Source organism: Paraburkholderia sp. RL17-381-BIF-C (assembly GCF_046026435.1).
Classification (GTDB): Bacteria; Pseudomonadota; Gammaproteobacteria; order Burkholderiales; family Burkholderiaceae; genus Paraburkholderia.
Genome location: NZ_JARESX010000011.1, coordinates 57672 through 113265, shown reverse-complemented (window position 1 = coordinate 113265; position 55594 = coordinate 57672). Strand labels below are relative to the sequence as shown.

The 55594-nt window shown below is 62.2% G+C and carries 56 protein-coding genes and 1 pseudogene (2 of these 57 only partly in view); 32 read left to right on the top strand and 25 right to left on the bottom strand.

The features are described 5' to 3' along the window. The 4 genes from P0D70_RS10130 to P0D70_RS10115 all read left to right on the top strand — a co-directional run. Positions 1–1241, top strand: partial view of a glycosyltransferase family 87 protein gene (locus P0D70_RS10130; RefSeq protein ID WP_408184335.1) — the 3' portion only. 1 nt of this gene lie to the left of the window's left edge; the window shows 1241 of its 1242 coding nt (coding positions 2–1242); its start codon straddles the left edge of the window (only 2 of its three bases are visible, at positions 1–2); its stop codon occupies positions 1239–1241. Continuing rightward, positions 1238–2521 (top strand): glycosyltransferase family 87 protein, encoded by a 1284-nt coding sequence (locus P0D70_RS10125; protein WP_408184334.1) that lies wholly within the window; start codon positions 1238–1240, stop codon positions 2519–2521. Before P0D70_RS10130 ends, P0D70_RS10125 begins: the two co-directional genes overlap by 4 nt. 105 nt (positions 2522–2626) lie before the next feature. Beyond that, positions 2627–3676 carry a glycosyltransferase gene (locus P0D70_RS10120; RefSeq protein ID WP_408184333.1) on the top strand — a complete coding sequence of 350 codons (1050 nt, stop codon included), beginning with the start codon at positions 2627–2629 and terminating at the stop codon, positions 3674–3676. An 18-nt stretch (positions 3677–3694) separates the two neighbouring features. Continuing rightward, entirely contained in the window at positions 3695–4429 is a 735-nt protein-coding gene (locus P0D70_RS10115) for a class I SAM-dependent methyltransferase (RefSeq protein ID WP_408184332.1), read from the top strand. A gap of 194 nt (positions 4430–4623) precedes the next feature. Here P0D70_RS10115 and P0D70_RS10110 read toward each other — a convergent pair whose 3' ends face one another. From P0D70_RS10110 to P0D70_RS10085, 6 genes are all read right to left on the bottom strand, one after another. Next, complete coding sequence (locus tag P0D70_RS10110; RefSeq protein WP_408184331.1) at positions 4624–4806, bottom strand: hypothetical protein; 183 nt, start codon at positions 4804–4806, stop codon at positions 4624–4626. Between the two features lie 110 nt (positions 4807–4916). Then, positions 4917–5183, bottom strand: a complete 267-nt coding sequence (gene tnpB, locus P0D70_RS10105; protein WP_459252444.1) for an IS66 family insertion sequence element accessory protein TnpB — start codon at positions 5181–5183, stop codon at positions 4917–4919. Between the two features lie 69 nt (positions 5184–5252). Then, positions 5253–5360 carry a hypothetical protein gene (locus P0D70_RS10100; RefSeq protein ID WP_408184354.1) on the bottom strand — a complete coding sequence of 36 codons (108 nt, stop codon included), beginning with the start codon at positions 5358–5360 and terminating at the stop codon, positions 5253–5255. A 162-nt stretch (positions 5361–5522) separates the two neighbouring features. Further along, complete coding sequence (locus tag P0D70_RS10095; protein ID WP_408184330.1) at positions 5523–6953, bottom strand: FAD-binding oxidoreductase; 1431 nt, start codon at positions 6951–6953, stop codon at positions 5523–5525. A 7-nt stretch (positions 6954–6960) separates the two neighbouring features. After that, on the bottom strand, positions 6961–8268 hold the full coding sequence (locus tag P0D70_RS10090; protein WP_408184329.1) for an MFS transporter: 1308 nt from the start codon (positions 8266–8268) through the stop codon (positions 6961–6963). A gap of 57 nt (positions 8269–8325) precedes the next feature. Beyond that, positions 8326–9756 carry a sulfatase family protein gene (locus P0D70_RS10085; RefSeq protein ID WP_408184328.1) on the bottom strand — a complete coding sequence of 477 codons (1431 nt, stop codon included), beginning with the start codon at positions 9754–9756 and terminating at the stop codon, positions 8326–8328. Between the two features lie 130 nt (positions 9757–9886). Between P0D70_RS10085 and P0D70_RS10080 the strand changes: the two genes are divergently transcribed. Continuing rightward, the gene (locus tag P0D70_RS10080) at positions 9887–10837 is read left to right on the top strand and encodes a LysR family transcriptional regulator (protein ID WP_408184327.1); all 951 of its coding nucleotides are present in this window, start codon (positions 9887–9889) and stop codon (positions 10835–10837) included. 216 nt (positions 10838–11053) lie between these two features. On the opposite strand, the gene P0D70_RS10075 is transcribed toward P0D70_RS10080, so the two are convergent. From P0D70_RS10075 to P0D70_RS10060, 4 genes are all read right to left on the bottom strand, one after another. Beyond that, positions 11054–11587 carry a nuclear transport factor 2 family protein gene (locus P0D70_RS10075; RefSeq protein ID WP_408184326.1) on the bottom strand — a complete coding sequence of 178 codons (534 nt, stop codon included), beginning with the start codon at positions 11585–11587 and terminating at the stop codon, positions 11054–11056. Positions 11588–11760: 173 nt separating this feature from the next. Then, positions 11761–13077 carry an SUMF1/EgtB/PvdO family nonheme iron enzyme gene (locus P0D70_RS10070; RefSeq protein WP_408184325.1) on the bottom strand — a complete coding sequence of 439 codons (1317 nt, stop codon included), beginning with the start codon at positions 13075–13077 and terminating at the stop codon, positions 11761–11763. Between the two features lie 121 nt (positions 13078–13198). After that, a complete protein-coding gene (locus P0D70_RS10065) occupies positions 13199–14002 on the bottom strand; it encodes a helix-turn-helix domain-containing protein (RefSeq protein WP_408184324.1) in 804 nt (267 codons plus the stop codon). A gap of 244 nt (positions 14003–14246) precedes the next feature. Continuing rightward, positions 14247–14714 carry a universal stress protein gene (locus tag P0D70_RS10060; protein ID WP_408184323.1) on the bottom strand — a complete coding sequence of 156 codons (468 nt, stop codon included), beginning with the start codon at positions 14712–14714 and terminating at the stop codon, positions 14247–14249. A 300-nt stretch (positions 14715–15014) separates the two neighbouring features. Here P0D70_RS10060 and P0D70_RS10055 point away from each other — a divergent pair, with 300 nt between their 5' ends. After that, positions 15015–15704 (top strand): FadR/GntR family transcriptional regulator, encoded by a 690-nt coding sequence (locus P0D70_RS10055; protein WP_091806624.1) that lies wholly within the window; start codon positions 15015–15017, stop codon positions 15702–15704. Between the two features lie 205 nt (positions 15705–15909). On the opposite strand, the gene P0D70_RS10050 is transcribed toward P0D70_RS10055, so the two are convergent. Further along, the gene (locus tag P0D70_RS10050; RefSeq protein ID WP_408184322.1) at positions 15910–16503 is read right to left on the bottom strand and encodes an acyl-homoserine-lactone synthase; all 594 of its coding nucleotides are present in this window, start codon (positions 16501–16503) and stop codon (positions 15910–15912) included. A 154-nt stretch (positions 16504–16657) separates the two neighbouring features. Between P0D70_RS10050 and P0D70_RS10045 the strand changes: the two genes are divergently transcribed. After that, a complete protein-coding gene (locus tag P0D70_RS10045) occupies positions 16658–16972 on the top strand; it encodes a helix-turn-helix domain-containing protein (RefSeq protein ID WP_091806631.1) in 315 nt (104 codons plus the stop codon). Here P0D70_RS10045 and P0D70_RS10040 read toward each other — a convergent pair. Beyond that, positions 16956–17660 carry a helix-turn-helix transcriptional regulator gene (locus P0D70_RS10040; protein WP_408184321.1) on the bottom strand — a complete coding sequence of 235 codons (705 nt, stop codon included), beginning with the start codon at positions 17658–17660 and terminating at the stop codon, positions 16956–16958. The genes P0D70_RS10045 and P0D70_RS10040 overlap by 17 nt on opposite strands. Positions 17661–18183: 523 nt before the next feature. Here P0D70_RS10040 and P0D70_RS10035 point away from each other — a divergent pair. Beyond that, positions 18184–19128 carry an SMP-30/gluconolactonase/LRE family protein gene (locus P0D70_RS10035; RefSeq protein WP_408184320.1) on the top strand — a complete coding sequence of 315 codons (945 nt, stop codon included), beginning with the start codon at positions 18184–18186 and terminating at the stop codon, positions 19126–19128. An 18-nt stretch (positions 19129–19146) separates the two neighbouring features. Here the strand turns inward: P0D70_RS10035 and P0D70_RS10030 are convergent, their stop codons facing one another. Continuing rightward, positions 19147–19299 (bottom strand): hypothetical protein, encoded by a 153-nt coding sequence (locus P0D70_RS10030; protein WP_408184319.1) that lies wholly within the window; start codon positions 19297–19299, stop codon positions 19147–19149. Between the two features lie 68 nt (positions 19300–19367). Here P0D70_RS10030 and P0D70_RS10025 point away from each other — a divergent pair, with 68 nt between their 5' ends. The 5 genes from P0D70_RS10025 (at position 19368) to araD (ending at position 25305) form a co-directional block, all read left to right on the top strand. Further along, positions 19368–20537: an extracellular solute-binding protein gene (locus tag P0D70_RS10025; RefSeq protein ID WP_091806641.1), complete on the top strand. Its 1170-nt coding sequence runs from the start codon at positions 19368–19370 to the stop codon at positions 20535–20537. An 80-nt stretch (positions 20538–20617) separates the two neighbouring features. Next, a complete protein-coding gene (locus P0D70_RS10020; RefSeq protein ID WP_408184318.1) occupies positions 20618–21697 on the top strand; it encodes an ABC transporter ATP-binding protein in 1080 nt (359 codons plus the stop codon). Next, positions 21694–22572, top strand: coding sequence for an ABC transporter permease (locus P0D70_RS10015; RefSeq protein WP_408184317.1), 879 nt, complete (start codon positions 21694–21696; stop codon positions 22570–22572). Before P0D70_RS10020 ends, P0D70_RS10015 begins: the two co-directional genes overlap by 4 nt. Next, positions 22572–23510: an ABC transporter permease gene (locus tag P0D70_RS10010; RefSeq protein WP_091806647.1), complete on the top strand. Its 939-nt coding sequence runs from the start codon at positions 22572–22574 to the stop codon at positions 23508–23510. The genes P0D70_RS10015 and P0D70_RS10010 overlap by 1 nt, the downstream gene beginning before the upstream one ends. 43 nt (positions 23511–23553) lie before the next feature. After that, positions 23554–25305 carry an L-arabinonate dehydratase gene (araD, locus tag P0D70_RS10005; RefSeq protein ID WP_408184316.1) on the top strand — a complete coding sequence of 584 codons (1752 nt, stop codon included), beginning with the start codon at positions 23554–23556 and terminating at the stop codon, positions 25303–25305. A 103-nt stretch (positions 25306–25408) separates the two neighbouring features. Here araD and P0D70_RS10000 read toward each other — a convergent pair whose 3' ends face one another. Both P0D70_RS10000 and P0D70_RS09995 read right to left on the bottom strand, forming a co-directional pair. Beyond that, positions 25409–26014: a short chain dehydrogenase gene (locus P0D70_RS10000; protein ID WP_408184315.1), complete on the bottom strand. Its 606-nt coding sequence runs from the start codon at positions 26012–26014 to the stop codon at positions 25409–25411. Positions 26015–26233: 219 nt separating this feature from the next. Further along, the gene (locus P0D70_RS09995) at positions 26234–26686 is read right to left on the bottom strand and encodes a DUF3005 domain-containing protein (protein ID WP_091809113.1); all 453 of its coding nucleotides are present in this window, start codon (positions 26684–26686) and stop codon (positions 26234–26236) included. A 312-nt stretch (positions 26687–26998) separates the two neighbouring features. Here P0D70_RS09995 and P0D70_RS09990 point away from each other — a divergent pair, with 312 nt between their 5' ends. The 3 genes from P0D70_RS09990 (at position 26999) to P0D70_RS09980 (ending at position 29213) form a co-directional block, all read left to right on the top strand. Then, positions 26999–27232, top strand: a complete 234-nt coding sequence (locus tag P0D70_RS09990) for a hypothetical protein (protein ID WP_091806656.1) — start codon at positions 26999–27001, stop codon at positions 27230–27232. Positions 27233–27393: 161 nt separating this feature from the next. After that, positions 27394–28320: a serine O-acetyltransferase EpsC gene (epsC, locus tag P0D70_RS09985; protein WP_091806657.1), complete on the top strand. Its 927-nt coding sequence runs from the start codon at positions 27394–27396 to the stop codon at positions 28318–28320. A 71-nt stretch (positions 28321–28391) separates the two neighbouring features. Further along, a complete protein-coding gene (locus tag P0D70_RS09980) occupies positions 28392–29213 on the top strand; it encodes an AraC family transcriptional regulator (protein ID WP_091806659.1) in 822 nt (273 codons plus the stop codon). Between the two features lie 3 nt (positions 29214–29216). Here the strand turns inward: P0D70_RS09980 and P0D70_RS09975 are convergent, their stop codons facing one another. The 4 genes from P0D70_RS09975 to P0D70_RS09960 all read right to left on the bottom strand — a co-directional run bounded on the left by P0D70_RS09975 (position 29217) and on the right by P0D70_RS09960 (position 32191). Beyond that, positions 29217–29732, bottom strand: coding sequence for a metal-dependent hydrolase (locus P0D70_RS09975; protein WP_091806661.1), 516 nt, complete (start codon positions 29730–29732; stop codon positions 29217–29219). 138 nt (positions 29733–29870) lie between these two features. Further along, positions 29871–30341 carry a hypothetical protein gene (locus P0D70_RS09970; RefSeq protein ID WP_408184353.1) on the bottom strand — a complete coding sequence of 157 codons (471 nt, stop codon included), beginning with the start codon at positions 30339–30341 and terminating at the stop codon, positions 29871–29873. 190 nt (positions 30342–30531) lie between these two features. Continuing rightward, positions 30532–31683 carry a porin gene (locus P0D70_RS09965; protein ID WP_091806666.1) on the bottom strand — a complete coding sequence of 384 codons (1152 nt, stop codon included), beginning with the start codon at positions 31681–31683 and terminating at the stop codon, positions 30532–30534. 373 nt (positions 31684–32056) lie between these two features. After that, entirely contained in the window at positions 32057–32191 is a 135-nt protein-coding gene (locus P0D70_RS09960; RefSeq protein ID WP_408184314.1) for a hypothetical protein, read from the bottom strand. Positions 32192–32309: 118 nt separating this feature from the next. Here P0D70_RS09960 and P0D70_RS09955 point away from each other — a divergent pair, with 118 nt between their 5' ends. Continuing rightward, on the top strand, positions 32310–32846 hold the full coding sequence (locus tag P0D70_RS09955; RefSeq protein ID WP_408184313.1) for a hypothetical protein: 537 nt from the start codon (positions 32310–32312) through the stop codon (positions 32844–32846). A gap of 208 nt (positions 32847–33054) precedes the next feature. Then, positions 33055–35007 (top strand): PhoX family protein, encoded by a 1953-nt coding sequence (locus P0D70_RS09950; RefSeq protein WP_408184312.1) that lies wholly within the window; start codon positions 33055–33057, stop codon positions 35005–35007. Positions 35008–35259: 252 nt separating this feature from the next. On the opposite strand, the gene P0D70_RS09945 is transcribed toward P0D70_RS09950, so the two are convergent. Continuing rightward, positions 35260–35694 (bottom strand): hypothetical protein, encoded by a 435-nt coding sequence (locus P0D70_RS09945; protein ID WP_091806675.1) that lies wholly within the window; start codon positions 35692–35694, stop codon positions 35260–35262. Between the two features lie 237 nt (positions 35695–35931). Between P0D70_RS09945 and P0D70_RS09940 the strand changes: the two genes are divergently transcribed. The 6 genes from P0D70_RS09940 to ggt all read left to right on the top strand — a co-directional run bounded on the left by P0D70_RS09940 (position 35932) and on the right by ggt (position 42842). Next, the gene (locus tag P0D70_RS09940) at positions 35932–36633 is read left to right on the top strand and encodes a CDP-alcohol phosphatidyltransferase family protein (RefSeq protein WP_408184311.1); all 702 of its coding nucleotides are present in this window, start codon (positions 35932–35934) and stop codon (positions 36631–36633) included. Then, entirely contained in the window at positions 36630–37442 is an 813-nt protein-coding gene (locus P0D70_RS09935; protein ID WP_408184310.1) for a HalD/BesD family halogenase, read from the top strand. The genes P0D70_RS09940 and P0D70_RS09935 overlap by 4 nt, the downstream gene beginning before the upstream one ends. Continuing rightward, a complete protein-coding gene (locus P0D70_RS09930; RefSeq protein ID WP_408184309.1) occupies positions 37439–38458 on the top strand; it encodes a lysylphosphatidylglycerol synthase domain-containing protein in 1020 nt (339 codons plus the stop codon). The genes P0D70_RS09935 and P0D70_RS09930 overlap by 4 nt, the downstream gene beginning before the upstream one ends. A 27-nt stretch (positions 38459–38485) precedes the next feature. Further along, positions 38486–39250, top strand: coding sequence for a phosphocholine cytidylyltransferase family protein (locus P0D70_RS09925; protein WP_091806687.1), 765 nt, complete (start codon positions 38486–38488; stop codon positions 39248–39250). Positions 39251–39484: 234 nt separating this feature from the next. Continuing rightward, positions 39485–40888 (top strand): MFS transporter, encoded by a 1404-nt coding sequence (locus P0D70_RS09920; RefSeq protein WP_408184308.1) that lies wholly within the window; start codon positions 39485–39487, stop codon positions 40886–40888. A 220-nt stretch (positions 40889–41108) separates the two neighbouring features. After that, positions 41109–42842, top strand: coding sequence for a gamma-glutamyltransferase (gene ggt, locus P0D70_RS09915; protein ID WP_408184307.1), 1734 nt, complete (start codon positions 41109–41111; stop codon positions 42840–42842). A 119-nt stretch (positions 42843–42961) separates the two neighbouring features. On the opposite strand, the gene P0D70_RS09910 is transcribed toward ggt, so the two are convergent. Then, entirely contained in the window at positions 42962–44008 is a 1047-nt protein-coding gene (locus tag P0D70_RS09910; RefSeq protein WP_408184306.1) for a S1C family serine protease, read from the bottom strand. A 249-nt stretch (positions 44009–44257) separates the two neighbouring features. Here P0D70_RS09910 and P0D70_RS09905 point away from each other — a divergent pair, with 249 nt between their 5' ends. Together P0D70_RS09905 and ppk2 are read left to right on the top strand one after the other, a co-directional pair. Next, entirely contained in the window at positions 44258–44656 is a 399-nt protein-coding gene (locus P0D70_RS09905) for a VOC family protein (RefSeq protein WP_408184305.1), read from the top strand. Positions 44657–44809: 153 nt separating this feature from the next. Continuing rightward, positions 44810–45736, top strand: a complete 927-nt coding sequence (gene ppk2, locus P0D70_RS09900; protein WP_091806702.1) for a polyphosphate kinase 2 — start codon at positions 44810–44812, stop codon at positions 45734–45736. 93 nt (positions 45737–45829) lie between these two features. Here ppk2 and P0D70_RS09895 read toward each other — a convergent pair whose 3' ends face one another. After that, positions 45830–47416, bottom strand: a complete 1587-nt coding sequence (locus tag P0D70_RS09895) for an inorganic phosphate transporter (protein ID WP_408184304.1) — start codon at positions 47414–47416, stop codon at positions 45830–45832. 443 nt (positions 47417–47859) lie between these two features. Here P0D70_RS09895 and P0D70_RS09890 point away from each other — a divergent pair, with 443 nt between their 5' ends. Continuing rightward, positions 47860–48747: a CHAD domain-containing protein gene (locus tag P0D70_RS09890; protein WP_408184303.1), complete on the top strand. Its 888-nt coding sequence runs from the start codon at positions 47860–47862 to the stop codon at positions 48745–48747. Between the two features lie 100 nt (positions 48748–48847). Here the strand turns inward: P0D70_RS09890 and P0D70_RS09885 are convergent, their stop codons facing one another. Next, positions 48848–49894: a VTT domain-containing protein gene (locus P0D70_RS09885; RefSeq protein WP_091806710.1), complete on the bottom strand. Its 1047-nt coding sequence runs from the start codon at positions 49892–49894 to the stop codon at positions 48848–48850. A gap of 281 nt (positions 49895–50175) precedes the next feature. Here P0D70_RS09885 and P0D70_RS09880 point away from each other — a divergent pair, with 281 nt between their 5' ends. Continuing rightward, positions 50176–51081 (top strand): DMT family transporter, encoded by a 906-nt coding sequence (locus tag P0D70_RS09880; RefSeq protein ID WP_408184302.1) that lies wholly within the window; start codon positions 50176–50178, stop codon positions 51079–51081. Between the two features lie 27 nt (positions 51082–51108). On the opposite strand, the gene folE is transcribed toward P0D70_RS09880, so the two are convergent. Both folE and P0D70_RS09870 read right to left on the bottom strand, forming a co-directional pair. Next, positions 51109–51747, bottom strand: a complete 639-nt coding sequence (gene folE, locus P0D70_RS09875; RefSeq protein ID WP_091806717.1) for a GTP cyclohydrolase I FolE — start codon at positions 51745–51747, stop codon at positions 51109–51111. Positions 51748–51899: 152 nt separating this feature from the next. Beyond that, positions 51900–52250, bottom strand: a pseudogene (locus P0D70_RS09870) (type 2 periplasmic-binding domain-containing protein); the annotation flags it as partial. 469 nt (positions 52251–52719) lie between these two features. Between P0D70_RS09870 and P0D70_RS09865 the strand changes: the two are divergent. The 4 genes in view from P0D70_RS09865 to pcaD are tightly spaced (at most 47 nt apart) and all read left to right on the top strand, a layout consistent with a single transcriptional unit that may run on beyond the window. Then, complete coding sequence (locus tag P0D70_RS09865) at positions 52720–53427, top strand: 3-oxoacid CoA-transferase subunit A (RefSeq protein WP_091806720.1); 708 nt, start codon at positions 52720–52722, stop codon at positions 53425–53427. 13 nt (positions 53428–53440) lie between these two features. Continuing rightward, entirely contained in the window at positions 53441–54100 is a 660-nt protein-coding gene (locus P0D70_RS09860) for a 3-oxoacid CoA-transferase subunit B (protein ID WP_091806724.1), read from the top strand. Between the two features lie 47 nt (positions 54101–54147). Beyond that, positions 54148–55527 (top strand): 3-carboxy-cis,cis-muconate cycloisomerase, encoded by a 1380-nt coding sequence (locus P0D70_RS09855; RefSeq protein WP_408184301.1) that lies wholly within the window; start codon positions 54148–54150, stop codon positions 55525–55527. A 5-nt stretch (positions 55528–55532) separates the two neighbouring features. Continuing rightward, positions 55533–55594: the 5' end (the start) of a 3-oxoadipate enol-lactonase gene (gene pcaD, locus P0D70_RS09850; protein ID WP_408184300.1), read on the top strand. 730 nt of this gene lie beyond the right edge of the window; the window shows 62 of its 792 coding nt (coding positions 1–62); it begins with the start codon at positions 55533–55535; its stop codon lies off the right edge, out of view.

The following is a 55594-nucleotide window of genomic DNA, read 5'->3' as shown; positions in this document are numbered from 1 at the left end:
TGTACTTTTCAGATCGGGGAGCGTTCGGCGCCGAACGTCGCATCCATAGTTGGCTGACACGTGAACGCGTGCTGCTGTACAGCTGCGCGATGCTGGTGATGAACATCATCGTACTGGCGGCATGGGGTTGGTCCAGCAGCGGTTTCATGGCAACCGATGTCACCCGGCCGGGCGTCGACTTCTCGGTGTTCTGGACCGCGTCGCACATGATGTTGAACGGCTCACCGGCGGCGGTCTACGATTACCCTACTTTTGCACGGGCAGAATCAGCGCTTTTTGGTGCGTATGTGAATCATGGCTTTCTGCCGTGGCTTTATCCGCCAACGCTATTGCTGCTCGTCACACCGCTTGCTCTTCTGCCTTACACCTTTTGCTATTTATTGTTCGTGTGCGTCAGCGCCTGGTTGTTCGCTACAGGCACGCTAGCTGTCAGCGGTATTTCCGCGCACTTTCGCCGCCCGTGGATTGCGATGCTCGTCGTGCTGGCATACCCGGGTGTCTATGTCGCAGCCGTCATTGGACAGAATGCGCTATTGACCGCTGCGCTGATGGCCTTCGCTGTTCGCTGGGCCGAGAAAAAGCCCGTACTGGCCGGTATCTGCATCGGCTTGCTGGCGATCAAACCGCAATTGGCGGTGCTGTTTCCAGTGGTGCTGATCGCTGCGCGTGCGTGGAGAACCATGTGGGTAGCGGCGATCAGCGCAGCGGCGTTTGGAGCACTCAGTGTGCTGGTGTGTGGCACTCAATCGCTCCACGCGTTCGCAGCCAGCACGAGCTTCGCGCGGGAGATGGTGCTCGAGAGCCGCATGCAGTACTGGTTTGCTTCTCCGACCCCGTTCGCCGCGTTACGCCTCGCTGACGCGTCGGTCACCATGGCTTATGTCGCGCAAGGCGGCGTCGCACTGATTGCGGCGGTGGCCGCATGTTATGTGTGGAAACTCACAGACGATCTGCGTCTGCGAGCCGCCGCGTTGGCCGTGGCGACAATGCTTGCCAACCCCTATCTATGGTTCTACGAATTGACCTGGCTCGGCGTGGCGCTTGCCTGCCTTGCGGTATGTGGTCTGGAAAAGGGCTGGCGGCGTGGCGAGCAGGTCATTCTGGTGCTGGCGTGGCTGCTGCCGCTATACGAGTACGTCAATCGGCTGATGCAGCTGCCGCAAGTCGGGCCGCTAGTCCTGTTGATCGTTTTGCTTACTATCGTTCAGCGTGTGCGGCTCGATAAGCAGGAGGCGGCATGAACATGAACGTGTTGCGCCGCGCGTCGCGCAAATGCCGGCCGTTTCCTCCATTGCACGCAGCGGGGCCGGCGAGGCGTCCGCATTGGCTCAACGCCAACCGTCTGCGGCTATACCCGATTATCGTATTTGGATGCTATGCGTTGTTCATCGCAATCTATCTGATCCGGCTGAGCCGGCAGAATGAGGTGAGCGGCATCAGTCCATTCGTCGTTGATTTCCTGCCGTTCTGGAGTGCAGCAGTTCTTGCATTGCACGGGCACGCAGTCGACGCGTACAACATTCAGGCGCTGTCTGTCATCGAGATCCGCACGGTGCCGTACCTGGGCACCGTCAACGGCATCCTGCCGTGGCTGTATCCGCCAAACACGCTGCTGCTGATCGTTCCGCTCGCGCTGCTTCCGTATAAGGCAGCCGCGGTGTTATGGCTCGGTGGCGCATATGTGCTCTTCGTAAAGGTGATCCGGGCCATCGTGCCGGACCGGCACGCCATGCTGCCGGTGCTGTTCTTTCCTGGTGCGCTTTTCGTCATCAGCGTCGGGCAGAACGGTTTGCTGACAGCAGCGCTTGCTGGGTCTGGCCTTGTGTGGTTGCGCACCCGGCCGGTTGCTGCAGGGGTCTGTCTGGGCCTGCTCTGCATGAAGCCACAACTGGTCCTGCTGTTTCCGCTGGCGTTACTGTGCTCGCGTTCGTGGCGCGCGCTCGCCGCTTTCTTGCTGACGGCCGGGACCACACTTGCGTTGGCTTTGCTTGCGTTCGGCGCGGATACCCTAACCGCATTCCTGCATAACACCGGAATTGCCACTTACAGCATCGAGTCAGCGCACGCCACGCTGGCACGCGTGCCGACTGTATTCGCGTTCGCTACATTGGTCCATGCGCCGGCTGTGCTCGCCTACGCAGCGCAAGGCGCGTGCGCATTGCTCGCCGCAGCTGCCGTCTGTTACGCCTGGAGCCGGGAATGCGCGTATTCACTGCGCGCGGCAACGTTGATCTGTGCAAGCCTGCTCGTGAGCCCCTATCTCTACGACTACGACCTCGCATGGTTCGGTGTCTTGATCGCGTGGTATTGCCGGCATGCGCTGGTCGCGGGTTGGGAGCGAGGTGAGCGGGAATGGCTGGCCGTGCTCTGGGTCGCCCCGCTTGGGGGCATGTTGATCGTTGCCTGCGGGCTCTTCCAGTTCTTGCCGTGGATCTCGCTGACAACGCTCGGACTGTTGGTGCGGCGCATCGTGCTGGAAGGACGCGCGGCCCCGGTCTTCCAGCGTTATGGGGTCGAGTGACGGCCGTTAAAAAAGAGAAGGAAACGGCGGTAGTCAACGTGCGCGATATGCGTTGAAGGCCCGGACCGGCTCATGACATCAAATCGGATTTACGGGGAGGCAATCATGTTTGAACAAAATAATATGCAGCTGATTTCAGTAGTAGTGCCGTTCTACAACGAAGGCGAGGCGGTCGGTCAATTCTTTAGCGAAATCGTTCCGGTGCTCGAGGGGATCGCGTCGACGCGGTTCGAAATAGTCTGCGTCAACGACGGCAGCAGCGACGGCACGCTCGATAAGTTGATCGCTGCCAGCGCGCGCGATACGCGCATCCGTGTGATCGATTTGACGCGAAACTTCGGTAAGGAGGCGGCGCTGACGGCCGGGATCGACGAGGCGTGGGGCGATGCGGTGATCCCGATCGACGCGGATCTGCAGGATCCGCCGAGCTTGATTCCCGTCATGATCGAACATTGGAGGGAGGGGGCGGAAGTTGTCGCTGCCAAACGGACCAATCGGGCGTGCGACACTTTCGCGAAACGTACCGCCGCCGCGATCTACTATCGTGTTCACAATGCCCTATCGGAAGTGAAGCTTCCGGAAAACGTCGGTGATTTTCGCTTGATGGACCGCCAGGTCGTCAACGCATTGCGAAACCTGCCGGAGCGGCGGCGCTTCATGAAGGGACTCTTTGCTTGGGTCGGCTATCGGACAGTGATCGTCGAGTACCAGCGCGAACCACGCAGCGCTGGTCATTCGAAGTTCTCCGGATGGCGCCTGTGGAATTTTGCGCTCGAGGGCATTACGAGTTTCAGCACCGTGCCGCTGCGGAGTTGGAGCTATATTGGGCTTGCGATCGCCACGGTGGCTTTTGTGTATGGCGGCTTCATCATCGGGCGCACGCTTTGGCTCGGCAACCCAGTGCCGGGCTACGCGTCACTGCTTTCCGTGATGCTGTTCCTGGGCGGTATCGAGTTGGTGGGAATCGGCGTGGTCGGCGAATACATCGGCCGAATCTACTACGAGACAAAAGGGCGGCCAGTCTATCTCGTGCGCCGCCGCTATCAGGAAAATAGCAAGGTCAGCACGCTGCCTGTCGGGCGCAACAGTTCACGCGTGACGAACACATTACGGCTCGAATCCTCGCGTAAGCGCGTGCGCTTCGCTGGACGTTGATTTGTGGAGGTATGAATCATGTCCCCTGATGCTTATCTTCAGATGGCCGAGACCGAGGCCGAACATTGGTGGTTCCGCGGTCGGCGCGATGTGGTGCGTTCGGTGTTGAACCGACTTGCGTTGCCGTCGAGCGCCCGTGTGCTCGAAATCGGTTCGGGCACAGGCGGTAACCTCGAAATGCTGGCCGAGTTCGGCAGCGTGAGCGGATTGGAGATGGACGAGACGGCGCGGATGCTGACGGCAAAAAGCACCGGAGCACGTTTCGATGTTCGCGCGGGACGTTGCCCGGACGATGTGCCGTTCGACTGCGAAGTTTTCGACCTGATCTGTTTCTTCGATTGCCTCGAGCACATCGCTGACGACGTCGGCGCGCTTGCGCGTATGCGGGAAACCCTGGCCCCGAGCGGAAAAATCGTCGTGACAGTGCCGGCATACCAATGGTTGTGGGGCGCGCACGACGTCTATCTTCACCACCATAGACGCTACAGTCGAGCGGCCCTTGCCGCGTGCGCCGACGAAGCAGGCTATCGAATCGAACGCATGACTTACTTCAACGCGCTGTTGCTTCCGCTGGCGATTGCCGTGCGCTTGATCGATCGTCTGCTCAAGCACGACCGGGCGAGCGGCGATGCCACGCCAGCCGCGGCTCTAAACATGCTCCTCTATCGGATTTTCAGTGCAGAGCGTCATTGGGTTTCGCGGGGTACATTGCCGTGCGGCGTGTCGCTGCTCGCCGTGCTGACGGCGAAGTGACATCCCCGTGGAAAACAGCGCTGGGTTGATAAGACCGTTCGGCTTCGGTGTATGCGGATCGTCGGCGTGGCGGTCGTGCTGATATTGCACGTTGGTTTTATTAGTCATCACCTGTCGAATAAAGCGAAATCTGGAAAAAATAAGGAAAAGCCGAACGGTAATCTGCGGCTAGATATCTGTCTCGGCTTGTCCGCTTAAACCAGAAGGTGGTCGATTTTTTCAGAATTAAACCAGAAGCTGAATTTAATTTCGACTGACGCGATCTGCGCCTTGAACCGCCCAATCTCGACATCGCGCTCGGCAAGCAGACTATGGGCCACGACCAGCAAGGCCTTCAGCAGTTCGATATCGTCAGGGAGATCGGCGCCGTTCGACATGCGCCATGGTTGACGAGTCCGCCGCGCGGTTTACAACATCGATAGTGCGGAAGTGCGAAGCGGCTGTCGCCAGTCGATACCCTCAAGCAGAATCGACAGTTGCGCAGATCTCAGATGGACCTTACCACCGTCGGCCTTGGGCCATATAAAAAACGGCCTCGCTCAAGCCGCTTCGCGAGCAGCCAGATTCCGTCCTCCGTGGCCCAGAGAATCTTTACCAGATCGCCCCGACGGCCGCGGAAGATGTAGACGTAGCCGCCCAGCGGATTCTCCTCAAGCGCTGTTTGCGCCTTCGCTGCGAACCCCTGAAACCCGCATCGCATATCAGTGACGCCCACAGAGATCCAGATGCGCGTGCCTGCCGGTAGGGAGATCATGAGCGCAGACTATCCAGCACGATCCGCAGCATATCCGCGTCAACCAGGCCGTCCACCAGGCCGTCCACTTTAACCACCGCACGACCGATCCGGATCTCGATCGTGCCGACAGGTGAACAGCATGTTCGCGTCGATGCCATGCTGCCGAGCCAGTTTTGCGATTGATACGCCCGGCACGCGAGCGGTCGCTGCCAGTCGCTCACGAAGCTCCCGGGGGTAATTCGGGCGCCCCGTAGCCTTGAATGTCAGATGCCGATGCGAGTGAATGAGTACTCGCGACCCGGAGCTGCCCTTCGACGCATGGCGGCCGAACGGCCGTTTGCTGGAGTACAACAGACGCTAGATATTCCTGGCGCTTGACCCAAAAACGAGTTCACTGACTACCCGGCCGCCATTGAGTATTCCGCACGGATCAAGCAAGGCTTTCAGCTTGAGCATCAGGTCGACTTCCTCAGGAGACCGGCTCAGATGGAGGAACTCCTGCTTGACTACACCAATGCCGTGCTCGGCGGAAATACATCCGTCGGCGGCTCGCACCCCCTCATAGAGCAGCCGCTCCACCTCCTGCATTGCTCCAGCTTCAGCGTACGGACCCGACAGTAGATGCAGGTTGCCGTCGCCGAGGTGGCCGAAGAACAGATGAGTCTGATCCGGGAAACGCGACGTCAGCGCTTCCCTCATCGTTGTGACGAAGCGGTCCATCGCAATGAGCGGCAAGCCCACGTCGAACGCCGCATGCGGTGCCAGGCGGCCCAGCAATTCGCCGATGGTTTCCCGATACGCCCATAGCTGTCTGGAGTGGTCGAGGGACTGCGCGACGATCACGTCATCGACGATTTCACTTTCGAGCGCATATTCGAGGACTTCTTCGAGCGCTCGTCGCTCGCTTTCTTCCGAGGCGCCCAACGTTTCGACAATCGCGTATACCGGTGAGCGGTTCGCGAAGGGCGCCTTGAGTGCGCCGATCTCCATTGCGGCGCTCATGTAATCGTCCCACATCAATTCGAACGACGACAGCGCCGGTAAACGGCGCCGCAGCTCTTTCAGCAACCGTGTCGCGGCATCGAACGAACCAAGCGCACACAAGGCGGTATTCGACACGGTGGGCTTCGGCTCGAGTTTCAACACGAGCCGGGTGATCACGCCGAGAATGCCTTCGGAGCCGATGAACAGTTGCTTCAGATCGATGCCTGTGGTGTTTTTGGTGACCTTGTTCATCATCGAAAGAACGGTGCCGTCCGCGAGCGCGACTTCCATGCCGAGAATCAGATCGCGCATTACGCCGAAGCGCACGACGCGATTGCCGCCTGCGTTGGTCGCCGCATTGCCGCCGATCTGGCAAGAGCCGCGCGCGCCCAGATCAAGCGGAAAAAACCATCCCTGCGCTTCCACGTGCGTTTGCAATTGCTCGAGCGCGATGCCCGCCTGAACCGTGATCGTGCCGCCTATGCAGTCAAACTCTTGGATCGCATTCATTCTGGCGAGCGAGACCGCCACTTCGCCAGCTTGTGGCGTAGCGCCACCCGCGAGACCGGTCAGGCCGCCTTGCACGACGACCTTCTGGCGGAGCTTCGAGAGTACGCCGAGCGCCTTGGCCACTTCGTCCGGCGTACGCGGCATCAGTACCAGTTCCGGGCGTCGCTTTTCGGCTTCGCTCCAGTCGCCGGCGTGCGCATCCAGCACGCCCGCGTCGAGCGACACGCACTGTTCGCCCAGTTGCTCGATGAGTGTCCGTTGCAGGTCCGTCATATCGTTTGTCTGCTGTGTCATGTATCGATCAACGCTTTTCCGAGGCGCGGCCGATCTGTCCGCCGAAGCGTTTCAAGCCCAATCCGGCAGCCAACGCAATCACGGCAATACCGGTCAGAAAAAGCCCCGGGGCAGCCGCTGAACCCGTCTTGTGCAACAACTGGGTCACAACGAGCGGCGTGATGCCCGTGAAGATGACCGTAGCGAGATTGAGTGACAACGCGATGCCGCTAAAGCGCACGTTGGTCGGAAACAGATCCGCGAGCAGATAGGCATACGAACCGTTGACCAGCCCGCCGACAAAACCGATCACGACGAACGCGAAGACCGGATCGATTTCATGGGCGGCGATCAGCCGGTAGAACGGATAACTGCCGAGCAGCATGAGGATCGAGCCGATGCGATGCCAATGACGCGAGGCCACGCGATCGCCGATCCAGGCAAAGAACAGCAGCGACACCGACATCGTCGCAATGCCGACATTCTGGCCGGCGCTCGCCAGACCCGGCGAGATATGAAGCACCGTGGTCATATACGACGGCAACACCACGAACAGCAGACTGTTCGACGCATTCACGATACCCGCCACGCCGACGCCCACCGCCACCTGCTTCGGATACTCCGTCAGCACGACCCGGAACGGACGCTTGACCTTATGGCTGCGCAAGCGCTGAAATTCCGTCGATTCCTCGAGCGAGGTACGCAACCAGTACGAGACGAGCCCGATCACGCCGCCGAAAATAAATGCGATCCGCCAGCCGAACGACAGCACGGCCTCAGCGCTCAAGCCCGCATGTAGCGCGAGGCTGATCAGCGTCGCCGTCAGCACACCCGAGTTCAGACAGAAGATGACGAGCCCGCTCACGAGACTCGCGCGTTGCGGGATTTCCTCCACCACATAGGTGATCGAACAGGGCAATTCGCCCGCGAGGAAAAAACCTTGCGCGAGGCGCAGCAGAATCAGGAGCGCGGGCGCCATCACGCCGATCGACGTGTACCCGGGGATCAGTCCGATGCCGATAGTCGAAGCCGACATCGCCAGCACGGAAACGAGAAACACCAGCCGCCGCCCGAAGCGGTCGCCGAGACTGCTGAGCACGATGCCGCCGAGCGGCCGCGACACATAGCCAATCGCGAACACGCCGAAGGTACTGATCAAGGAGGCGATCGGGTCCGCGGCCGGAAAGAACTGTCGCGCGATTTCACGGGCAAATACGCCGTAGATGATGAAGTCGTAAATCTCCAGCGAGCCGCCGAGGCTCGCGAGAATGACCGTCTTCCATCGGGTTTGGCGCGTCGGCTCATGCGCCGTCGCTGCCAGTTCTGCTGAGGCCATCGCGTTGTCTCCGTCGATCATTTGTCTTGTGTGCTGCAACGGCTATTGAGCCGGATCCTATTCGACCGGCACGGGCGTCGCCGCGGGTGTGCCGGTTCGCAGCGCTGCCTCCCGTCCGCCGAACGCGTCGACAAGACGCGCCTGATCCGCTTTCGCGAGCCGGTCCACGCCTTCAGGATCGAGCAGTTCCCGCAGACGCCGCTCGAACAGGTCTTTGACACCCGCGTAATCCGGCAACGCCGCGAGGTCGCGCAACTCCTGCGGATCGCGGCGCAGATCGAACAACTCGGGCGGCAAGCCGACGTAGTGATGGTATTTGTAGTCGGCATCCGCGAGCATATAGGCCGCCGTCTCCGAGCCGACGGCATGGTACTCGCTAAACGCAAGCCGCCCGGGTTGATCCGGCGCATTGGCCAGTTTTGCCAGCGACTCGCCGGGGCTGGTGTTGCCGGGTGCCGCGCAACCGGTGCGCTCCAGAATCGTATTCTGGATATCGATCAGCGACACCGGTGTTTCACACACCTTGCCTTTGGGAATACCGGGGCCCGCGACAATCATCGGCACGCCGGTCGACTCGCGGTACATCAGGCATTTGTTCCACATGCCGCGCTTGCCGAGGTTATCGCCATGATCGCTGCTGTAGATGATCGTGGTCGTTTCGTCGAGACCGTTGGATTTCAGCGCTGCGAGAATCTTGCCGACCTGCGCGTCGAGGAACGTGACCAGCGCGAAATAACAGGCCATCGCAAGACGGCGCCGCCCGTCGCTTCCGATGGCGGCGTCATGGTCCATATGGACCGCCTGCCGTTCGACCCACGGGTGCCGCGCATAACCGCTGGACGGATGCAGCAACGGCAGTTCGATGTTGTCGGGATCGTAGAGGTCGAGGAATTCCTGCGGCACCACCAGCGGGAAATGCGGCGCGACGAGGCCCGCGAACAGCACCCAGGGCTTCGAGTTGCCGCGCTGCTCGCCGAGCCATTCGACGGCCGTATCGGCCACGCGCATGTCGAAGCGGTTGTAGTTCGACAGGCCCGGACCGATCTTGTCGTAGAGGGGCGAGCGGCCCATGGTGTGCGGCAGCGGATTGCGCACGGAGCCCCAGACCTGGCCGATCCCATCGAGGATATGCACGGGATGATGCTGACGGCGGAACCCAACGGGCGCTGCGTCGCTCCGGTAATGCAGTTTGCCGATTGAGTCGGTCAACATGCCGCTCGCCGTCAGATATTGCGCCCAGCCCGGCGTGCCGCCGTCGTACGCGATGGCGTTATCCCAGCAGCGGATGTCGTGAACATAGCGCCCTGTCGCAAGGCTCGCACGCGCCGGCACACAGATCGGTGACGGCGTATAGGCGTTGCAAAAGCGCGTGCCGCGCGCAGCGAGCGAATCCAGATTGGGTGTGTGAATGAAGGGGTGGCCGGCACAGCCCATCAAGTTGTGCTGATGTTCGTCCGACAGAATGAACAGTATGTTCGTGGCATTCATGGTGGGTATGTCAGGGCGCGCTGTGAGTGCGGCTGTCTCCTGAGCTTGATGATGGTACGCGGACGCATGACAAGCAATTGACATTTTATCGAATGCGCATAACCATAAGTTATTCGCAATGAGGAGCGCCGTGGACCCGATCGAGCGTTTTTTTCAGGCCGGATTGAAACTGAGCCACCTAAGGCTGCTGACCTTGTTCGACAGTCTTGGCCAAATCCGGCTGGTTGCCGAAACGCTGAATGTGACGCAGCCCGCCATATCGAAACAGCTTGCCGAACTCGAGGCCGGCCTCGGCGTGTCGGTCATGACGCGGGTCGGCAACCGGCTTCAGTTGACGGCCGTCGGCGAGACGCTCACGAAGCGCGCGCGAGAGGTGTTCCATCAACTCGAGCAGGCACGCTACGAAGTGGACGCGCTCACTAGTGGCCTTTCCGGCAAAATTTCAGTGGGTGCGGTCGCCACTGTGCTGCCGGTGTTCGCGCCGGAGTTGATACTTGAGTTGAAGCGGCGCGCGCCACACGTCAATGTTGCGTTGCACGAAGCGACTAGCGACCGGCTCTTTCCCTTGCTCGCGAACGGCTCACTCGATTTCGTGTTGAGCCGCACCGAGCCGGTCGGATTCGGCAAAAGCGATTTTGCGTCGCGCGCGATCATGGACGACCCGATCGTGGTGGTGTGCGGGCGAGATCATCCGCTGGCGAGCCGCAGAAACGTCGTACCGGAAGACCTGGCCGGTTCGCCCTGGATCCTGCCGCCGAAGGAGGCTCCGACGTACCTCGCTTTGCAAAGCTGGCTGGCCCAGTCGGGACTCGCGTTTCCCGATGGCTGCGTGCAGTCTATTTCCTTGCCGACCAACGAGACCATGTTGGCGAACTACCCGTTTCTGGCGTTAATGCCGCTGGCCGTCGCGCGCAAGCGAGCAGGCCGTGCCGGTCTCGCCATCCTCGCCCTGCCTGGCGCGAGCTTTCTTGAGACCGTGCAATTGTTCTATAGCACTTCGTCTGTGAATTCCGTGTTGCCGGCCGCGCTGGAATGCGTCAACGCAGTTCAGGAGCGTCTATGCCGGTCGACAGCTGATTGACGTGAGCCGGTCCAATGGCCCGGAGCGAAAGACGGCTTACGAGTCGATCGCCAAGCCTGAACGGACGCCCGCCGATCGGCCCAATTAGGTCATTCGGTGATCGACAGACCTATGCGCAGAGCCTACGACGCTCCGAATGAAGCGATCAAAGCCGCGCCGTGTCGGGGGTGACGGTAACTCGATCACACCACCATTCAGTCTCCAGGCAAGCAAACTCTATACGACAGAAAGAACCGCAGGATCTCCAGAGCGCCAGACATTGTCGACCGTGTTCCGCGTGATGACCCAGACGTCGCCCTCTCTTGCCAGTTCGACATCGTAGCGGTTCTTCATCAGATAGTGACGAGTGTGATCGTCCCGTGGGACATGCAGGGCTTCCACAAGTGCATCCAGGCGCGCCGTGTCACCGTTGATGGTGACGCCTGGATTTGTCACGGAGTGCGTTGTATCCAGTGTCGCGAGAGAGGCAGTCAAGGCAGCAACGATAACTTCTCTGCCCTCGATGACCGGGTAGTCGAACCCGGCTTTAGCAGCGGCCGGGCGAAAGTCCGATACGGCGTTTTCTGCGAGAGAGGACGATAGAAGATTCCTGTCACGAAGGTCAATGCCAGCGGCGAAGCGGAAGAGGGCATCGACAGCCGCAAGCCTGTCCGCTGCGTCGCTAACAGGTGCGATCAGCCTTCGGATCTCGGCGACGTAGGCGCGCCGCGTATGCGGCGATCGGACGGTGCGTTCTGCCAGGAAGGCCATGACGGCGGCACCGTCATCCGGGACGGCAAAGCTGTTGGTCGCGCGGTCGCGGTTCGCGAACCTGCCCGTCCTTTTCAGCCAGGGATCGTTCCCGAACGACTCCAGCGTTGATGTGGTGGTGACAAATAAAGCATAAGGTGACCGGTAGAACGGCCTTATGCTTTATTTGTCAATCACCTCACGCACCGAAACCCCGCATACACATACTGATAATGCGGCTGAAACCAGTTGCGGAAAGTCGGCCGCAACATGCACTGCGCGGTGCGCGCCGAGCCGCCTTTGATCACAAAATGCTGGCCGTCGAAGAAGTTAGCGGAATAGCCCAGATAAAACGAAAACGCTTCGAACCCGGGCAGGGCGTCGAACACCGTCGAGGTCCACTCCCAGCCATTACCGAATTGACCTTCGACACCGAATGCGCTGACGTTATCCGGATACGCGTCCACCGGTTGCGGGTTCCAACTGCGAAAATCGAAATTACCCGACGCGGCGTGCGGGGCGCCGTGTGCGGCACGCTGCCATTGCGCCTCGGTGGGGAGCGCCTTGCCTGCCCAGCGGGCGTAAGCGCTGGCTTCGGCGTGGCTCACGTACGCGGGCCAGTCGAGCGGCAATGGGACTTCGTCGAACATGGTGCGCAGCATCCACGCGCCGCCTTCGCTATCTTCGCCGTGAGCGCGCCGCGACCAGCAGGCGGGATGCTCGATGTGCTCGGCCTCCCTCCACGCCCAATCCTTTTGCGACCACCATTTCGGCTCGCGATAGCCGCCTGCCTCGATGAACTCGCGAAACGCGCCGTTCGTCACCATGTAGCGATCGATCTCGAAGGCGGGCACGTCGACACGTATTTCGCCGAACTCGTTGTCCCAGCCGAAGCGGCCGCCTTCGCGCGCCATACCGAGCACAGTCGCGCCGGCCGGCACGCTCACCATCGACGACAGCGCGTCCCGTTCTCCGCCGCGCGTCAAGACGGGCTCGCGCAGTTCGGTGACCTTCTGCGCAAGCGGCAACTGATGGAGCATGTACGCCAGCGTCTCGGCGTGCATCAACCGGTGCTCGATGGCGACATTCAGCAATTGCCCGGCGGTCGCGGTTTGGGTGTCGTCGCGGCCGGGTTGCGCGGCGTGCGTCAGCGCATCCAGCTCGCGGTCGATCTGCTCGCGCGCGCGCAAGCCGTAGCCGCGAACGGTGTCGAGCGACGGCCAGTCGCTGGGCTGATCGGTTGGAAAACCGCCATCGACAGGGTCGATGCCGAAGGCAAAAAGCTGGTCGAGCTGCGGATCGAACGCGGGCAGATCGCACAGGCGCTGATCGAGCAGATTACGATCGAAAGCTTCCAGATGGCCGATGTAAAACACGATCCGGTGGCGTTCACGGATCGGGCGTTCATACAAAAACTCGGGTTTGACGATGGAAAACAGTGCGTCGGTGACTTGACGCGCTTCGATCAGACGCTGAACGAGCGGGTGATGCGGGGCGGGGTCGCGATTCATTTCGCCGGGTCTCCTTGCAGGGGACGGACTAAAGACTGTACCCGCTCGCAGGAGCCATGCCAAGACGAAAGCGCGTTAAAAGAAGTGGGCGTGGAGCATCGGCTGGGCTCCTGGCGGCAGGCTAGACCCGCCGCAGACCTTCCAGATCGACGATCCGTATGTGCTTGCCCTGTGTGTCGATCAGGCCGCGCTTTTGAAATCTTGACAGGGTCCGGCTCACGGTTTCAAGCGTCATGCCGAGGTAGCTGCCCATGTCTTCGCGTGTCATGCGCAGATTGAATTCCGCCGACGAATACCCCCGCTGTGCATTGCGCTCTGACACGTCGAGCAGGAATGCGGCGACCCGTTCGTCCGCCGAGAGCGAGCCGAGCACCATCATCTGCGCTGCTTCGCGCACGATCTGCTCCCCGAGCAGTTTGTGCATGCGTTCCTGCATCGAACTGATTTCTCGGCATAGCGACTTGAGTGCGGTGTAGGGCACGATGCACACGGTGCTGTCTTCGAGAGCGACGGCGCTGCAGGCATGCACGTCGTTGCTGATGCCGTCGAGGCCGAGCGCTTCGCCGGCGAGCCGCAGACCCGTGACCTGTTCGCGGCCACCGCGGTGCGCCATGATGGTTTTCATCGAACCGGAACGCACCGCGTAAATATTGTCGAAACGGTCCCCGCTGCGATACAGCGCCTCACCTCGCGGGACGGAGCGCGCGGAGCATATGAGCGTTTCGAGTTTCGCGAGTTCGTCGGGCGACAGGCCGTGAGGCATGCAGAGTTGCCGCATGGCGCAACTCGAACAGCGCGCAGTGGTGCGCGTGCTTGCCCTTGACGACACCGCACGGCGGCTGCCGCGCGTCGGCAATGCGCTAGCGGCGGACGCGGTGGATTCAGCAGTTCCGTCGGAGCGCGTAACAGCAGTAGGAGTGAGCATGTTCTGCAGCCAATGGTCAGGTATAGAAGGATTGTCCCACCGGCCACACTGCCTGCTTCGCGACAAAATGACGCGTTCAGGAAGTTAGGTATCTTGATCGATATCGCTGGCGGCGATTCGATTCTGATGGAACTGCTATAAGCAATGAGCGGTGAGGCCCTGCTCGCGCTCTTGCACGAGGTCGTGCGTTGAAGCTCTGGTGCACGACCAGCGAATACGCCGCGTGCATGGCGCGCCGCTGCATTCAGTCTGCGTCGCCGGTCTTGCCTGCGGCGGATGGAACCAGCAGCACGGGCAAGCTCGCCTGGCGCACGCAGCGTTCGGCGACACTGCCGAGGATCAGGCGCTGAAAGCCGCGCCTTCCGTGCGTGCCCATCACCAGCAGATCGGCTTTGAAATGGGCGGCGGCTTTGAGCACTACCGTTGCCACATCATCGAGCGACGACGCCTCGCCTACCACCAGCTCGCCCTTCACGCCGTGTTCGATCATGGTCCTGGCGAATTCAGCGCCGAGTTCCTTGCCCTCTTCGACGAGACGGTTTCGCAATACGGAGGGATCGTAGCCGGGTGCTTCGAAATAAAGCGGCGTGTTTTCTACGACATAGAACGGCCGCAAGATTGCGCCGTTGGATTTGGCGAGCGCGAGCGCTGCTTCGAACGCACGGCGCGAGGTATTGCTGCCGTCGACCGCTACAAGGATGCGTGTGTACATATCGACTCCGTGTCTCGAGGAATTGAATGCCGCTGCCGTTTCGATTGGCTGGGGCGATTGCCACGTCGATTGGCACTTCATTGCCAACGAAAGCTTAAATGGTCGCTGAAGAACATGCACTCAACCTGGATGTAAATCAAACTCTTGTCAAATTTTGCGTCGAGGTGTCTTGCCGGATAAGCGCCGGACGGCCAGAACCTGTGGCATTCGCCGCACTTCGGACCGCATGGACGTGATCAGACCAGCGCCGGGTTTGCCTTACAATTGGAGCCTACTCAGACAAGCTGCCGCAGCCCGCCGATGAACGAGCGCAAAACGAAGGGTTTGCCCGACAGAATCTACGGCGACATCCTCAACCGCATTGTCGAAGGCGAGTACAAGGAAGGGGAGCGCTTGCCAACCGAGCATGCGTTGGCCGAACGTTTTGCCACATCACGGCCAACGGTGCGCGAGGCGCTGGCGCGCTTGCGGGCCGACGGCATCATCGCGACGCGGCACGGATCGGGGACAACGGTCGCGCGTCGCCCGGACCCCGACGTGCGCCGCTTCGCCCCACTCGAAACGCTGTCCGACATACGCCGCTGCTATGAATTCCGCATCGTCACCGAAGCGGGCGCGGCGGAGCAGGCGGCGCTCAAAGCCGATGCCGACGACATGGCTGCCATCCAGCATGCATGGGACCAGTTGGAGCGGATCATCGAAACGCAGGGTATCGGCGCCCAGGACGACTTCATGTTCCACCTCGCGGTGGCGCGTGCGTCGAAGAACCCGTTTTTCATCACGGTCATGTCGTTCATCGAAGAGCAGATCCTCTTCAGCATGAACCTGTCGCGCAATCTTTCGCTGGTGAAGACGGTAGAGCGGCAGCGACTCGTGCAGGCGGAGCATAAGGCGGTGCTCGAAGCGATCCGCCGCAAGGACGGGCTGGCCGCCGGAAATGCGATGCGAGCGCATCTCGAGAACGCGCTCGACCGAATGTTCGGCTCCTGAGTCTCCCTCGCTCCGTCGCCGAACGGTTGGGCCGAAGCGCCATGGCGCCGGCGCCCGCGGGGCGGAGCGGGCCCGGCAAGGCCCGCCCCGGCAAGGCCCGGCCCGTCCCGGCACCGCCCCGCCCCGTCCCGTCCCGGCACGGCACGGCACGGCACGGCCCCGCCAGCTGCGGCGAAATAGCGGTGCAGCAACTGCGGTGCAGCAGCTAGGCAGCAACGGCGATCGGTCCGAATAACGCGGTACGGGTCTTCGGACTCACCGCGATATCCAGCGCCACGGCCCGCTCCACGCCGATCTGCAACGGCGACCCAAGCCGGCTGATTTCGATCCCGGTCTTGCGCAGCAACCGCTCGATCGGCGTCGTGGTGACCGTGACATAACGCGTAATGCCCATCTGGTCGGCGAATGTCACCAGTTCGTGAATCGCCTGCATGGTGACGTCCGCAAAGCCAAACGATTGCTCCTCGCCGCCGGTTTCGATCGCGAACCGGCTCAATTCCCAGATATGCCGCCCAACCGGCGCCGCCGCGCCGTGGAGCAATTGCGGGAAAGTGTCCTTCAGCATATTCGGCCCTTCGGTCGGCATCAGGCGCCAACAGCCGCGCACCTTCCTGTTGTCGCCCTGGATCAGCATGTAATGCGGCCCGAGCGCGTCATAGCCGTCGATTTCCATGCCGGCGATAGTCGGGATATCCCACCCGAGCCGCCCGTGAAATACCCGGGCGCGCAGCCGGTACATCTCGTTGATGTCCTCGTTGTCGAATTCCTGACGCATTCCAATCCGGATTGCTGTTTGCATGACGTTCTCCTGAACGTGTTGGGGTACCCAATACGCAAGAAAACTTATGCATTTTGAATCGTTCCGCCACCTACCTACCTGGATAGGTGTGCATGCTTATCGGGTAAAGCAGAATTCGAGACAAGCACTTGCCCTCAACCGACAGGACACGAAAATGGAACTTCTCGAAAATCATTGGCAGCCGCAAACCGGCCTTCAAACGCGCCCGGCAGAGCCTTCCACGGCAGTTGACCGGGTTCTGATCATTGCTTACCGCAAAAAGAAAAAAGAGAGTCAGCGGCGTTTCTGGGCCCGCTTCGGTGTGACGCAGTCGCGTGGCAGCCGTTTCGAGTCGGGTGCTGAAATCCCGGCGCCGGTCGCCATCCTGCTCGGCCTGTATTTCACCAAAACTGTGTCCGACGCCGATCTGGGTCGCGCCGAGCGCGTGCTCTACAGCCGCGACGCCGCCTTGCTCAACCCGGGTCAATAAGCCCGAGCTGGGCTGCGATTACGGCCGCCGCGCGCCGCGAATTCACACCGAACTTCGTTCTGATGTTCTTCATGTGGAAGTTCACCACGGCTTCCGAACAGTTCAGGATGTGGGATATTTCCCACGTGGATTTGCCGCGTGCGGTCCATTTCAGGCATTCGCGTTCACGCGGCGTCAATTTGGGCAATAAGGTCTGGGCGTGCGTATTCAAATGCCGCTGGCTGGTATCAATGACGAGATCACGCAGCAGTACGAGATTCGGCAATGCCAGGTTGATATGACGCCAGAACTCGTCGTTGGGATTGCTGTCATTGACGAAGCAAATCATGCCGGCTTCCTGGTTCGGTCCATGAATCGGCAATGTCACGCCGGCGCGCAGTCCGTGCGCACGCGCTTCCTCGTACATGGAAAGCTGCGGCGCGGTCGTGAAAATATCCGGTGACCAGATCAGCGGCGCCGCGCGTGTCGCGCAATGCGACACGGTCGGATCGATATGGACCAGTCCCTGCTCGTCATATGTACGGCGCCATACGGGCGCGTACGTGCTACGCACATAGGCGTCTTCGAGGCGGATCGTCGGGCGCGGCAGCATGGCGATCAGCAGCTTGTCGAACCCCCACGTCTCCGCAAGACCCGAGATTGCACCGAACCATTCCGCTTCGTCGGCGGCGTTCAGTAGCGGTGCCATCTCCTCGATAAAATGTAGCGGCAATTTTTACTCTCTCAGGCTCGCAAACATCCCGTTGCGGTTAATTGCGGTCGGCATTCCGTCCGGTGGTTTTTTATCTGCACAATCTATCACTAAAATTTAATTTGCAAAGCCGGAATGATTTCTAACAAAAAGGTTAAGGCCGCACTTTGGCGATCAGTGAGTTGCCTGTTTTGCCGCGATTTTATGCGCTAATTAACATTTGCCGGCTGTTAATGGCGCTAAATGTCTCGCAACAGCGTTTTGATGCCAATCGTTGGCAACTTTATTGTGAAACGATTCTAATTGGCGATCCTTGCCAAAATATCAGTCATAATCGCACTAATTGCCGAAATCGACCGGCATTGCCAGCCGATTGCCGCAGCATGCGCACCGCACGGCTCTATTGTCATACAAAAGCGAGGCGGAGTAATCTGCGATCTTCGCCGACAATACCGACAATTCGCGAGGCTCGCGTTGGAGCACGAATTCGCGCAAGCCAACCCCTACTTGAACCGCCAGCATGACCGACAACAGCCGACGCTATCCCGATCCTTCCATCTGTCAGTTCGATCCGCGCTTCAAGCCGCTGATTCTCGCTTCCGCCTCCGTCGAGTGTTTGTATCAAGGCGCGCGCTGGTCCGAGGGGCCGGTCTGGTTCGGCGACGGACGTTATCTGCTGTGGAGCGACATTCCGAACGACCGGATCCTGCGATGGGACGAACCGAGCGGCACGGTGTCGACGTTTCGCCAGTCGTCGAACAACGCCAATGGGCATACGCGCGACCGGCAGGGCCGCCTCGTCAGTTGCGAACATCTGACGCGCCGCGTCACGCGCACGGAATACGACGGCTCGATCACCGTGCTCGCCGATCGTTATCGCGGCAAGCGCTTCAATTCGCCGAACGACGTGATCGTGAAATCGGACGGGTCGATCTGGTTCAGCGATCCGACCTTCGGTATCGACGGTTTCTACGAGGGTGAGCGGCAGGAGTCCGAACTGCCGGCATGCGTGTACCGGGTCGACGGCCAAACCGGCGAAGTCTCCATGGTTGCCGACGACGTGTTGGGACCCAATGGCCTCGCGTTTTCGCCGGACGAGTCGGTCCTGTACATCGTCGAATCGCGCGGCGAGCCGCGCAAGATCCGCGCGTTCGACGTGGAAGGCGCCGGCACCGGCACCACGCTGACGAACAACCGGGTGTTGATCGACGCGGGTCCGGGTACGCCGGACGGCTTTCGCGTCGATATTCACGGCAATTTGTGGTGCGGCTGGGGCATGGGCACGGACGAACTCGACGGCGTACGCGTCTTCACACCGCAAGGCGAGCCGCTCGGCCATATCGCGTTGCCTGAACGTTGCGCGAACGTGTGTTTCGGCGGGCGACATCGCAACCGTCTGTTCATGGCGGCAAGCCACGGGCTTTATTCGCTGTATGTGAATACGCAAGGTGTGCAAGGCGGCTAGTTGTCTGGCAAGTTGTCGTCAGATTTCATGAATGGCTCCGGGTTTGCCCTTGGATGCCGCGCGCAAACCATTGAACGGCAAGGATTCAGCACCAGAACTGTTATTTTCGGCAGCCGGAAGCTGCCGCGAGCATTTGCTTGACATCAGCTGTCCCGCTTCGCTATGTTCCATTGGTAGAAAGACACCGTCCGCAGCGCAACCGATCGGCGGACTTACATACCAAGAAGCGAGGAGACGCAATGACTGTTTCAGACAGGTTGGCGCTCAGGCTGGTGTCCGTATGTCTCGCGGCGAGCGCCGCTTTCGCATCCGCCGCGCACGCGGCCGATCCGGTCACGCTCAATATCGTCGACGTGGCCGGCGACCTTCAACTCACGCAAAAGGGCTTCGAGGCCTTCAAGGCGAAGTATCCGAACCTCGTCGCTAATCTCACCTTCACGAACGCGCCCGCTCCACAACTGCCCGGCAAGATCAAGGCGATGCAGGCCGCGGGCCGCTCCGATATCGATCTCGTGCTGACCGGCACCGACGCGCTCGCCGCCGGCATCGAACAGTCTCTGTGGATGAAGCTGCTGCCCGACAACGCAGCGGCGTTCCCCGGCGTGCTCGACAAATACGCGCCGGGCCCGCGCAAGATGCAGGATCTCGCGCAGGGTTTCGGCCTCGAGGTCGCCTATATGCCGGCCGGTCCGCTGCTCGAGTACAACCCCGCCAAAGTCAGCGATCCGCCGAAAACGCCTGAGCAATTGCTGCAATGGTGCAAGGCGCATCCGGACAAGCTGATCTACGCACGGCCGGCGAATTCCGGTCCCGGCCGCACGTTTCTGATGGGCTTGCCCTACGTGCTCGGTGACAAGGATCCGCAGGATCCGATTCACGGCTGGGACAAGACGTGGGCCTTCCTCAAGCAACTGAACGATTGCATTCCTTACTACCCGGGCGGCACGTCGGCAGTGATGAAGGAACTTGGCGAGGGCACGCGCGACATGACCGTGACGGTCACAGGCTGGGACATCAATCCGCGCGCGCTCGGCATCGTGCCGGCCGAATTCCGCGTGCAGGCGTTCGACAACATGACGTGGGTGAACGACGCGCATTACATGGTGATTCCGAAAGGCGTGCCGAAGGAAAAGCTCGACGTGCTCTACAAACTGATGAATTTCATGCTCGAGCCGGCGCAGCAGGCCATGACCTACGACGACGGTTATTTCTATCCTGGTCCCGCGATCAAGGGCGTGAGCGTCGAGCAGGCGCCCGCGCACAGCCAGGACGTGCTGAAGAAATACGGCCGGCCGGAATACGCGAAGCTACTCGCCGAGCGTCCGCATGCATTGCCGCTCAATGCCGCCGCGATGGTCGCAGCATTCAAGAAATGGGACACCGAGGTCGGCGCGCAGAAGACCAAATAGTCTGCGCGTCTGGCCATGCATGGCGTTGCGGTCCACGCGTGGTGCGTGACACGACGCGCCACGCGCATCAGGAAACCGCCATGAAGCATCACTTTGAGCAGTTGCGGCTCGATTCGGTGAGCCGCAGTTTCACAAATGCGGAAGGCCAGGCGGTTGCGGCGTTGCGCGGACTCGACCTGACGATCCGGCGCGGCGAGTTCATCGCGTTACTCGGGCCTTCGGGTTGTGGCAAATCGACGGCGCTTAATTGCATCGCCGGATTGCAGCCGTTGAGCGGCGGCGGCATCTGGCTCGACGACAAACGCATCGACGTGCTGCCGCCGGAGAAGCGCGGCTTCGGCATGGTGTTTCAGAACTACGCGCTATTTCCGCATATGAGCGTGCTGGACAATGTCGGCTTCGGTCTGAAAATGCGCGGCGCCGGCAAGAGCGACGCCATGCGCCGCGCGCGCGAAGCGTTGCAGCTCGTGCAACTGGTCGGACATGAACGCAAGCTGCCCGGACAACTTTCCGGTGGCCAGCAGCAGCGTGTGGCGATTGCGCGCGCAATCGTGATCGAGCCGCCGCTGATCCTGATGGACGAACCGCTATCGAACCTCGATACCAGACTGCGGATCGAAATGCGCGCGGAGATTCGCCGCATTCATAGCCAGCTCGAACGCGCGACGCTCTACGTAACCCACGATCAGGACGAAGCGCTTTCCATGGCCGACCGCATTGTCGTGATGAAGGAGGGTGTGGTGCAACAGGTGGCCACGCCGAAAGAGGTCTATACGCGGCCACAGAATCTGCATGTCGCACGTTTCATGGGCTATCGCAACGTGGCCGAATTCGAACTCGAAGGCATGCAGGGCGAAGGCGTGCTGGTGAGTGCAAACGGTGTACGTTTGATCGGCATGCCAATGGCCGGTTTCAACAGCAAACGCGTGAGTGTCGCGCTGCGTCCCGAAGATATGGAACGCGCCGCGCCCGGCGCGGACAATGCCTTCGACGCGCTGGTGACTACCGTCGAATACGGTGGCCGCGATTCGTTGCTGCGGGTGAAGACCGCTTTCGGTGATATCTGGGCGCGCGTGGGCGGAGAATTCGCGGAGGGCGAGCGCATCAGCCTGCGTGTGCCGCCCTCGCGCACGCTAGTCTACGAGGCAGAGGCCGCATGAACACGCCCACGCTGTCGCCGCCGCTCGCGCCGCGCGACGCCAAGGCGTGGCTCGTCGCGCCGGCGTTGATCTTCATTGTCGCGTTGTTCATCTATCCGTTCGCGTATGGTCTGGTGCTGTCGTTCCGGCCGATGAACGGCGGTGGCCTCTGGGCCAACTATCTGGCGTTCTTCACCGACACGTCGATGTGGCCGACCATTCTCGTCACGCTCAAGCTCGCGGTGCCCGCCACGCTCATCAACGTGGGCGTCTCGGTGCCGGTGGCGTTCGCACTGCGGCGCTACTCGCGCTATCAGAAGCTGGTCACGACGCTGCTGGTGATTCCCGTGACTCTGGGCACGGTGTTGATCGCGGATGGCATGCTCACGTACTTCGGCCCGAACGGCTGGTTTCCGCAGGCGCTGCAGGGTCTGCATCTCTATACGCGCGAAGTGCGCCTCACGCATAACTTCTGGGGCGTGCTGATCTCGCTGATCGTGTCGGGTTTTCCGTTCGCGTTTCTGCTGACGCTCTCGTACGTGACCGGCATCGACCCGACGCTCGCTAGCGCGGCGGCGACGCTCGGCGCCAGTCCGTGGCAGCAGTTTCGCCGCATCTATCTGCCGCTGCTCGTGCCGGGGTTGACGATGGCGGCGTGTCTGTCGTTCGTGCAGGCGTTTTCGGTGTTTCCTTCGGCGGTGCTGCTCGGCGCGCCCGCCGGCCCGACCCGAGTCATGTCGATCGCCGCCGCCGAGGCTGCCTTCGAAAGCTACGATTATTCACTGGCCTCCGCGATCGCGATGGTGATGGGCTTCGTGCAACTCGTGGTGGTTGCCGCGATGCTCGGCGCGCGCCGCTTCTTCTACAGCGGTCCGGTGACGGGAGGCAAAGGCTGATGACGACCGAGCATCGCGCGGCGCCGCGTTCGTGGCCGGCGTCGGCTTCGAAAGATCACGACGACGGCGCGCACGAGCCGGATAAGCGTACCGGCCACAGCCGGCAGCGCACCAGCGTGCCGGGCCGCGTCTGGCGCGTGCTCGTATGGGGCGCGATGGTGTTCTTCCTCCTCAACGTGGTGCTGCTCATCGCGACCGTGGCGGTCAATTCGGTGGCGACGCGCTGGTTCGGCACCCTGTTGCCGCAAGGCTTCACGTTGCATTGGTATGCGCAGGCGTGGAGCGATTTTCAACTGGCGAGCGTGTTGTGGGTGACAGTAGAAGTGGTGGGCGCAGTCGTGCTGTTGTCGGTTCTGCTCGGCATGCCGGCGGCCTATGCGCTTGCCCGCGTGCAATTTCCCGGCAAGCGCCTCGCGATGCTGATCTTCCTGTTGCCGTTGATGGTGCCGCCCGTCACGTATGGCATTCCGATGGCGACAGTCATGTACAAGGTCGGCCTTGCCGGCACGCTGAGCGGCGTGATCCTGGCGAACCTCGTGCCCGCATTGCCGTTCGTCATTCTCGTGATGACACCGTTCATCGAACAGATCGATCCCAATCTCGAAGCGGCGGCGCGCATTTTCGGCGCCAACACGTTCCGCTATTTTCGCTACGTGCTGCTGCCGCTGCTCGTGCCCGGCATGCTGGCGGCCGGCTTGCTGGTGCTCGTGCGGACCATCGGCATGTTCGAGCTGACATTTTTCACCGCGGGACCCGCGACGCAAACGCTCGTGGTCGCGCTGTACTACGCTGTATTTTCGACCGGCGTGCGCGCGCCGCAGTCGATCGATGCGATGGCGATGATTTACATGGCGATCACGCTGATCTGGGTGCTGATCGCCCTGCAATTCGTGAGCCCGACGCAAATCGTGTCGCGCGTGAAGGAACAGAAGCGCTGAAGCAGACCCGGAAAAACAGGCGAAAGAAATCGTGGAGCGGATATTGACGAAGAGAAAGCAACCCGAGGATCTGCGAAGTCACCGCTGGTACGGCGTGAACGATCTGCGCTCGTTCGGCCATCGGTCGCGCACCGCGCAGATGGGCTACAACCGCGAGGAATACGCCGGCAAACCGGTCATAGCAATTCTCAACACGTGGAGCGAGATCAACGCTTGCCACACCCATTTCAAACAGCGTGTCGAGGAAGTGAAGCGTGGCATCTGGCAGGCCGGCGGCTTTCCGGTCGAACTACCGGTGCAGACGCTCTCCGAACCCTTCCAGAAGCCGACTACGATGCTGTACCGCAACTTCCTCGCCATGGAAGCCGAAGAGACCCTGCGCTCCTATCCCGCCGATGGCGTCGTGCTGATGGGCGGTTGCGACAAGACCACCCCGGCGTTGCTGATGGGCGCGATCTCGATGGACCTGCCGGCCATCTTCCTGCCCGCCGGCCCGATGCTCCGCGGCAACTGGAACGGCGTGACGCTCGGCTCCGGCTCCGACTCGTGGAAGTATTGGGCCGAACTGCGCGCGGGCACGATCACGCAGGATGACTGGCAAGGCATCGAAGGCGGCATCGCGCGCTCGCCGGGCCACTGCATGACCATGGGCACCGCGTCGACCATGACGAGCGCGGCCGAAGCGCTCGGCTTCACGCTGCCCGGTTTCGCGTCGATCCCCGCCGCGGATTCCCGTCATGCGCAGATGGCGGCGAAAACCGGCGTACGCATCGTCGAGATGGTGTGGGAAGACCTCAAGCCTTCCGATCTCCTCACTGCCGGTTCCGTCGATAACGCGGTGACCACGTGCCTCGCGCTCTCCGGTTCGACCAACGCGATCGTGCATATGATCGCGCTGGCGCGCCGCGCGGGCATCGAGTTGACGCTCGATCGCTACGACGACATTGCGCGCCGCACGCCGGTGCTGGCGAACATTCGTCCGACCGGCGCGTATCTGATGGAGGATTTTTTCTATGCGGGCGGTTTGCGGGCTTTGCTCGCGGAACTGGGTGAACTGATCGACCGATCGCAGCAAACCGTCAATGGCCGCACGCTCGGCGAGAATCTCGAAGGCGCGCAGATTTTCAACGACGAGGTGATTCGCCGCCGCGACAAGCCGCTTCTGCCCAACAGCAGCCTTGCGGTGCTACGCGGCAATATCGCGCCCGACGGCGCCGTGATCAAACCCGGCGCCGCCGAGCCGTATCTGCTCGTGCATACCGGCCGCGCGGTGGTGTTCGCGGATTACAACGACATGGCCGCGCGCATCGACGACGAGATGCTCGACATCGACGAGCACTGCGTGATCGTGCTTCAGCATGCCGGGCCGGTCGGTGCGCCGGGCATGCCTGAATGGGGGCAATTGCCTATACCGCGGAAGTTGCTGCAAAAAGGCGTGCGCGATATGGTGCGTATCTCGGATGCGCGGATGAGCGGGACGAGTTACGGCGCGTGCGTGCTGCATGTGGCGCCGGAGTCGTTCATCGGCGGGCCGTTTGCCCTGATTGAGAGCGGCGACATGATCGAACTCGACGTTCCGCAACGCAGACTCAACCTGTTGGTGACGGACGAGGAACTGGCGCGGCGCAAGGCCGCGTGGGTCAAACCGGCGCCGCGCTTTACGCGCGGCTACGGCGCACTGCATCAGGCGCACGTGATGCAGGCGAATCAAGGTTGTGACTTCGATTTCCTGCAGCGCGGCGGCGCGCATGCAGCGCCGGAGCCGGACGCCGCGGGCGAGCCGGAGATTCACTGAGTTTATCGAGGGCCGTAGAGAGCTTGACGTAGCCGCCGCAGAGTGGCGACAACACTGAGAGGGGCGCGCGATGCGGCCGGGCCGCCTCGCGCGAATCCTTGCGTCAATATCCCACGCGATACACGCGGCCGGTTTGCGCGCCTTCCACACTGCGCAGATAGGCCATCGCCGCACGTTGCGCCGTAACCGGCTCGAAGCCGCGGAAGTAGGGCGCATAAGCGTCCATCGCTTCCGTGAGCACGGTCGGGCTCACCACGTTGATGCGAATGCCACGCGGCAATTCGATCGCCGCGCCGCGCACGAAACCTTCGAGTGCCAGATTCACGGTGGTCGCGCTCGCGCCCTGCAGAATCGGCTCGTCGCCGATGATGCCGCTCGTCAGCGTGAACGAGCCGCCGTCGTTCACATATTGCTGGGCGGCGAGCACCACGTTGATCTGCCCCATCAACTTGTCGCGCAGCCCGACCCAGAACTGTTCGACGCTCATATCGGGCAGCGGACCGAAATGCACTTTGCCGGTCGTGGTGACGACGCCGTCCACTTTGCCGATCTCGCGAAAGAGCCGCTCGACGCTCGCCGGGTCGGTGCTGTCGACCTGATATTGGCCGCGCGTCGCGCCGACTTCGATCACCTCATGGCGCGCCTTCAGTTCTGCGCTGACTGCCTGGCCCAACGTGCCCGTGGCGCCGATCACGACGATTTTTTTCATCTCATGCTCCGTTGAGGGTTAACTTCCCGTCGATTGTGCCGGCACTTGTCAGAGGGAAAAAGACTCGCCAGCGCGCAGGTCCTGCAACCCGGAGTTTCTAATCACAGTAAAAAGCGCGCATCGTGAATCAAACGATGCGCGCTTCGCAATATACGGATTAATCGGGGCCGCCGTCGAAATTCAAACGGCGACGATAAATAGAGACGCAACGCGAATGTTTTATTTCACCCGATGTAATTCGATCAGCCGGGTAGGCCGCAGATGATTCAGGGCGTAATGAATGCGGCCGCGTTCCTGACGGCTGCCGGCCGGGCGCGGATCGTCGAATTGATGATCCGCCGAATACGCGCCCTGGGGCTCGACCATGCCTTTGTCGATGACCGTATAGCCCGGCTCGAGCGCGAGCAGCAGATGATTGCCGCCAACCCGGCTGTCAAAGCCGGCCATACCGTCGTGCGCCTCGGGCACGCTGTTCGAAAGGGTGGCATTGCTGGTGGTGATCTCGTCGGGCGAGATCGGGCTGTGGCCTGCTATGCGCGCGGCTTCGAGATTCTTGCCGTCGGTGTCGACGGTGCTGTCATGTGTGCGGTCGTTGTGCAGTTCCGTCGAGTTCGTGCCGCTGCTGGCCGCGGGTTGAGTCGCATCTGCTGGCTTGTTGATATCGCTGTTCATCATGCATTCTCCTTTAAAGAGGACATGGTGTGACGTGCAGCAAAACCCGTTCCGCCTCGCACAAACCCTCATTTACTTGCGCACGCACCGCGCTTTTGCCGCAGTGGCGTGACAGGGTATTCCGCTGGCGATTGCGTCTGCTATTCTTTTCGTTTTTTTTAATGGACGCGTATTTTCTACAGAGTATGATCTTACTCCGACGAGCGAAGCGCGGTTAAATTCACGACACAGGGCACGGCTGTTTTTTCACAGTCGGCAGCCCGTCTGCGCGCTACTCAAAACATTCTACGGGGCCGTCAGGGCGGGTGACACATGCACTTCGATGCTGCATTCACACATCGCGGCTATTTGTTGAATTGCGCGCCTGCGCGCGCGGGAGATGGTACTTGGCAACCTTACGTGGTCATCTCCCGTTCGAGCGACGGCGAACTGGTCGCCAATCGTTTCTTCCCCACCGACTTGCGCTTTCCCGACGAAGCGGGCGCCATTGCCCATGCGCGCGATTGGGCAGTGCGCTGGATCGATGCGAGCAGCGTGACCATCTGAGCAGCGCCTGCGCCTGCACCTGCACCTGCACGTCATGGGCCGTATCTCATGACCCGCGTGTCGTGCTCGCGCCCGCGCGGTGCTGCGCGAGCCGCGGGAAAACGCGGTAATCTCTTGGCATAATCACTTCGAACCGTGCTCATCGCACGGCGCTGTCCTTTATGCCTAACGTGCCTTCCCAGAACTGGGGCCTCGAACAGATCGTCGCGGACCTGCGCGCGTCGCGTGAAGAATTGCATCGCACGCGGCATCCGCTCGGCATTCGCGAACTGCCTTCGCGCGAAGCGGTCGTCAACATCGTCGCCGGCCTGCGCGCCGCGCTCTTTCCCACGCATTACGGCGCGCCTGATCTGACTGACGAAACCGTCGACTACTACGTCGGCCACACGCTTGAAAGCACGTTGCGGCTGCTCGCGGAACAGATTCGCCGCGCCTTGCGGTTCTTGCCCGAGTTCGGCGAAACACCGGATGCGGATCTGCAGGCGCGCGCTTTCGACGTGGCGCGTGAATTCGGCACGCAGTTGCCAGGCATTCGCGCGCTGCTGGTCAGCGACATACAGGCAGCTTTCACCGGCGATCCGGCTGCACAGCACATCACCGAAATTCTGCTCTGCTATCCGGGCGTGTGGGCGATGACACATCATCGGCTCGCCCATGCGTTGCATCGCCTGGGTGTGCCGTTGCTGGCGCGGTTCATCAACGAGATCGCGCACTCGGCAACCGGCATCGACATTCACCCGGGCGCGACGATCGGGCCGAGTTTCTTTATCGACCACGGCACGGGTGTCGTGATCGGTGAGACCGCGATCATCGGCGAACGCGTGCGGGTGTATCAGGCCGTGACGCTGGGTGCGAAGAGTTTCGCCGCGGACCTCGACGGCACGTTGATCAAGGGCAATGCACGCCATCCGATCGTCGAGGACGACGTGGTGATTTATGCCGGCGCGACGATCCTCGGGCGCGTGACGATCGGGCGTGGCTCGGTGATCGGCGGCAACGTGTGGCTCACGCACAGCGTGCCGCCAGGCAGCAGCGTGTCGCAAGGCAAGATTCGCGAAGGCGAGCGGACCGACGAGGGGCGGCAGTGATACGCGGCCCGGCTGGCGAGCCTTGGCGTGCCCTGACGCGCGAACTTCACGTTAGCGGCTGAGAAGCGACCATGCCGCGCGGCCGCGTTCACATGCCTCGCTGCGCGATTGCGGGCGTCGAAGCGACGGTCGCTGAAACGGCGCATGCGTTTCCACGTCATTCGCACGACCGCTTCGGCGTTGGCGTGATCGTCAGCGGCGGGCATCGGTCGGCGAGCGGACGCGGCCTCGTCGAAGCGCGAGCCAACGACGCGATCATGGTCAACCCCGGCGAAGTCCACGACGGCAGTCCGCTCGACGAGCGCGGGCGCGCATGGCGCATGTTGTATTTCGAACCGGCCATGCTCATCGGCGCCGCGGCCGAACTGACGGGCACGGCGGCGCGCGAAATCGAACTCACGCAGCCGGTGGCGCACGATCCCTTGCTGAAGCGTTGGTTCGAGCGGCTCTTCGCCGTCGCGGTGGAGGCGCGATCCGTGCAGGACGAGCTGATGCGCGAGGAGGCGTTGCTCGACCTGTTCGGCCATCTGGTTCGCGTGCATGCCACGCAGCCCGCACGCGCACGGTCGACTGACGCATGGGGGCCGATTGCGCGCGCGAAAGCACGCATCGACGACGATCCATCCTCTCCGCTCACGCTGGCCGATCTCGCGGCCGATGCCGGCATGAGCCGATTCCAGTTGTTGCGAGGCTTCGCGCATGAGACGGGGCTGCCGCCGCACGCGTACCGAATGCAGCGTCGCGTGGCACTCGCGAGGCACTGCATCGCGCAGGGCGCGGCGCTTGCCGATGCAGCCGCCGCAGCGGGCTTTGCCGATCAGAGTCACATGACGCGAGCGTTCGTGCGCCTGCTCGGTGTGACGCCCGCGAACTTCGCCGCAGCGTTGCGCTGACGTTTATCCGATTCTCAAATGCTGCAGCAGAGAAACGCCATGTACGCCGTGCAACCAGACGTGCTGCCCGACAAACCACGCCGCCGCCCACGAAGCCGCCACCACGATCAGATCGCAGTGCCCGCTATTCCAAAGATTCAACGAATGCCTGCCGGCGACCCAGGGCACGCCTAGCGGATTCGGCCAATCGGCAAACAGATGCATCAGGCCGCCGCAGGCGAATCCGAACGCCGGCGCGGCATAGACCGAATGCCCGAGCCAGTGGTACGACACGGCGAGCAACGCGAGCCATCCCACGCCCCAATGCGTGAGCGTGCGATGCGTGATCCACAAACGCCGGGCACGCGACCACCACGCCACTTCGAGCCAGTCCGGCGCCGTACTCCCGGCCACGCCGGTGATGAAACTCAACAGCACCCCAAGATGAAATGAACCGCCGCCGCCGATGCGCGCGACGATCGCCGCCGCGATGACGCCGGCTGCAAAACCGGTAGCGTGATGTGCCTTGCTGGATGCCATCGAGACTCGCGGCGCAGCGCCGCCTAAAGACAAAGGGCGGCTATGTTCGCAGATGCGCGGATAAAAAAATAGCCGACACGCGAGTTAAAAAAATCGCGTTTCGGCGTGGCGTTCGAGACGTGCGCGTTTGACCGAAGCTCAGGTCGCGCAGCGTGCAATGTCGAAGCGCATTTCCGGTTCCGGTGGATCGTCCGGAGCGTTCGCCGGATGCATCACCTTGATGACGGATCCTGCGTGCGATGGCGTCAGCGTGACGAAATACGAATTGTTCGAATCCGAGCCGACCGCGATCTCCGTCGTGCCGCCCACGCGCGACGTACGCATGCGTGACAAACGGCTTTCAAGACAATCGGCTATGTCGGCAGGAGCGCGTGATGAAGACACGTAGATCATCGGCAGGGACGCGTCGCGGGCGGGGCCGCTGGATGAGCCGCAGCCGGCCAGAACAGCAAGCGTGGCAGCAGCGGGGACAAGCAGGAGAAGTCTTTTCATGGTCCGGTCGTCGGCGTCCCCGGTCGTATGCGGGAACTTGGGGCGCGGGCGAAGCGCAGCGCGATTGAACGCAACGTGATGCTTCGCGACGAAGCTACCGTTCAGCCGCAACGACACGCAGGTGTGACGGCAAGGAAGGCAGCCGGGCTCAGTATACCCACCGGGTGCGCGCGCCGTCACTAGTCATAGCCGCCTGCATTGTGTCCAAACGTAAGGCCATGAAAAAACCCGCGACGTGATCGTGCCACGCGCGGGTTGACTGCGCAGCGAATCGGTAGACTCGCTGCGCACAGACCACTGAAAAGGCTTAGAAGCGGTGACGCAGGCCGACTGCCGCCGCCACCTGATTGCCGGTCGACGAGGGCGCCAGCGTGTTGATCGCCGCGACGTTCGAGCCGAAGTTGCCGAGCTCGCCCGAAGCATGCTGGTACACGCCTTCCACGTACACGTCGGTGCGCTTGCTCAGCGCGTAGTCGCCTTGCAGCGACACCGTGTGCCACTTCGGATCGCCCGAGCCGTTCGAGCCGGACATCTTGCCGTCGGTGAACGTGTACGACGCCGCAAGGCTCAGTGCCGGCGTCAGTGCATAGCGGCCGTTCACTTCGTAGTTGTCCATATGCAGGTTGGTGCCTGCGACGCCAGGCAAGGTCGTGCCACCGACGTCCACGCCGCTGATGCCGTCCAGTTGCGTGTGCGTGTAGACGAAGCCGACCGTTGCCGGGCCGTACGTATAGTTGATGCCCGCGCCGTACGTGCGTTGCAGATCGGCCGCGACTGCTGCGGTTCCGTCGCCTTGCGACACGGCGCCGCTCAGGTTCGAGCTGCCCGACTTGTTCAATTGCAGGTAAGCCGCGGCAAAGCTCAGCGGACCGTTGTCGTAGGAAGCCCCCACGCTCCATGCGCGGTTGTTCGAGAACTCGCCGGACGCGTTGCTGAAGCCGTACAGGCCGCCGAACTTGAGGCCAGCGTAATTCGCGCTCGTGTACTTCACGGCGTTCTTGATCGAGAACGAGTTGTCCAGATTGTCGTTGTCGAGCGGGTGAGCCGCGAGGTTGTTGCCGTAACCCGCGCCGGCTGCGGACAGCGGTGCCAGGTAGTCGACCACGGAGTCGTATTGACGGCCAAGCGTCAGCGCGCCGTACTTATCGCTCTGCAGACCGACGAAGGCCTGGCGATTGAACATCGTGTTGTTTTCCGAGTACTTGCCGTTGTTCAGGTTGAAGCCGCTTTCCAACGTGAAGATGGCGTGCAGACCGCCGCCCAGATCTTCATTGCCGCGCAGGCCGAAGTACGTGTCCGATGCCACGCCGCTGCCTTGTTGCCAGTTGCTGTGGCCGCCCTGGTTGTTCGAGTACACGATACCGGCGTCCAGCGTGCCGTACAACGTCACGCTGCTCTGCGCGTGGGCGGTGATGGCAACCGCGCCCAGGAGGCCTGCTGCGATGAGGGTTTTTTTCATGGTTAGATAGCTCCGAAACAGTGCGTAGAGAATCGCATCCCAGTGCTTACCGCCGATTACGCCGGCTGCCTGACGATCCGGGGCGAAGTGTAGTCCCGTTATTCCTATCTTAAATTGCAAATGACACAACAATTAGTTTTGAAATTCGTAATAGATGGCTGTTAATTGGATAAGTGCGGATAAATAAAGAAGAAACATGTCTGGTGAGAAATGCACTCTGCCCATGTCAATACCAAAGATGTTGTCAGACTGCGACGCCACGTCGCAGACCATGAGCAGCAAGGGTTGGCTTTATTTAGAGATACATTGGGATTCATTCTGTTTTCTGCAACGTACTCTTCCATTTCATGTGCTCTATCCTAGTGAATTAGGGTTATACAATTCGGCTCACCCCTTGACCAAGGGTGTCTTTTTCATCTTTTAATACGCGGCTCAAGGGCCGCGTTTTTTTTATGGCTTTTGTAATTGGCTTATAGCTTCCGCGAATAGCGGCATTGACGATTGCCATTGGCGATTGCATGGTCCCGGCTTGTCCGTTCGTCAGGGGGCGGCGTTCGCCGTGTGTGAGGCGGGTAGAATTGCGTGCCTGAGAATGTTTCCGCCCCGCGAACGTGAGTGAACCTGCAATGACCGATACACCCCTTCCATCGTCCGACTCCCCTGAAGATTTCACGACGGAAGGCTCGTCCGAACTGGGCGAAACCGTGCACGAAGCACGCCTGTGGCGCGACGACGGTTGGACCGCGCGCGTCATCAAGAATGAAGACGACGAAGGCTGGGCCGTCGAAATGATCAAGGACGGCGAAGCGGAACCCGCCCTCGTCGGACCGTGGACGATGGGCCGCAACAAGAAAGATCCGAAGCCGCTGGACACGTCCGCGTTCAACACGCTGGTCAAGACGGCGTCTGAAGTGCTGCGCCGTCATGAGCAGCAACTGCGCGCGCAGCTGCATAAGGAAGTGCGGGTGGCGAGCGCGGATGGCAACGACGAACTCGACATCACGCTCGACATCGTTCCCGACGAAGACGAACCGTACGCCGTGCTGACCGCGCTCGACACCTTCGGCGAGCAGCTCGCGCAAGTGCAGGTCGCGCCCAGTTTCAAGCTCAGCAAGGCGAGCGCCGCGGCGTGGGTCGAGAACGAGTTTCGCCGGCCGGGTTAGAAACCGGTCGCGCGTGAGAGCGGATTGGGTGAGCCGGGTGGCTGACAAAAGGCTAAATGAACATTACCGAAGCCTGTCAATATACTTTCACATTCACTTCATAGAATCCTCGCGTCATAGCGGCGCGAGCGTGAACCATGTGGTTTGGGTCTGAGTGCGTGCCGGCTGTGCATTCACCCACGCTACCCAAACACTGGATCACGACAACATGGCAGAGCCGTTCGACCTTTCCCGCCGCAAGGCCCTGAAACTCATCGCGGGCGTGCCGATGCTGCCGCTCGGCGGGCTTGCCACGGCCTCGATGCTGACCGCTTGCGGGGGCAGCGACGATCTGGCGACGCCGGTCAAACCGGCCGCCAACTTCGTCTCCGCGGCGTTCGCCAGCATGGCCGCGCCGACCCTGGCCGATCCGGCCGCGATGGCGAAGACCACGGTCGGCTCGACCTTGACGGTGCAACTGAGCGACGGCAGCAGCCGCACGTTCAAGCTCGCGTATCAGCCGTTCTTCGTGACCGGCGACAGCGTGCCGAACATCAAGGGCGGGACGATCCTGGCGGGCGGCTATTTCGACATCAACAATCAGCCGATCATCGATAAGTCGGTTGCGGGCAAGGAGCGGCAGTTCTACTCGGATTGCCCGGACGGCAGCTCGCTGATCCGTCTCGACAATCCGACGGTGAAAGGTCTCAAGGGCAACGCCGTGTTCGCCGTCGTGCAGTTCGAATACACGACGCGCGATCAGAGTCTGGTGTCCATGTACGGCCAGCTGCCGTCGCCGATCGCCGTGCTGACGCTCGATCAGGACCCGGCCACCGGCAAGCTCACGCTCGCGGGCTATTCGAACGTGGATACGTCGAAGGCACATGGTTTGTGGATTACCTGCGGCGCGAGCCTGTCGCCGTGGAACACGCATCTGTCGAGCGAAGAATACGAGCCCGACGCCACCACGATTGCCACAAACAGCCAGTTCAAGGGCTTCAGCCGCAGTCTGTATGGCGACGAAACGACCGCGAACCCTTATCACTATGGCCATTTGCCGGAAGTGACCGTCAATCCGGATGGCACCGGCACGATCAAGAAGCACTATTGCCTCGGCCGTATCTCGCACGAACTGATTCAGGTGATGCCGGACAAGCGCACCGTGCTGATGGGCGACGACGCGACCAACGGCGGCCTGTTCATGTTCATCGCGGATCGCGAAGCCGATCTGTCGGCGGGTACGCTGTATGTCGCGAAGTGGACTCAGGTGTCCGCGAGCGGTGCGGGCGCGGCGACGCTGTCGTGGATCAACCTGGGTCATGCGACCAGCGACGAAATCGAGGCGCTTGCCAACCGGCTGCGCGCGAGCGACATCATGGACGTCGCGACCAAAGACCCGCTCGATCCGACCTACACGAAGATCAACTACAACGGCACCTTCAACTGGGTGCGCATCAAGCCCGGCATGACGCAGGCGGCGACCTTTCTCGAAACGCATCGCTATGCCGCGCTGGCCGGCGGCAGCATGGGTTTCACGAAGCTCGAGGGCACGACGGTCAATATCAAGGACAAGGTGCTGTATTCGGCGATGTCGCGTATCGAGAAGTCGATGGTGCGCGGCAATGCCGCTTCCACCGACGTGGCCGTCGACAAGACGATCAACGCCGGCGCGGTCTACGCGCTGAATATGAAGGGCGGCCAGCGTGACCGCAGCGGTGGCGCGATCAACAGCGAATGGGTGCCGGTGGATATGGCCGCACCGGCGGCGCTGGTCGGCGAGGACCTGTCGGCGCCCGACGCGCTCGGCAACACCGCGAATCCGGAGCGCATTGCGAACCCGGACAATCTCAAGTTCTCGGAGAAGTTGCGCACGCTCTTTATCGGAGAGGACAGCGGGCTGCATGTGAACAACTTCCTGTGGGCGTACAACGTCGATACAAAGACGCTCGCGCGCGTGCTGTCTTGCCCGGCGGGCGCCGAGTCGACAGGCCTGCACGCCGTCGACGAAATCAACGGCTGGACTTATGTGATGAGCAACTTCCAGCACGTCGGCGACTGGGAAAGTCCGTTGCACGACAAGGTCAAATCGACGCTCGACCCGCTCGTGCGGGCGAACTACAAGGACCGCTTCGGCGCGACGGTGGGGTATCTGACGGCGGACCCGGCGGCGATCAAGTTGTAACGTTGGGAGACGGGATGGCCTGTCTTAGGCCATCCGGCTGAGGAGTCAGCAAAGGGGAATCTCGCGATAATTTGCGGTTTCTCCTTGGCTGGCTCATGCAGTGGACCAGCACGGCTGGGCCCTGTTGGACAGGAGGCAGATAGACGCCCTGGCAGGCCGCGGAAAATCCATCTGCCGTCGTTGTAACGGGTGGTGCGTCGGCTTTCTATCCGCCTATTGGCCATTCCACCCGACATGCCTAGCCGCCCCGCCTCAACTCCGCTTGCAGAAAATCGCGGTAATGAGCGGCGCTACGCGATGCACGATCGCCGTGCTGCCCGAGCCGGCCACCGCTTTCTGCACCTTGGCCTCGCTGCCGACCACCACGACGCCATAGGCCGAACGGGCGACCGGCTCGCCGTCGCCGACGCGGAACATCGGGTCGTCTTTTTCGTATCCGACCACCGCGAACACGTGAAAGCCGTATGCGGTCAGATCCGCGCCCGACACGGGCGAGAAAGCGTTGATCGAATTGCTTTCCACGCGCGTGGGCTTCGGATCGATCATCTGTTGCTGCGCGAGGTCGGCAATGAACTGATGACCGCTTTCGTTACAGGAGAGCGGTGCGTCGAGCGCGGTGGCGTAGCTGACGAGTGGCAGCGCGGCGGCGCCCAGAGCAAGGAGTACAGACGAAAGAAAGCGTTTCATAAGCGTGGGCGGCGGCCCGGTTCGATGTAGTGTGTTCGCAACGGGCGGGCGCGATGTCGAGACCCGGAGAGAGCTTGCGCATCGAAATGTTCCCGCGTGGCAGGCGCAACTGCCTTGCACTTTATCGCGATTCGGCAAATCTTGCTTCGCGGCTGGCAGCCGTCGGCAACGATTGAAGCGTCGAGAAACGTACACGAAGAAAGCAATCTTTTTCGATCCCGTATATATTTCCGGGTTATGAATTCGCGACCCCAAACTCCAACTACCGTTCCGCCGCCCAGAACATGGGACGCGCGGCTCGCTCGCCGGCTCGTGACTCCGCTTGTGAACACGTGGGTCACGCCCAATCATCTGACCACGCTGCGCCTCTTGATCGGGCTGGCAGGCGCGCTGTGCCTCGCTCACGGCGAGTTTGCGTGGGTCAACGCCGGCGCCTTGCTGATCGTGCTGTCGAACTTCGTTGACCATACGGATGGCGAACTCGCGCGCATCGGCGGAAAGTCGAGCCGGATCGGTCATTTTTACGACCTTGCTTGCGACGCCCTCGTGACCGTCATGCTGTTCGTCGGCATGGGCGTCGGGGCGGGCGCCACGCGCATCGGCGCACTGAACGTTGCCCCGGGCGTGCTCGGCGCCGTGGCCGGCGTGGCGATCGCGCTGATCTTTTTCCTGCGCATGCGCATCGAGGAGATGGCCGGCAAGGCGGGCACGAAGCAGGCGTCCGTCGGCGGTTTCGAAACCGAAGACGTGTTGTATCTGCTGCCTATCGTCACGCTGACGAGCGTCGTCCTGCCCTTCGTCGTGGTGGCGTCAATCGGCGCGCCGCTCTTCGCCGCCTGGGTGGTGGTCGACTACTGGCGTGTGGCGCGCCGTGCCGCCCGCCCGGCGGCCGTTAAAGCAGACGCTTCCGAAACCAGTGAAATGTGGGCCAGCGAATGAGTATGCACGCCGAAGACGACGTGATCGCGCCTGTGCCCGTAGAAGGTTCGCCGGCTGCGTCGCCCGCACCGAATGCAGACCGTGCGGTCGCGAGCCGCACGCGCACGTTCGACAACCCGCGTCTGCGCAAGGATTTTGCCGACCAGGACGCGTTTCTTTATCTGGAAGACTTCCTCGCGCCCGAAGTCACGGCGCAGCTCGTCCACAGCGCCCGATCGCTGCTCGACGAAGTGAACCGCAACTATTTGCCGGGGCATAAGCAGGGCGGCAGCGTCAGCCGTCATACGATCGACCGCCTCGCGCCGTTCATTGCCGAGCTGTACCGCTCGAAGGAATTGATCGGCTGGCTCGAGCAACTGAGCGGCGACAAGCTGCAGGTTTCGCCTGCCGACGATCCGCATGCCTACGCGCTGTACTACTACACCCGGCCAGGCGACCACATCGGCTGGCACTACGATACTTCGTACTATGACGGCCGCCGCTACACGCTGCTGCTTGGCGTGATCGACGAATCGTCGTGCCGGCTCGACTACGAACTGCACACGCGCAATCCCAATGTCGCGGATCAACCGGGTTCGGTGCAGATCCCGCCGGGCGGCCTCGTGTTTTTCGACGGCGACAAGCTGCGCCATCGCATCACGCCCGCCGGCCCGAACGAGATGCGCGTGTCGCTCACGTTCGAGTACGTGACGGACCCCAACATGCGGCCGTGGCGTCGCTTCATCTCGAACATGAAGGACGCGATTGCGTACTTCGGTTTCCGCCAGGTTTTTCGTCAGATGACCCAGCGCGGGAAGGACCACGCATGAGCCGCGCGGCCCTGATTCTGCTGTCGATCGGGACGGCGTTGTTTGTCGGCTTGCTCGCGTGGCAGGGTTTCGGCTCGGTCGCCTCGACGCTGCTTACCGCCGGCTGGGGGCTCGCGCTCGTCGCGGCCTTTCACCTCGTACCGCTCGTTCTCGACGCCGGCGCGATCTCGGTGCTGTTCCAACGCCGTCGCGACGGCGTGCATCACGATCTGTCGTTGCGCGACGCGATGTTCGCGCGCTGGATCGGCGAATCGGTGAATAGCCTGTTGCCGGCCGGCCAGATCGGCGGGCCGGTGGTCATGGTGCGGCAATTGTCCCAGCGTGGCATGCGCATGCGCGACGCGGCCGCCGCGATCACCGTCAGCACGACCGCGCAGGCGCTCGCGCAAATCGTCTTCGCGCTGGGCGGCCTGCTGCTGTTCGGCGCTTATGCGGCGCACGGCGCGCTGCACGACCTGCAAACGGCCACGCTGATCGCCACCGGCGTGCTGGGCGCGATGATCGTCGGGTTTTACTATGCGCAGCGGCGTGGTCTGTTCGGCCGGCTGCTCGGCGTGGTCTCGAAGGTGTTCGGCAAGCGCGACTGGTCGTCGTTGATGACGCGGGCCGAAGCCGTCGACGCCGCCGTACAGGCCATGTACCGCGAACGCGGCCGCGTGGCGGGGAGCTTCGCCATGAGTCTCGTGGGCTGGATCGTCGGCACGGTGGAAGTGTGGCTCGCGCTGCGCTTTCTCGGCCATCCGGTCGACTGGGTCGACGCACTGTTGCTCGAAAGTCTGGGGCAAGCCATTCGCGGCGCCGCATTCATGATTCCCGGCTCGCTCGGCGTGCAGGAGGGTGGCTACCTGCTGCTCGCGCCACTGGTCGGTTTGCCGCCAGACGCGGCGTTGGCGCTGTCGCTCGCCAAGCGCGCTCGCGAAATCCTGCTAGGCTTGCCGGGTCTGCTGGTTTTGCACTTCAGCGAAAGAAGCTGGCAACGGCGCCGTGCCTTGGGGCACGTGCCCGCTGTCGATTAATCTCCGTATTTTTTCAAAGGACCGCGCATGCGTGCCATCATCCTCGCAGCGGGCCTCGGCCTGCGTCTCCAGCAACCGCCACAAGCTCAGTTCCCGAAGTGCCTGCTGCAATTCGACGGCGTGAGCCTGCTCGAACGGCATTTGCAAATGCTCGAAAACGCCGGCGTGACCGAAGTCGTGCTGGCGCTCGGCTTTCAGCCGGAATCGGTGCAGGCGGAACTGGAGCGCATCAACTGGCCGCATAAAGTCGAGACCGTGCTGAACACGCGTTACGACCTGGGCAGCGTGCTGACGGTACACACGGTGGCCGAGGCGCTCACGCGCGGCGGCGACGTGCTGTTGATGGACGCCGACGTGCTCTACGACGAGCGTATTCTGAGCGCGCTGGTAGCGGGCGAGACGGTGAACCGCCTGTTGATCGACCGCGATTTCGAAGCCGGCGACGAGCCGGTCAAGCTGTGCCTGAAAGACGACGTGCCGGTCGAACTGCGCAAGCAGCTCGCCGTGAATCTGGAGTACGACACCATTGGCGAGTCGGTCGGGTTCTTCCGCTTCCGTCAGGAAACCGCGCAACGCTTCGCGCAGATCGTGGCCGGCTATGTGGATAGCGGCCGGGCCAACATGCCGCACGAAGAGGCGGTGCGCGACCTGCTGCTGGAGCGCAGCCAGGTGTTCCATACCGCCGACGTGACCGGCGCGCCGTGGATCGAAATCGACTTCCCGAACGACGTGGCTCGCGCGAGCACCGAGATCCTGCCGCAATTGCAGCCGCTGGTGAGCGCGTCGCGCTAAGTTTTCCGGCGCATTGTCGTCGACATTGAAGTATCCGAGCTTGGGCCGGCTGAATGCCGGCCCAAGCTTTTTTGCGCTTATCCCTCGCGGTTTCGCCTCGTCCGCTGCTTCGTTGCGCGCTCAACCATCGCGCGCGCAGGCATACGAAAACACCTCGCGCAACAACATCTGTTGCCGATGCGATGCCATAATCGATGCTTTACACCGACGGCCTTGCAACCCGTCGTCCCGCCAATGCCTCTTGCTTTAGGCACTTTCATTGTTCCGCTGATCGTCGCGTGTGCGATGTTCATGGAAAACGTGGACGGCACGGTCATCGTGACGTCGCTGCCGGTTCTGGCGCGCGATCTCGGCCAGGATCCCATTACTCTCAAGCTGGCCGTGACCGCGTATGTCATCGGCCTCGGCGTGTTCATTCCTATCTGCGGCTGGGTGGCTGACCGCTTCGGTTCGCGCACGGTGTTTCGCACGGCCATTGGCATTTTCATGGCCGGCTCGCTGATGTGCGCGGCCTCCACCTCGCTCGGCACCTTTGTGGTCGCGCGCTTCGTGCAAGGCATTGGCGGCGCGATGATGGTGCCGGTGGGCCGCATCATCATTTTCCGTTCGGTGCCGAAATCCGACTTCATTCGCGCGGTCAACTATCTGACCGTGCCGGCTTTGCTCGGACCCGTGGTCGGGCCGCCGCTGGGCGGTTTCATCACCACCTATCTGCATTGGCGTCTCATCTTCTTCATCAACATTCCAATTGGACTGCTGGGGATCTGGCTGGCGAACAAACACATCGCCAACGTGCGCGAAGCGCATCCCGGTCGGCTCGACTGGACCGGTTTCGCTTTGTCCGCGAGCGGCGCGTCGCTGTTCATGCTTGGGCTTTCGCTGGTGGGCGGCGAGTTGGTGTCGAACACGGTGTCGATCGGCATGTGCGTGGTCGGCGTGGTGTTGCTGTTGCTTTACGCGCTGTACGCGAGCCGTGTCGAATTGCCCGTGCTCGATCTGCGGCTGTTGCGCATTCCGAGCTTTCACGCGAGCGTGGTGGGCGGCTCGCTGTTTCGCATCGGTTTCGGGGCTGTGCCGTTTCTGCTGCCGCTTGCCTTGCAGGAAGGCTTGGGCATGACCGCGTTCAAGTCAGGGTCGATCACGTGCGCGTCCGCGTTCGGCTCGATTTTCATGAAAGCTGCAGCGTCGCGCATTCTCGGGCGGTTTGGTTTCCGCACTGTACTAATGTTCAACGCGGTTTGCGCGGGTCTTGCCATTGCCGTATACGGTCTGTTTTTTCCCGGCACGCCGCACTGGCTGATCTGGGGTGTCGTGCTGTTCGGCGGCTTCTTTCCCTCTCTGCAATTCACGTCGCTCAATACCTTGGCCTATGCGGACATTCCCAGTCGCGACGTGGGGCGCGCGACGAGCGTGGCGAGCGTCATCCAGCAGATTTCACTGGGCCTCGGCGTGACGATCGCGGGCATCGTCCTGCAAATTTCGCATAACGTGCAGGGTCATTCCGCGATCGTGTTCTCCGATTTCTGGCCGGCTTTCCTCGTGGTCGGCCTGTTCTCGCTCATGTCGATTCCCATCACTGCGCGGCTGCCGCATGGCGCCGGCGATGAGATTGCGCGCGGCAGTCGCGGCCGCGCATGAGCAGAACGCATGTTGCGCATTGGCGCGGCACGCGTTTTGCTAACCACGCCTGTCCAGGGCGTTTCGAGCGGCGATTCTCCGCGCGACCAAACCGACTTCTTTGCGTGCCGCTATATCGACCCTACGATAACTAGCGGCTTCGCAAGCGAGCGGTTCACATGGTAAAAGCCCAAGGCAATGTTTGTAATCATTAGTCGAAGGTCGTCTTGGGGGATTAGCAATGAGGTTGTTCCACAATGTTAAATCGTCGGTCAGCGGATTCGCGCTGGTCACGCTCGTTTCTGTCTCAACCGGTTTTCTGGAGGCCACGCCCGCACTCGCGAAGCCGCCTGCGAAAGCCCAGCCCGCCGTACTCACCGCCTCTGCGATCGCGGTGGCCGACAAGTTCAGCGCCGATGCTGCCGAGCAGATCTTCAAGGAAGGCGGCAATGCCGTCGACGCAGCGGTCGCGATTGCCTTTACGCTCGCCGTGACGTATCCGGAAGCGGGCAACATCGGCGGCGGCGGGTTCATGACGCTCTACGTCGACGGCAAGCCGTATTTTCTCGACTATCGCGAGCGTGCTCCGCTCGCCGCGACCAAAAACATGTATCTCGACGACAAGGGCGAGGTCATCAAAGGCATGAGCCTGTTCGGCTACCGCGCGGTGGGTGTGCCGGGCACCGTCGACGGCATGTGGCAGGCGCAGCGCCGCTTCGGCAAGCTCACGTGGAAGCAGGTGCTTGCGCCCGCCATCCACTACGCGCGCGATGGTTTCGAGGTCAGCCAGCAACTGCAGGAACGCCGCGACGATGCCGCGAAAGACTTCGCCGGCAAGACCAACTTCGATACTTACTTCGGCAATCTGAAGCAGGGCGTCAACTTCAAGCAACCGGATCTCGCCGCTGTATTGCAGCGCATTTCCGATCAAGGCGCCAAAGACTTCTATCAGGGCAAGACGGCCGATCTGATCGCGGCGTCCATGCGCGGTCACGGTCTTATCACCAAGGCCGATCTGCAGCAGTACAAAGCAGTATGGCGTGAACCGATTCAGGCCGACTGGAATGGCTATCGCGTCTACACGGCGCCGCCTCCGAGTTCGGGCGGCATCGGCCTCGTGCAATTGCTGAAGATGAAGGCCGACATTGCGCCCGACTTCAAGGACGTCACGCTGAATTCCGCGCAATACGTGCATCTGATCGCGGAGATCGAAAAGCGCGTGTTCGCCGACCGTGCGCAGTATCTCGGCGACCCTGACTTCTACAAAGTGCCCGTCGCTCAACTGACCGACGACGCGTATATCGCCAAACGCGCCGCCGAAGTGAATCCGAATGCGCCTTCGGACACGAAGAGCGTGCAGCCCGGCCTCGGCACGTCGATGCCGGAGAAAGCGGAAACCACGCACTTCTCGGTGATCGACAAGTGGGGTAACGCCGTGTCGAATACGTACACCATCAACGGCTATTTTGGTTCGGGCGTGGTGGCGGACCGCACGGGCATCGTGCTGAACGACGAGATGGACGACTTCTCCGCAAAACCGGGCGTCGCGAATATGTTTGGCGTAGTGGGCAGCGACGCGAACTCGATCGAACCGAAGAAGCGGCCGCTCTCCTCGATGAGTCCGACCATTCTCACGAAGGACGGCAAGGTCTCGCTCGTGATCGGCACACCGGGCGGCTCGCGCATCTTCACGTCGATCTTCCAGGTGATCAACAACGTCTACGACTACAACATGCCGCTGCAGCAGGCTGTTGCCGCAATGCGCTTTCATCATCAACTGTTGCCGCCGAATACGATCTTCTGGGAGCCGTACAAGCCGATCGAGGGTGAACTGGCGAAGCAGATCGAAGCCAAGGGCTACAAACTGGAGGGGCAGGACTTCAGCGGCGATATCCAGGCGATCAAGGTCAACGGCGATACGCCGGAAGCCGCAGCCGATCCACGCGGCCGTGGTGTGACGCGTGTTATTCAGTAAGCGTTGTTGCAGGGAGTCGGGCGCTGCATTTCCTAAGATGCATCGCCGCTAATGGAAAGCCTCGTGTTCAATCGAACGCGAGGCTTTTTTGCTTCGCGGGTGCGCCTAGTGCCCTTGCATCAGCCAGCCTGCTCGACCGGTGTCAGCGTTAATTCGAGCCGCTGCGCGCCGCGCAATACCGTCACTTTGACGGGTCTGTCGATACGCGATGCGTCGAGTGTGCGCTGCAGGCTGTCCACGTCCTGCACGGTCTGCGTATCGATCGCAATGATCGTATCGTCCGTGCGCAAACCGCCGAGCGCGGCCGGGCTGCCTTTAACGATCTCCATGACGTGCACGCCGCTTTCCGAGTTCAGGCCGAAATAGCGCTGCACACGGCGCGACAGCGGCGTGGTGGTGCCGGCGACGCCGATATACGCCCGCCGCACGCGGCCATGCGCGAATATCTGCATGATGACCCACTTGGCGGTGTCGATTGCCGTGGCAAAGCAGATCGCCTGTGCGCCGGGAATGATCGCGGTATTCACGCCGATCACCTGACCCGCGGAATTGATCAGCGGCCCGCCCGAATTGCCGGGATTGAGCGCTGCGTCGGTCTGGATCACGTCGTAGATCATGCGCCCGGAGTTAGAACGCAGTGAGCGGCCGAGCGCAGAGACCACGCCGGTCGTGACGGTTTGCGCGAGGCCGAGTGGATTGCCGACCGCTATCGCGATCTGCCCGACGCGCAACTTCGACGATTCGCCGAGTTCGACGTGCGGCAACGGCTCGGGAGAGCCGATCCGCAAGACGGCCAGATCGCTGCCGGGATCGTCGCCGACCAGATCGGCGTCGAATTTTGCGCCGTCGGCGAGCGTCACCTCGATATGGGTGGCGCCGTGTACGACGTGGCTATTGGTGAGCAGATAACCGTCGGGTGTGAACAGAAAGCCCGAGCCTGTGCCGCCACGCGTGTCGCGGCGTCCGCGACTCGACGGGTCGCCGGGCAGCCGGCGTTCGACGGAAATGAAGGCGACCGCCTGCTGTACGCGTTCCAGCGCGCCAATCACGGAGCGGGAGTAGGCGTCGAGCAGGGTGTCGTCGGCTAAAGGATTGAGTGTTTCGGGCCCGGGGGCGTCGGATGCGGCGCGCGACAGGTCATCGATGAAGCGTGGGCGGCTTCCCATGGCGATGCTCCGGATAAACGGAATTGCAGATGCGGGGCGTCGCGAAGGTTTTCAAGTGCGCTGGGGCGAGTTGCGCAGGCGCGGCCTGTGAGACACTTTCTGAGCGAGCCGCGAGCCAGCGAGCCGCAAACCTGCAGTCCGGCCGGCCCAGCCCAATCCAGCCCGCTCGGCACGAGCGCCACGCTCGATTGCGCGGCATGCACCATGCTAAACACATCGAAAGCCCGCCACACCCAGGAGACAGCCGCCATGAACTCACCCGCCACGTCACCCTCGTCGAACGGGCCCATTGAACCGCGCATCGAATCCATCAGCGCGATCACGCTCGCCACCCGCGATATGCCGCGCGCCGTGCTGTTTTACGAAGCGCTCGGCTTTCCCATGAAATTCGGCGGTCCACAGGAGGCATTTACATCGTTCGCCTTCGGCGGTTCGTATCTGAACCTGATCGTGGATGCGCGCGCACCGGTCGCCTGGTGGGGCCGCGTGATCATTTATGTCTCCGACGTCGACGCGCTTTATCGCAAAGCGCTGGCGGCGGGCCTCAAGCCGTCGCTGGAGCCGTCCGATGCGCCGTGGGGCGAGCGCTATTTCCACATCACGGATCCGGACGGCCACGAAATCAGCTTCGCGAAACCGTTGCGCTAGCGCCGGATCGCCGCACAAACTCGCTATCATGGACGTCGAAAGGCGCGGGCGCTGCCGGTAACACGGCTGACACTTGCCGCTTCGATAATCGAGCGCGTCCGCGTCGCGCTTCCCGCCGCGCGCCTAATCATTTCCGTTGCCAGGAGAGCCGCAATGAAAGAGCAGGACCCGAGACCTGAAGCCGAATTGATGGCAGAGCGGCAGCGCCGTTTCGAAGAGGACCTGATCGATGCGTACGACGAGGAACTCGAGATGGAGGTCGACGACCGCATCATCGACGGCGCGGAGGGTTTCACACCGGAGCACCGCGAAGCGCGCAAGATGTACTTCCGCGAGCTGTTCCGGCTGCAAGGGGAACTCGTCAAGCTGCAGGACTGGATCGTGCAAACCGGCCACCGCCTCGTGGTCATTTTCGAGGGGCGCGATGCGGCCGGCAAGGGCGGCGCGATCAAACGCATCACGCAACGGCTCAATCCGCGTGTGTGCCGCGTGGCGGCGCTGCCCGCGCCGAACAACCGCGAACGCACGCAATGGTATTTCCAGCGTTACGTGTCGCATCTGCCGGCGGGCGGCGAAATGGTGCTGTTCGATCGCAGCTGGTACAACCGCGCGGGCGTCGAACGCGTAATGAATTTTTGCAGCGACGAAGAGTACGAAGAGTTCTTCCGTTCGGTGCCGGAATTCGAAAAAATGCTGGCCCGAAGCGGCGTGCAGATCCTCAAGTACTGGTTTTCGATTACCGACGAGGAACAGGAAATCCGCTTTCAGAACCGCATTCACGACCCGCTGAAACAGTGGAAGCTGAGTCCCATGGACCTGGAAAGCCGCCGCCGCTGGGAGGCCTATACGCAGGCCAAGGAAGTGATGCTGCAACGCTCGCACATTCCCGAAGCGCCGTGGTGGGTCGTGCAGGCGGTCGACAAGAAACGCGCCCGCCTGAACTGCATTCATCACTTGCTGAGCCAGGTGCCGTATCACGAGATCGAGCACTCTCGTGTCGAATTGCCCGCGCGCGTCTATCACGACGAATACAGCCGCCAGCCGGTGCCGTCGTCGATGATCGTGCCCGAAGTGTATTGATTCATCGGCATACGGCGGGGTGAAAAAAAGCGCGGCCATGAGCCGCGCTTTTTTACGTCGCGGCCGGTTCCGGAACCGGCCGTCGCGCGGAGTTCAGAACACCGCCCGAAAAACCCAGTACAAGCCCGCAGCCAGCGCGATGGAAGCCGGCAACGTCAGCACCCAGGCAAGAACCAGACTGCGCACGGTGCCCCACTGCAGGCCGGAACCGTTGGCCGCCATCGTGCCGGCCACGCCCGAGGACAGCACGTGCGTCGTGGAAACCGGCAGGCCGTATGCGTCGGCGGCGCCGATCGTCAGCATCGCCACCAATTCCGCCGATGCGCCCTGTCCGTACGTTAAATGCTGCTTGCCGATCTTTTCGCCGACCGTCACGACAATGCGCTTCCATCCCACCATGGTGCCCAGACCGAGCGCAATCGCCACCGCGACCTTGACCCACGTCGGAATGAACTTGGTGGCGTGATCGGTCTGCGCCTTGAAGTTGTTGATCGCTTTGGCGTCGTCGGGCGCGAAAGCCGGTTGCCTGGCTTTGTCCATCAGGCGGATCGCTTCGGAAGCCACGTACATGTTGTTGCGCACGTTGTCCACGAGGCCCTGCGGCACGGCGGCCATCGATCCCGACGCGCCCACCTGGCCGGCAATGATCTCGGTCAGTTGCTGCAAGGCAGGCAACGTGGCGGGCGTCAGCTGGCGCGTGCGGACATAAGCCTCGACGTCGGCGCGTGGATTGGTGGAAGGCGCGGCGCCCTGGGTGTATTTGGCGAGCGTCGCGGAGGTTTGATGCGCGACGGCGAGGAAGGTTTGCGTTTCCGCCGGCGTGACAGCCTTGTTCAGCGCGTAGGCGGTGGGCACCGTGCCGATCAGGATCAGCATGATAAGGCCCATGCCTTTCTGGCCGTCGTTCGAGCCATGCGCGAACGAAACGCCCGTGCAGGTCAGAATCAGCAGGCTGCGGATCCAGAACGGCGGTGGCTCCTTGCCCTTCGGTTCGGCATACAGCGCCGGAATGCGCACGACGGCCTTCAGGATCAGCAGCAGCAAGCCAGCTGCGAGAAAGCCCACCAGCGGCGAGAACAGCAGCGACTTGCCGACGCCGAGCGCCTGGTTCCAGTCCACGCCGCTCGTGCCGTTGCTGCCGTGTATCAATTGATTCATCAAGCCGACGCCGATAATCGAGCCGATCAGCGTATGCGAACTCGACGACGGCAGTCCGAAATACCAGGTGCCGAGATTCCAGATGATCGCGGCGATCAGCAGCGCGAAGACCATGGCAAAACCGGCGCTGCTGCCGACCTGCAAGATCAGCTCGACCGGCAGCAACTGCAGAATGCCGAAGGCGACGGCGCCGCTCGACGTGAGCACGCCGAGAAAATTCCATCCGCCCGACCACACCACGGCGATGTTCGGCGCAAGCGAATGCGTGTAGATGACAGTCGCGACCGCGTTCGCCGTATCGTGAAAGCCGTTGACGAATTCGAAGCCGAGCGCGATCAGCAGCGCAACACCGAGCAGCAGATAAGGCAGAGCCGAGCTTTCGCGAACGGGCTGTAAATCATCCATTAAGTGCACGGCGCAATACACGGCGCCGACCAGAATCACCGCGAGAAAGATGACGAGGCCGATACTGCGCCCCTTTCCGCTAGCAGTGCCTGATTGTGGATACGAAAGTTCCGGCATGACGGGAGCCTCAAGGTTTGTCGCGGAACTTCCGATGCTGCGGGGGCGGTGTGTCGCAATGATGACAGTTGCGTGACGCCCGAGGTGCGCAGCCGCTAGACGCGCACCGCTGCGGAGCACGGTGTGAAAAATTGTCCGATCGGAATGCTCAGCTGTCCGAAAAGGACTTTGATGGACGGACGACCAGGAAGCCGAAATCACTTCGCCGACGAGCAGAGCCGTTGCGCCCACAATGAGGATTCGCATGGAACCTGCTCAAACTGACTCGTTTGCTGATTGCGCCAATGCGAAGCGCGAGGCCTTTTCGCCGCGGGACATCGTGGCGAGTGTTTGAGGCAGGCGCTTCTGGACCTACCGGCCATTATTCCGGCGTACTGGCCAAGCGCTTACCGCTGGGCCCTTTTTTTGCTAGGCTGTCAGAACGGTGTATTCAGGGATCTTCAATGAAACGCGAGAGCCACAAAGCCGACCCACGCTCCAGCGACAGCGATCCACCCGCTGCTGCGCCTTCCGCGCAAGCGGCCTTCGCCTCGTACGCGGCGCCGCTCGTCGATGAAGCGATCGAACACACCAATGCGGTGCGCGAAGACGCATCACCTGAAGCACTACACAAACTGCGCGTCTCGCTGCGGCGTTTGCGTTCGTTGTGGTGGGCCTTCGCACCATTGCTCGAAAAAGGCGAGAGCACGCGGCAACGCGCGCTCTACCAATTTCTGGCCACGGCCGCCGGCAAAACGCGCGATTGGGACATTCTGATCGAATTGCTGACGAGCGACGACCGCGGCGCACTCGGCGCCGCCGCCGACCTGGCGCCCAAACTTCAGGGCGCTCGCGGCGGCGCAATGGCGACGAGCCGCGAAACGCTCTCGAATGCCGACGTCAAACATCTGTTGCGCGAAGCCTTGTCGAGTGCTTCCAAAGAACTGAACACCTCGCATGAACGCATGCCGCTGCGGAAGTTCGCCACTCAACGCGTGGCGACTTCCGAGAATTCCTTGAAAAAACGGATGAGGCGCGCGCGTCGGGCGAAGCGATCCAACTACGCTGCCTTTCACAATGTCAGGAAGGCGGGGAAGAAGCTGCGCTATCTGCTCGAGTTTTTCGGGCCGGTCCTGAGCGGCGGGCGCAAACGTACTCTCAAACGCTTGAAGCAGATCCAGAAACGATTCGGTGCGCTGAACGACGTGGTCGCTAGCGAAATGTTGTTGCACGAGAATAGGGCCCTGTTCGACGGCGCCGGCACTGGCGATACCGACGCGGCGCTTCAGTGGCTCAAGAAGGAACGCAAACGGAGGATGCGCGCGGCGGCGGGTTTGCTGCGCAAACTATGATGGCGCGCCCATCGTTGCGCGCTTCTGCGAACGAAATGGCACAGATGGCATCCGCATAACGACCTGGGACGCGCGTCCGCATAAGTGGGACGCATGCGGCTCAAGTGCTTTGACTGCTGCGCGGAGCGAAGCCGCGCAGCGTGATGGCCCCGTGGGCCTCACCGCCTGGCAGCGGCGCGCGTCTGCCGGTGAACAGCTCGTCGGCGGGTGGCAGCGGTTCGACCGGAAAGCCACGCCGCTGCCAGGCGTCGAGGCCGCCCCTGAGTGCGCGAATCCTCGTATAACCGTTGTCCCGCATGCGTTGCGTGATATCGACAGCCGTCGCGCTGTCCGGGCAGATGCAGTAGATCACCGTATCGTGCGCCCGCAGGGCGCCGTCGATCTGCTCCGGCGAGTGCGGATCGAACGCGAGCGCGCCCGGAATGAGTCGCGGCGCTTCGAACGAAAGGGCTTGCGGGCGGGCGTCGAGCACCTTGGGCGGCGCGACGTGGCGCCAGCCGGGAACGGCGGTTTGGGCTGCGGCATCCGCGGCGGCTTGCGCGAAACGGCGGCGCTCGCGGCGCCGTTGCTGCAAACGAAACACGAGATAAATCAGGGCGGCGGCCAGCAGAATGTCGATGACAGTGCCGCCGCGCGCTTTGACAAACTCGAGCAGCATGTGCAGTTGCCGTTCCGCGGCAGCGCCGCCGAGCAACCAGAAATTGGCCCAGGCGAGGACGCCGGCAAGGTCCCAGGCCGCATAGATGCGCGCATCGACGGCGGTCGTGCCCATCAGCGGCGGGGTGATGAGCGCGAGCCCAGGGACGAACTTCGAGATCGACACGAGCGGCACGCCGAAACGCTCGAACAGCGCGCGCGCTTTATTGACCTTCGGATAGACGGCTGGCGAGAGGCGGCCTAATGCGGCGATCAGTTTGCGGCCATACAGGCGGCCGGCCGCGAACCATGCGCCGTCGCCGATCAGCGCGCCGAGTACGGCGGCGGCGAGGATCGGCCAGAAGGACAGCGTACCGGCAGCGATCGCGGAGCCCGCGAAGAGCAGCACGGGAACCGCGGGAATCGGCACGCCGAGTCGCGTCAACAGGACGTTGAGGAACACGACCGCGCCGCCCCAGGTCGATACCGCCGAAGACGGAAATTCTACCAATTGAGAAACTCCTGTTCTTGCGCTTGAACCGGCGTGCTATGCGGCTTTTCTACCGGGATGCAAAGTGTGTACCCGAAGGGCCCGATTGTTGGCTCCGCGCCGACCGTTGTAGCCGCTCGCTCAGGATACTCGATGGATTTGGCGCGGGGCCAGCGTTGACGGCATGTCGTGATTCCACGAACCCGATTCATTGACTCACTCTCTCGCTGCAATTTCATTCAAGACCGTCGGCTGGCGTACGCCTAATCTTCGTGCTCGTTCCAACTACACAGGACAGCACCATGAACTCGCGGCATGCCGGATACCTGTTTTGCGCGCTGGCCATGATCGGAGTCGGCAGCACGGTGGTGGTCAGCAAATCGATCGCAACCGGGCTGCCGCCGTTCAGCGCCACCGCGCTGCGTTTCGCGATTGCCTTTCCCCTGTTCGTGCTGGTAATGCGCTGGCGCGGCGTGCGCTGGCCGCGTCTGGACCGGCGCGATACCTTGCTCGTGATCGCCCAGGCAGGGGCGGGCAGCGTCGGCTACACGGTGTTGCTGATCTGCGGGATGAAGCTCGCCTCGGCTGCCGATGCCGGCGTGATTGCCGGCACCTTGCCCGCCGTGTCGGCCGGTGTCGCCATGCTCGCGCTCGGTGAGCGCCCCGGGCCCGCACTACTCGGCGCGATCCTGCTGGCGACGGCCGGCGTGCTGGTCTGCACCGTGCATCTCGACGCGTTCCCTGCGCCGCATGCAGCCAGTTCGCTGGCGGGTAACGTGCTCGTGTTCCTTGCGATTGCCTGCGAGGCGTTGTTCATCCTGCTCAATCGCAAGCTGCGCACGGCGGTTGCGCCGTTGCCGCTGTCGGCATTGATGTGCGGTATCGGCTTCGCGGTCGCGATCGTGCCGGCCTGCTTCGAACGACCGTGGACGCTGCCGGTCGATGCCAGTGCACTCGTTGGCGTGCTCTATTACGCGCTGGTGCCGACCGTGGCGGGCTTCGTGCTGTGGTACGCGGGCGCCGCGCGAATCAGCGGCGCGGAAGCGGGGCTGATGACCGCGCTCGTGCCGGTGAGCGCGGTGGCGTTGGCCGCGCTGCTGCTGCGCGAACGCGTCAGCGCGGCGCAACTGGCCGGTGTCGCGTGCGTGCTGGGCGCGGTGTTGCTGGCCACCTTCGGGCAGATGCGCACAAGGCCCGGCGTGGCATGAGGCGCTGTTGTCGAAGCTGGGCTGTGCCTACGTGTTGGAGACAGCCACCACGCCCGGATTGCCGACGATCGACAGAAACTCGCGGCGCGTGGACGGATCCGTGCGGAACGTGCCGAGCATGCGCGAGGTGACCATCGTCACGCCGGCCTTGTGCACGCCGCGAGTCGACATGCATTGATGCGCGGCTTCGAGAATCACGCCGACACCCGCCGGTTGCAGCACGTCGTTCAAGGTGTCGGCGATTTGCACCGTCATCTTTTCCTGGATCTGCAGGCGCTTGGCGAACGCATCGACGAGGCGCGCCAGCTTCGAGATGCCGACCACGCGATGCTGCGGTAAATACGCCACGTGCGCGCGCCCGATGATCGGCACCATGTGATGTTCGCAATAGCTCTCGAAACGGATGTCTTTCAGCACGATCATTTCGTCGTAGCCGTCCACTTCGGAGAAGGTGCGGGCAAGGATCTCGCGCGGGTCGACCTGGTAGCCCGCGTAAAACTCCTCGTATGAGCGCACCACGCGCGCGGGCGTATCGAGCAGGCCTTCACGCGCCGGATTGTCGCCGGCCCAGCGCAGCAGCACGCGAACGGCTGCTTCGGCTTCCTCGCGGCTCGGGCGCTCTGCTGCGGCCGTGGGTTTGATCTTCTTTGCCTTGCTGCTGGTCATCCGTCGCTCCTCCGGGATCGCGCGTCGACGCTGTACGGAGCGCGCGGGTTCAATGAGTGCGGCCATTGTTCCATGTTTTTCACCGCGCCGTGGCGATGTCCCTTCTCGTCTCATGCAACATTGCCGCTATCAGTGCGCCGATAGTCCGCCGCTCATTTCGGCCATCCGTCCATCGCGTCGTTGAACAGTTCGGCGACTACGCTGCGCAGCCAGCCTGCGCGCGGATCGTTATGAAACTTGCGATGCCAATGCTGCCGCAGATCGAAATGCGGCAACGGCAGTGGCGGCTCGACCAGCGTGATCGACGCGTGCTCCGACACGTACGCGAAGCCTATCGCGTGCGGCACGGTCGCCAGCAGGTCGGTGCGCGCGAGGATGAACGGCAGGCTCATGAAGTGGGGCGTTTCGAGCACCGCGCGGCGCTCGATGCGCTTCTTCTCCAGGTCGTGTTTGAGCACTTCCTGGCTGCGTCCTTCGGCGCGCACGACCGCGTGGCCCGCCGCCCCGTATTGCGCGGTGCGTGTGTCCTCCACGTTGACGAGGCAAGGGATCCGTTTTAGATCCAGGCTCGTTCCAGACATGTTTGCGTGACCCGCGGCGCCGGGCGGGGCGGCGTACTGGATATGAGGATGGAGGTTCGTCGGGCAATCCTGACGCGGGATAGTGCCGCTTGCCCGCTATCGACACGCGAAGCACGCAACAAAACCAGCACAACGCGCGGCAAAACCTATGATTAAGGGGAATTCCCTGCCTTGACAACCTGCCCGAAGGACAACCATAATCGCCTAAACGTTCGCTAAACGAATCCATGTTCATACAACGAACAAATTTGAAGCGAGCTAACCGACGGCGCCAGCCCGCATCCGCACTTGGCGAGCCACCGCCCGCATTGGCCCGGAGACCGTTCCGCCCACGCTCTGCCTGAAACGCAGCCAGCCTCGCGGCACGCAGCGCCCCAAAAGGAAATTCGACATGATCAACAAGATTTTCGAGTCACTTCAGTCGGCCGTCGCCGATGTCCAGGACGGCGCGACCGTCATGATCGGCGGCTTCGGCACGGCCGGCATGCCGTCGGAATTGATCGACGCGCTCATTGAACAGGGCGCGCGCGACCTCACCATCGTCAACAACAATGCCGGTAACGGCGATATCGGCCTCGCGGCGCTGCTCAAGGCCAAGCGCGTGCGCAAAATCATCTGCTCGTTCCCGCGCCAGACCGACTCGTATGTGTTCGACGCGTTATATCGCGCCGGAGAGATCGAACTGGAACTGGTGCCGCAGGGCAATCTCGCGGAGCGCATTCGTGCGGCAGGCGCGGGTATCGGCGGCTTCTTCACGCCGACCGGTTACGGCACCAAGCTCGCCGAAGGCAAGGAAACGCGCCTGATCGACGGCCGGCACTATGTGCTGGAGTCGCCGCTGCATGCCGACTTCGCTCTGATCAAGGCGTACAAAGGCGATCGCTGGGGTAATCTCACGTATCGCAAGACGGCTCGCAATTTCGGACCGATCATGGCCAGCGCGGCGAAAACCGCGATCGTGCAGGTGTCGCAAGTCGTGCCGCTCGGAGCGCTCGATCCCGAAGTGATCGTCACGCCCGGCATTTTCGTGCAACGCGTGATCGAAGTGCCGCAAGCGGCGCACGCCCCGCTGCCCAATCCTCACGACGCTGCCGCCTGAACCGGAGACCGACATGAAAAAACTGACCCGCGATGAAATGGCCAAGCGCGTTGCGCTGGATATTCCCGAAGGCGCCTACGTGAACCTCGGCATCGGCGTGCCGACGCTGGTGGCCAACCATCTCGCCGCTGACAAGGAAATCTTCCTGCACAGCGAAAACGGTTTGCTTGGCATGGGCCCGGCGCCGGCCAAAGGCGAGGAAGACGACGAACTCATCAACGCCGGCAAGCAGCACGTCACGCTGCTCACGGGCGGCTGCTATTTCCACCATGCGGATTCGTTCGCGATGATGCGCGGCGGCCATCTGGATTTCTGCGTGCTCGGCGCCTTCCAGGTGTCGGCCACGGGCGATCTGGCGAACTGGCACACCGGCGCGCCCGACGCGATTCCCGCCGTGGGCGGCGCGATGGATCTCGCGATCGGCGCGAAGCAGGTCTATGTCATGATGGAGCACCTGACCAAGCAGGGCGAGAGCAAGATCGCCGCCGAATGCAGCTACCCGGTAACCGGTGTGGGTTGCGTCGACCGCATCTATACGGACCTTGCCATGATCGATGTCACGGATCAGGGGCTGGTGGTGCGCGAGATCTTCTCGGATATCGATTTCGATGCACTGCACAAGCTGACCGGCGTGCCGCTGATCGACGGTACGCAAGCCGCAAACGCGGCCTGACGCGCGGCGGCGCTTTTACTTTCGATAATTCGGCCACTCACGCCATCATGCTCGACTCCAGCGCCCGTCTGACGGGCCTTCTTTGCGGCACGCAGCCCATGAACGACATCTGGGCGCCGCGTGCCACGCTGCAACGGATGCTCGACGTGGAAGCGGCGCTCGCGCGCGCGTCAGCCGCGCATAACGTCATCCCCCATACCGCGGTGGGCGCCATCGAGGCCGCTTGCCAGGCCGATCAACTCGACGCCGACGCGCTCGCGCGCGACGCCGCGCTCGGCGGCAATCTCGCGATTCCGCTCGTCAAGCAGCTCACCGCGCGCGTCAAGGCGGCCGACGCCGAAGCGTCGAAATACGTGCATTGGGGCGCCACCAGCCAGGACATCATCGACACGGCGACGGTGCTGCAATTGCGCGACACCTTCGATCTGCTCGACAGCAGCCTGCAATCCACCTGTAACGCCGTGGCGAAACTCGCGGCCACCCATCGCGCCACGCCGATGATCGGCCGCACCTGGTTGCAGCAGGCGCTGCCCATTACGCTCGGCCTGAAATTCGCGCAATGGCTCGACGCGCTGCTGCGTCATCGCGAGCGGCTCGATGCGTTGCGCGCCCGCGTGCTGGTGCTGCAATTCGGTGGCGCGGCGGGCACGCTGGCGAGTCTGCGCGATGCCGCGCCGCAAGTCACCCAATCGCTTGCACGAGAACTTGGCCTTGCCGTGCCGACGCTGCCCTGGCACACGCAGCGTGATCGCATTGCCGAAACGGCCTCGCTGTTCGGCATGCTGATCGGCACGCTCGGCAAGATCGCGCGTGACATCTCGCTGCAGATGCAAACCGAAATCGACGAACTCGCCGAACCGGCCGCGGCCGGCAAGGGCGGTTCGTCCACCATGCCGCACAAGCGCAACCCGGTCGGCTGCGCGGCGGTGCTGACGGCGGCCACGCGTGCGCCGGGGCTGGTCGCCACGGTGTTTGCCGGCATGGTGCAGGAGCACGAGCGCGCGCTCGGCGGCTGGCAAGCCGAGTGGGATGCGTTGCCGGATCTGGCGCGCCTCGCGGGCGGCGCACTCGCCAACATCGAACAGATCGCCGCGGGGCTGAACGTGAACGTGCCGCGCCTTGCCGCCAATCTCGACGTCACGCACGGCCTGATTCTCGGCGAGGCGGTCATGCTCGCGCTCGGCGACAGCATCGGCCGGCTCGACGCGCATCATCTGGTGGAGCGCGCGTCGAAAGTCGCGATCCGCGACGGGCAAACGCTTTTCGACGTGCTTGCCGCAGACCCGGCCGTGACCGAACATCTTTCGCTCGAGCGTCTGAAGCATTTGCTCGATCCTGCTCAATATGTCGGCCAGGCGCACGCTTATGTGGACGCCGCGCTGGCACTTCACACCACGCGCTCGCAGCGCGACCATTTCAGGGAGTAACCGGCATGCCTTACGCCGCAGTCAACGGCACCGAGCTTCATTACCGAATCGACGGCGACCGCCACGG

Excerpts from the sequence above, each read along its gene's own strand:
- P0D70_RS10125 (WP_408184334.1), top strand. The coding sequence starts at position 1,238 with ATGAACATGAACGTGTTGCGCCGCGCGTCGCGCAAATGCCGGCCGTTT.
- P0D70_RS10120 (WP_408184333.1), top strand. The coding sequence starts at position 2,627 with ATGTTTGAACAAAATAATATGCAGCTGATTTCAGTAGTAGTGCCGTTC.
- P0D70_RS10115 (WP_408184332.1), top strand. The coding sequence starts at position 3,695 with ATGTCCCCTGATGCTTATCTTCAGATGGCCGAGACCGAGGCCGAACAT.
- P0D70_RS10110 (WP_408184331.1), bottom strand. The coding sequence starts at position 4,806 with ATGTCGAACGGCGCCGATCTCCCTGACGATATCGAACTGCTGAAGGCC.
- tnpB (WP_459252444.1), bottom strand. The coding sequence starts at position 5,183 with ATGATCTCCCTACCGGCAGGCACGCGCATCTGGATCTCTGTGGGCGTC.
- P0D70_RS10095 (WP_408184330.1), bottom strand. The coding sequence starts at position 6,953 with ATGACACAGCAGACAAACGATATGACGGACCTGCAACGGACACTCATC.
- P0D70_RS10090 (WP_408184329.1), bottom strand. The coding sequence starts at position 8,268 with ATGGCCTCAGCAGAACTGGCAGCGACGGCGCATGAGCCGACGCGCCAA.
- P0D70_RS10085 (WP_408184328.1), bottom strand. The coding sequence starts at position 9,756 with ATGAATGCCACGAACATACTGTTCATTCTGTCGGACGAACATCAGCAC.
- P0D70_RS10075 (WP_408184326.1), bottom strand. The coding sequence starts at position 11,587 with ATGGCCTTCCTGGCAGAACGCACCGTCCGATCGCCGCATACGCGGCGC.
- P0D70_RS10070 (WP_408184325.1), bottom strand. The coding sequence starts at position 13,077 with ATGAATCGCGACCCCGCCCCGCATCACCCGCTCGTTCAGCGTCTGATC.
- P0D70_RS10065 (WP_408184324.1), bottom strand. The coding sequence starts at position 14,002 with ATGCTCACTCCTACTGCTGTTACGCGCTCCGACGGAACTGCTGAATCC.
- P0D70_RS10060 (WP_408184323.1), bottom strand. The coding sequence starts at position 14,714 with ATGTACACACGCATCCTTGTAGCGGTCGACGGCAGCAATACCTCGCGC.
- P0D70_RS10055 (WP_091806624.1), top strand. The coding sequence starts at position 15,015 with ATGAACGAGCGCAAAACGAAGGGTTTGCCCGACAGAATCTACGGCGAC.
- P0D70_RS10050 (WP_408184322.1), bottom strand. The coding sequence starts at position 16,503 with ATGCAAACAGCAATCCGGATTGGAATGCGTCAGGAATTCGACAACGAG.
- P0D70_RS10045 (WP_091806631.1), top strand. The coding sequence starts at position 16,658 with ATGGAACTTCTCGAAAATCATTGGCAGCCGCAAACCGGCCTTCAAACG.
- P0D70_RS10040 (WP_408184321.1), bottom strand. The coding sequence starts at position 17,660 with ATGGCACCGCTACTGAACGCCGCCGACGAAGCGGAATGGTTCGGTGCA.
- P0D70_RS10035 (WP_408184320.1), top strand. The coding sequence starts at position 18,184 with ATGACCGACAACAGCCGACGCTATCCCGATCCTTCCATCTGTCAGTTC.
- P0D70_RS10030 (WP_408184319.1), bottom strand. The coding sequence starts at position 19,299 with ATGGAACATAGCGAAGCGGGACAGCTGATGTCAAGCAAATGCTCGCGG.
- P0D70_RS10025 (WP_091806641.1), top strand. The coding sequence starts at position 19,368 with ATGACTGTTTCAGACAGGTTGGCGCTCAGGCTGGTGTCCGTATGTCTC.
- P0D70_RS10020 (WP_408184318.1), top strand. The coding sequence starts at position 20,618 with ATGAAGCATCACTTTGAGCAGTTGCGGCTCGATTCGGTGAGCCGCAGT.
- P0D70_RS10015 (WP_408184317.1), top strand. The coding sequence starts at position 21,694 with ATGAACACGCCCACGCTGTCGCCGCCGCTCGCGCCGCGCGACGCCAAG.
- P0D70_RS10010 (WP_091806647.1), top strand. The coding sequence starts at position 22,572 with ATGACGACCGAGCATCGCGCGGCGCCGCGTTCGTGGCCGGCGTCGGCT.
- P0D70_RS10000 (WP_408184315.1), bottom strand. The coding sequence starts at position 26,014 with ATGAAAAAAATCGTCGTGATCGGCGCCACGGGCACGTTGGGCCAGGCA.
- P0D70_RS09995 (WP_091809113.1), bottom strand. The coding sequence starts at position 26,686 with ATGAACAGCGATATCAACAAGCCAGCAGATGCGACTCAACCCGCGGCC.
- P0D70_RS09990 (WP_091806656.1), top strand. The coding sequence starts at position 26,999 with ATGCACTTCGATGCTGCATTCACACATCGCGGCTATTTGTTGAATTGC.
- epsC (WP_091806657.1), top strand. The coding sequence starts at position 27,394 with ATGCCTAACGTGCCTTCCCAGAACTGGGGCCTCGAACAGATCGTCGCG.
- P0D70_RS09980 (WP_091806659.1), top strand. The coding sequence starts at position 28,392 with ATGCCGCGCGGCCGCGTTCACATGCCTCGCTGCGCGATTGCGGGCGTC.
- P0D70_RS09975 (WP_091806661.1), bottom strand. The coding sequence starts at position 29,732 with ATGGCATCCAGCAAGGCACATCACGCTACCGGTTTTGCAGCCGGCGTC.
- P0D70_RS09965 (WP_091806666.1), bottom strand. The coding sequence starts at position 31,683 with ATGAAAAAAACCCTCATCGCAGCAGGCCTCCTGGGCGCGGTTGCCATC.
- P0D70_RS09960 (WP_408184314.1), bottom strand. The coding sequence starts at position 32,191 with ATGGCAATCGTCAATGCCGCTATTCGCGGAAGCTATAAGCCAATTACA.
- P0D70_RS09955 (WP_408184313.1), top strand. The coding sequence starts at position 32,310 with ATGACCGATACACCCCTTCCATCGTCCGACTCCCCTGAAGATTTCACG.
- P0D70_RS09950 (WP_408184312.1), top strand. The coding sequence starts at position 33,055 with ATGGCAGAGCCGTTCGACCTTTCCCGCCGCAAGGCCCTGAAACTCATC.
- P0D70_RS09945 (WP_091806675.1), bottom strand. The coding sequence starts at position 35,694 with ATGAAACGCTTTCTTTCGTCTGTACTCCTTGCTCTGGGCGCCGCCGCG.
- P0D70_RS09940 (WP_408184311.1), top strand. The coding sequence starts at position 35,932 with ATGAATTCGCGACCCCAAACTCCAACTACCGTTCCGCCGCCCAGAACA.
- P0D70_RS09935 (WP_408184310.1), top strand. The coding sequence starts at position 36,630 with ATGAGTATGCACGCCGAAGACGACGTGATCGCGCCTGTGCCCGTAGAA.
- P0D70_RS09930 (WP_408184309.1), top strand. The coding sequence starts at position 37,439 with ATGAGCCGCGCGGCCCTGATTCTGCTGTCGATCGGGACGGCGTTGTTT.
- P0D70_RS09925 (WP_091806687.1), top strand. The coding sequence starts at position 38,486 with ATGCGTGCCATCATCCTCGCAGCGGGCCTCGGCCTGCGTCTCCAGCAA.
- P0D70_RS09920 (WP_408184308.1), top strand. The coding sequence starts at position 39,485 with ATGCCTCTTGCTTTAGGCACTTTCATTGTTCCGCTGATCGTCGCGTGT.
- ggt (WP_408184307.1), top strand. The coding sequence starts at position 41,109 with ATGAGGTTGTTCCACAATGTTAAATCGTCGGTCAGCGGATTCGCGCTG.
- P0D70_RS09910 (WP_408184306.1), bottom strand. The coding sequence starts at position 44,008 with ATGGGAAGCCGCCCACGCTTCATCGATGACCTGTCGCGCGCCGCATCC.
- P0D70_RS09905 (WP_408184305.1), top strand. The coding sequence starts at position 44,258 with ATGAACTCACCCGCCACGTCACCCTCGTCGAACGGGCCCATTGAACCG.
- ppk2 (WP_091806702.1), top strand. The coding sequence starts at position 44,810 with ATGAAAGAGCAGGACCCGAGACCTGAAGCCGAATTGATGGCAGAGCGG.
- P0D70_RS09895 (WP_408184304.1), bottom strand. The coding sequence starts at position 47,416 with ATGCCGGAACTTTCGTATCCACAATCAGGCACTGCTAGCGGAAAGGGG.
- P0D70_RS09890 (WP_408184303.1), top strand. The coding sequence starts at position 47,860 with ATGAAACGCGAGAGCCACAAAGCCGACCCACGCTCCAGCGACAGCGAT.
- P0D70_RS09880 (WP_408184302.1), top strand. The coding sequence starts at position 50,176 with ATGAACTCGCGGCATGCCGGATACCTGTTTTGCGCGCTGGCCATGATC.
- folE (WP_091806717.1), bottom strand. The coding sequence starts at position 51,747 with ATGACCAGCAGCAAGGCAAAGAAGATCAAACCCACGGCCGCAGCAGAG.
- P0D70_RS09865 (WP_091806720.1), top strand. The coding sequence starts at position 52,720 with ATGATCAACAAGATTTTCGAGTCACTTCAGTCGGCCGTCGCCGATGTC.
- P0D70_RS09860 (WP_091806724.1), top strand. The coding sequence starts at position 53,441 with ATGAAAAAACTGACCCGCGATGAAATGGCCAAGCGCGTTGCGCTGGAT.
- P0D70_RS09855 (WP_408184301.1), top strand. The coding sequence starts at position 54,148 with ATGCTCGACTCCAGCGCCCGTCTGACGGGCCTTCTTTGCGGCACGCAG.